Annotated in this window: 50 protein-coding genes and 1 riboswitch (1 of these 51 only partly in view); of the genes, 31 read left to right on the top strand and 19 right to left on the bottom strand. The window is 66.8% G+C overall.

Annotated elements, in window-relative coordinates:
• Positions 1-406, bottom strand: the start of a protein-coding gene (locus ACT54L_RS21700) for an FAD-binding oxidoreductase (RefSeq protein ID WP_476087722.1). It extends 1,124 nt beyond the left edge of the window; 406 of the gene's 1,530 nt are visible here — the first part of the coding sequence; its start codon is at positions 404-406; its stop codon lies off the left edge, out of view.
• Between the two features lie 146 nt (positions 407-552).
• On the opposite strand from ACT54L_RS21700, the gene ACT54L_RS21695 reads away from it, so the two are divergent.
• The 15 genes from ACT54L_RS21695 (at position 553) to lpxB (ending at position 16,055) form a co-directional block, all read left to right on the top strand.
• Positions 553-1,116 (top strand): arsenate reductase/protein-tyrosine-phosphatase family protein, encoded by a 564-nt coding sequence (locus ACT54L_RS21695; protein ID WP_476087721.1) that lies wholly within the window; start codon positions 553-555, stop codon positions 1,114-1,116.
• Between the two features lie 253 nt (positions 1,117-1,369).
• Positions 1,370-2,371 carry a 30S ribosomal protein S2 gene (locus ACT54L_RS21690; protein WP_476087720.1) on the top strand — a complete coding sequence of 334 codons (1,002 nt, stop codon included), beginning with the start codon at positions 1,370-1,372 and terminating at the stop codon, positions 2,369-2,371.
• A gap of 103 nt (positions 2,372-2,474) precedes the next feature.
• Positions 2,475-3,398: a translation elongation factor Ts gene (gene tsf / locus ACT54L_RS21685; RefSeq protein ID WP_476087719.1), complete on the top strand. Its 924-nt coding sequence runs from the start codon at positions 2,475-2,477 to the stop codon at positions 3,396-3,398.
• A gap of 16 nt (positions 3,399-3,414) precedes the next feature.
• A complete protein-coding gene (pyrH, locus tag ACT54L_RS21680) occupies positions 3,415-4,131 on the top strand; it encodes a UMP kinase (RefSeq protein ID WP_476087717.1) in 717 nt (238 codons plus the stop codon).
• Positions 4,132-4,330: 199 nt separating this feature from the next.
• Entirely contained in the window at positions 4,331-4,894 is a 564-nt protein-coding gene (gene frr / locus ACT54L_RS21675; protein ID WP_476087716.1) for a ribosome recycling factor, read from the top strand.
• Positions 4,895-4,935: 41 nt separating this feature from the next.
• Positions 4,936-5,706, top strand: a complete 771-nt coding sequence (locus ACT54L_RS21670; RefSeq protein WP_476087715.1) for an isoprenyl transferase — start codon at positions 4,936-4,938, stop codon at positions 5,704-5,706.
• Positions 5,703-6,512, top strand: coding sequence for a phosphatidate cytidylyltransferase (locus ACT54L_RS21665; protein ID WP_476087714.1), 810 nt, complete (start codon positions 5,703-5,705; stop codon positions 6,510-6,512). Before ACT54L_RS21670 ends, ACT54L_RS21665 begins: the two co-directional genes overlap by 4 nt.
• 8 nt (positions 6,513-6,520) lie before the next feature.
• Positions 6,521-7,690, top strand: a complete 1,170-nt coding sequence (gene dxr, locus ACT54L_RS21660) for a 1-deoxy-D-xylulose-5-phosphate reductoisomerase (RefSeq protein ID WP_476087713.1) — start codon at positions 6,521-6,523, stop codon at positions 7,688-7,690.
• 75 nt (positions 7,691-7,765) lie between these two features.
• The gene (gene rseP / locus ACT54L_RS21655; protein WP_476087918.1) at positions 7,766-8,911 is read left to right on the top strand and encodes an RIP metalloprotease RseP; all 1,146 of its coding nucleotides are present in this window, start codon (positions 7,766-7,768) and stop codon (positions 8,909-8,911) included.
• Positions 8,912-9,096: 185 nt separating this feature from the next.
• On the top strand, positions 9,097-11,523 hold the full coding sequence (gene bamA / locus ACT54L_RS21650; RefSeq protein ID WP_476087712.1) for an outer membrane protein assembly factor BamA: 2,427 nt from the start codon (positions 9,097-9,099) through the stop codon (positions 11,521-11,523).
• A 98-nt stretch (positions 11,524-11,621) separates the two neighbouring features.
• Positions 11,622-12,689, top strand: a complete 1,068-nt coding sequence (gene lpxD, locus ACT54L_RS21645; protein ID WP_476087711.1) for a UDP-3-O-(3-hydroxymyristoyl)glucosamine N-acyltransferase — start codon at positions 11,622-11,624, stop codon at positions 12,687-12,689.
• Positions 12,686-13,177, top strand: coding sequence for a 3-hydroxyacyl-ACP dehydratase FabZ (fabZ, locus tag ACT54L_RS21640; protein WP_476087710.1), 492 nt, complete (start codon positions 12,686-12,688; stop codon positions 13,175-13,177). The genes lpxD and fabZ overlap by 4 nt, the downstream gene beginning before the upstream one ends.
• 1 nt (position 13,178) lies before the next feature.
• Positions 13,179-13,985: an acyl-ACP--UDP-N-acetylglucosamine O-acyltransferase gene (lpxA, locus tag ACT54L_RS21635; protein WP_476087709.1), complete on the top strand. Its 807-nt coding sequence runs from the start codon at positions 13,179-13,181 to the stop codon at positions 13,983-13,985.
• A gap of 1 nt (position 13,986) precedes the next feature.
• On the top strand, positions 13,987-14,880 hold the full coding sequence (locus ACT54L_RS21630; protein ID WP_476087708.1) for an LpxI family protein: 894 nt from the start codon (positions 13,987-13,989) through the stop codon (positions 14,878-14,880).
• Positions 14,880-16,055: a lipid-A-disaccharide synthase gene (gene lpxB / locus ACT54L_RS21625; RefSeq protein WP_476087707.1), complete on the top strand. Its 1,176-nt coding sequence runs from the start codon at positions 14,880-14,882 to the stop codon at positions 16,053-16,055. Before ACT54L_RS21630 ends, lpxB begins: the two co-directional genes overlap by 1 nt.
• 128 nt (positions 16,056-16,183) lie before the next feature.
• Here the strand turns inward: lpxB and gltA are convergent, their stop codons facing one another.
• The 3 genes from gltA to ACT54L_RS21610 all read right to left on the bottom strand — a co-directional run bounded on the left by gltA (position 16,184) and on the right by ACT54L_RS21610 (position 21,095).
• On the bottom strand, positions 16,184-17,494 hold the full coding sequence (gene gltA, locus ACT54L_RS21620) for a citrate synthase (RefSeq protein ID WP_476087706.1): 1,311 nt from the start codon (positions 17,492-17,494) through the stop codon (positions 16,184-16,186).
• A 292-nt stretch (positions 17,495-17,786) separates the two neighbouring features.
• Positions 17,787-20,429 (bottom strand): glycosyltransferase, encoded by a 2,643-nt coding sequence (locus tag ACT54L_RS21615; protein WP_476087705.1) that lies wholly within the window; start codon positions 20,427-20,429, stop codon positions 17,787-17,789.
• Positions 20,430-20,642: 213 nt separating this feature from the next.
• Entirely contained in the window at positions 20,643-21,095 is a 453-nt protein-coding gene (locus ACT54L_RS21610) for a hypothetical protein (protein WP_476087704.1), read from the bottom strand.
• A gap of 183 nt (positions 21,096-21,278) precedes the next feature.
• Here ACT54L_RS21610 and ACT54L_RS21605 point away from each other — a divergent pair, with 183 nt between their 5' ends.
• Positions 21,279-22,904, top strand: a complete 1,626-nt coding sequence (locus ACT54L_RS21605; protein WP_476087703.1) for a glycoside hydrolase family 17 protein — start codon at positions 21,279-21,281, stop codon at positions 22,902-22,904.
• Here the strand turns inward: ACT54L_RS21605 and ACT54L_RS21600 are convergent.
• Positions 22,864-23,244 (bottom strand): hypothetical protein, encoded by a 381-nt coding sequence (locus tag ACT54L_RS21600; protein WP_476087702.1) that lies wholly within the window; start codon positions 23,242-23,244, stop codon positions 22,864-22,866. The two genes, ACT54L_RS21605 and ACT54L_RS21600, sit on opposite strands and share 41 nt — an antisense overlap.
• 178 nt (positions 23,245-23,422) lie before the next feature.
• Between ACT54L_RS21600 and glmU the strand changes: the two genes are divergently transcribed.
• On the top strand, positions 23,423-24,772 hold the full coding sequence (glmU, locus tag ACT54L_RS21595) for a bifunctional UDP-N-acetylglucosamine diphosphorylase/glucosamine-1-phosphate N-acetyltransferase GlmU (protein ID WP_476087917.1): 1,350 nt from the start codon (positions 23,423-23,425) through the stop codon (positions 24,770-24,772).
• 190 nt (positions 24,773-24,962) lie between these two features.
• Positions 24,963-26,786: a glutamine--fructose-6-phosphate transaminase (isomerizing) gene (gene glmS / locus ACT54L_RS21590; protein WP_476087701.1), complete on the top strand. Its 1,824-nt coding sequence runs from the start codon at positions 24,963-24,965 to the stop codon at positions 26,784-26,786.
• A gap of 127 nt (positions 26,787-26,913) precedes the next feature.
• On the opposite strand, the gene ACT54L_RS21585 is transcribed toward glmS, so the two are convergent.
• A complete protein-coding gene (locus ACT54L_RS21585) occupies positions 26,914-27,273 on the bottom strand; it encodes a YbaN family protein (RefSeq protein WP_476087700.1) in 360 nt (119 codons plus the stop codon).
• 23 nt (positions 27,274-27,296) lie between these two features.
• A complete protein-coding gene (gene recG / locus ACT54L_RS21580) occupies positions 27,297-29,390 on the bottom strand; it encodes an ATP-dependent DNA helicase RecG (protein ID WP_476087699.1) in 2,094 nt (697 codons plus the stop codon).
• 105 nt (positions 29,391-29,495) lie between these two features.
• Between recG and ACT54L_RS21575 the strand changes: the two genes are divergently transcribed.
• The 3 genes from ACT54L_RS21575 to ACT54L_RS21565 all read left to right on the top strand — a co-directional run bounded on the left by ACT54L_RS21575 (position 29,496) and on the right by ACT54L_RS21565 (position 32,918).
• Entirely contained in the window at positions 29,496-30,149 is a 654-nt protein-coding gene (locus tag ACT54L_RS21575; RefSeq protein ID WP_476087698.1) for a protein-L-isoaspartate(D-aspartate) O-methyltransferase, read from the top strand.
• 267 nt (positions 30,150-30,416) lie between these two features.
• A complete protein-coding gene (locus tag ACT54L_RS21570; RefSeq protein WP_476087697.1) occupies positions 30,417-31,550 on the top strand; it encodes an alpha/beta hydrolase in 1,134 nt (377 codons plus the stop codon).
• A gap of 267 nt (positions 31,551-31,817) precedes the next feature.
• A complete protein-coding gene (locus ACT54L_RS21565) occupies positions 31,818-32,918 on the top strand; it encodes a peptidoglycan DD-metalloendopeptidase family protein (RefSeq protein WP_476087696.1) in 1,101 nt (366 codons plus the stop codon).
• A gap of 398 nt (positions 32,919-33,316) precedes the next feature.
• On the opposite strand, the gene rpmG is transcribed toward ACT54L_RS21565, so the two are convergent.
• The 5 genes from rpmG to rnr form a co-directional block, all read right to left on the bottom strand.
• A complete protein-coding gene (rpmG, locus tag ACT54L_RS21560) occupies positions 33,317-33,484 on the bottom strand; it encodes a 50S ribosomal protein L33 (RefSeq protein ID WP_274774733.1) in 168 nt (55 codons plus the stop codon).
• A gap of 121 nt (positions 33,485-33,605) precedes the next feature.
• Positions 33,606-34,781, bottom strand: a complete 1,176-nt coding sequence (locus ACT54L_RS21555) for an MFS transporter (RefSeq protein ID WP_476087695.1) — start codon at positions 34,779-34,781, stop codon at positions 33,606-33,608.
• A 15-nt stretch (positions 34,782-34,796) separates the two neighbouring features.
• A complete protein-coding gene (locus ACT54L_RS21550; protein WP_476087694.1) occupies positions 34,797-35,531 on the bottom strand; it encodes an NUDIX hydrolase in 735 nt (244 codons plus the stop codon).
• Entirely contained in the window at positions 35,528-35,959 is a 432-nt protein-coding gene (locus ACT54L_RS21545; protein ID WP_476087693.1) for a DUF983 domain-containing protein, read from the bottom strand. The genes ACT54L_RS21550 and ACT54L_RS21545 overlap by 4 nt, the downstream gene beginning before the upstream one ends.
• Before the next feature lie 6 nt (positions 35,960-35,965).
• Positions 35,966-38,278 (bottom strand): ribonuclease R, encoded by a 2,313-nt coding sequence (gene rnr / locus ACT54L_RS21540; RefSeq protein WP_476087916.1) that lies wholly within the window; start codon positions 38,276-38,278, stop codon positions 35,966-35,968.
• A gap of 402 nt (positions 38,279-38,680) precedes the next feature.
• On the opposite strand from rnr, the gene ACT54L_RS21535 reads away from it, so the two are divergent.
• Positions 38,681-40,168, top strand: a complete 1,488-nt coding sequence (locus ACT54L_RS21535; protein WP_476087692.1) for an MDR family MFS transporter — start codon at positions 38,681-38,683, stop codon at positions 40,166-40,168.
• A 167-nt stretch (positions 40,169-40,335) separates the two neighbouring features.
• Here the strand turns inward: ACT54L_RS21535 and topA are convergent, their stop codons facing one another.
• Positions 40,336-43,059 carry a type I DNA topoisomerase gene (topA, locus tag ACT54L_RS21530; RefSeq protein WP_476087691.1) on the bottom strand — a complete coding sequence of 908 codons (2,724 nt, stop codon included), beginning with the start codon at positions 43,057-43,059 and terminating at the stop codon, positions 40,336-40,338.
• A gap of 191 nt (positions 43,060-43,250) precedes the next feature.
• Between topA and ACT54L_RS21525 the strand changes: the two genes are divergently transcribed.
• The gene (locus ACT54L_RS21525) at positions 43,251-43,439 is read left to right on the top strand and encodes a hypothetical protein (RefSeq protein WP_476087690.1); all 189 of its coding nucleotides are present in this window, start codon (positions 43,251-43,253) and stop codon (positions 43,437-43,439) included.
• A gap of 9 nt (positions 43,440-43,448) precedes the next feature.
• Here ACT54L_RS21525 and dprA read toward each other — a convergent pair whose 3' ends face one another.
• From dprA to ACT54L_RS21505, 4 genes are all read right to left on the bottom strand, one after another.
• The gene (dprA, locus tag ACT54L_RS21520) at positions 43,449-44,558 is read right to left on the bottom strand and encodes a DNA-processing protein DprA (RefSeq protein ID WP_476087689.1); all 1,110 of its coding nucleotides are present in this window, start codon (positions 44,556-44,558) and stop codon (positions 43,449-43,451) included.
• Positions 44,555-45,193, bottom strand: coding sequence for a glycerol-3-phosphate 1-O-acyltransferase PlsY (gene plsY / locus ACT54L_RS21515; protein WP_476087688.1), 639 nt, complete (start codon positions 45,191-45,193; stop codon positions 44,555-44,557). Before plsY ends, dprA begins: the two co-directional genes overlap by 4 nt.
• 164 nt (positions 45,194-45,357) lie before the next feature.
• Positions 45,358-46,677 (bottom strand): dihydroorotase, encoded by a 1,320-nt coding sequence (locus tag ACT54L_RS21510; RefSeq protein ID WP_476087687.1) that lies wholly within the window; start codon positions 46,675-46,677, stop codon positions 45,358-45,360.
• On the bottom strand, positions 46,670-47,617 hold the full coding sequence (locus tag ACT54L_RS21505) for an aspartate carbamoyltransferase catalytic subunit (RefSeq protein WP_476087686.1): 948 nt from the start codon (positions 47,615-47,617) through the stop codon (positions 46,670-46,672). Before ACT54L_RS21505 ends, ACT54L_RS21510 begins: the two co-directional genes overlap by 8 nt.
• Positions 47,618-47,788: 171 nt before the next feature.
• Here ACT54L_RS21505 and ACT54L_RS21500 point away from each other — a divergent pair, with 171 nt between their 5' ends.
• The 7 genes from ACT54L_RS21500 (at position 47,789) to phnE (ACT54L_RS21470) (ending at position 54,386) form a co-directional block, all read left to right on the top strand.
• Positions 47,789-48,085, top strand: coding sequence for a HigA family addiction module antitoxin (locus tag ACT54L_RS21500; protein ID WP_476087685.1), 297 nt, complete (start codon positions 47,789-47,791; stop codon positions 48,083-48,085).
• 128 nt (positions 48,086-48,213) lie between these two features.
• Complete coding sequence (locus ACT54L_RS21495; protein ID WP_476087684.1) at positions 48,214-49,476, top strand: amidase; 1,263 nt, start codon at positions 48,214-48,216, stop codon at positions 49,474-49,476.
• A gap of 474 nt (positions 49,477-49,950) precedes the next feature.
• Positions 49,951-50,304, top strand: coding sequence for a DUF1428 domain-containing protein (locus tag ACT54L_RS21490; RefSeq protein ID WP_476087683.1), 354 nt, complete (start codon positions 49,951-49,953; stop codon positions 50,302-50,304).
• Between the two features lie 205 nt (positions 50,305-50,509).
• Positions 50,510-51,316, top strand: coding sequence for a phosphonate ABC transporter ATP-binding protein (gene phnC / locus ACT54L_RS21485; protein ID WP_476087682.1), 807 nt, complete (start codon positions 50,510-50,512; stop codon positions 51,314-51,316).
• 141 nt (positions 51,317-51,457) lie between these two features.
• Entirely contained in the window at positions 51,458-52,369 is a 912-nt protein-coding gene (gene phnD, locus ACT54L_RS21480; protein ID WP_476087681.1) for a phosphonate ABC transporter substrate-binding protein, read from the top strand.
• Between the two features lie 272 nt (positions 52,370-52,641).
• Positions 52,642-53,526, top strand: a complete 885-nt coding sequence (gene phnE / locus ACT54L_RS21475; RefSeq protein WP_476087680.1) for a phosphonate ABC transporter, permease protein PhnE — start codon at positions 52,642-52,644, stop codon at positions 53,524-53,526.
• On the top strand, positions 53,523-54,386 hold the full coding sequence (gene phnE, locus ACT54L_RS21470) for a phosphonate ABC transporter, permease protein PhnE (RefSeq protein WP_476087679.1): 864 nt from the start codon (positions 53,523-53,525) through the stop codon (positions 54,384-54,386). The genes phnE (ACT54L_RS21475) and phnE (ACT54L_RS21470) overlap by 4 nt, the downstream gene beginning before the upstream one ends.
• Before the next feature lie 91 nt (positions 54,387-54,477).
• On the opposite strand, the gene ACT54L_RS21465 is transcribed toward phnE (ACT54L_RS21470), so the two are convergent.
• Complete coding sequence (locus ACT54L_RS21465; RefSeq protein ID WP_476087678.1) at positions 54,478-55,395, bottom strand: homoserine O-succinyltransferase; 918 nt, start codon at positions 55,393-55,395, stop codon at positions 54,478-54,480.
• 44 nt (positions 55,396-55,439) lie between these two features.
• Positions 55,440-55,548, bottom strand: a riboswitch (SAM-I-IV-variant riboswitch).
• 317 nt (positions 55,549-55,865) lie between these two features.
• Here ACT54L_RS21465 and ACT54L_RS21460 point away from each other — a divergent pair.
• Positions 55,866-56,288, top strand: a complete 423-nt coding sequence (locus ACT54L_RS21460) for a hypothetical protein (RefSeq protein WP_476087677.1) — start codon at positions 55,866-55,868, stop codon at positions 56,286-56,288.
• Positions 56,289-56,341: 53 nt separating this feature from the next.
• On the opposite strand, the gene ACT54L_RS21455 is transcribed toward ACT54L_RS21460, so the two are convergent.
• Complete coding sequence (locus ACT54L_RS21455; protein WP_476087676.1) at positions 56,342-57,283, bottom strand: AEC family transporter; 942 nt, start codon at positions 57,281-57,283, stop codon at positions 56,342-56,344.
• Positions 57,284-57,350 lie beyond the last annotated feature (67 nt).

Below are 57,350 nucleotides of genomic sequence, written 5' to 3'. Positions count from 1 at the left end.
GGCCCGGCGTGGTCGAATAGCCCGCATAATTATGCCCCCCGCCGCGGGCCACAAAGGGCAGGCCTTCGTTTCGGCACCAAGTGATGGCCGCCGCCACATCCTCGGCCCTTGTGCAGCGGGCGATGGCCGACGGCTGGACATCCGCATAGATCAGGTTGGCAGGCCGCGCCATGTCGGCAAATCCGGCATCCCCCGGCCGCAGCAGGCGGCCGGCGAGACGCTGCTCCAATTCCCGCCACGCGGTGTCGGTGACGTTCGGGCCTTGGAGCGCCCGCACCGGCCGGACACCCGCGGCCAGAAGGCCCAGTGCGACGCCGCCGCCCAGGAAACGGCGGCGCGAGGGGCTTGCCGGTGCCGGGGCTGGCCGGAAGCTGTCATCGGGCCGGGGCGCGCGCTGCGGCATCATGATCGGAGTGTCCTATGCGGGATGATGCCGATGATGGGGCGCCAGCGGCAGCTTGGCAATAAACAGAGGGCAGTTGCGGCCCCATGTCCCCGTCTCGTCAGCCGTCGCCGGATCGTCAATCGGATGCGGTACGATGGTCAGGTGTGATGAGGGAGCTGAAGATGCGTTGGATGAAATCCTGTATCGGTGCGATGTTTGTGGCTGCGCTCATGCAGACGGGAGCCTGGGCGGCCCCGCTCAAGGTGGCCTTTGTGGATACGGGAAATACCGGCCGGAGCATCACCGCCGAGACCATCGCCAAGATCTATGCTTGGTCTCACAACCTGGACGCCCTCTTCATCTCGCGCGGCATTGACGTCAACCCCTACGAGACCAAGGTCGAGATGAATGCTCAGATTCTCTGGTCACAGAAGGGTGTTGACCTGTCCACCCATGTGGCCGAGCAACTCAATGAGCGCGACGTCAAGCGCTCCGATCTGATCCTCACGCTCACCGAGCGGCATAAGAACCATATCCTTGAAAAATATAAGGAAGCCGCCGGAAAGACTTTCACGCTCGGCGAATATGTGGGCGGTATGGGCAGCGATGTGGACGATGCCTGGGGCAAGCCCATGGAGGTCTATGTCCAGATGTTCGCCCAATTGAACAAGCTGGTGCCTGCCGCCCTTGACAAGGCTATGGCCGGCCGTCCGGCACCGGCCGCCAAATGAGACGTCGCGTGTGGCGGTCCGGGCTCGGGCGTTGCGCTGAAAGGGAACCCGTTCGCGCCGCCAAGGCCCGGCGGGCGGGCGCAAGATGAATTTTCGCGGAGGACACGAATGCCTCCGGCCTTGCCTCTTTGAAGGGCTTCGCCTATAAGCCGCGCCATTCCGCACGCGGACATCGGCCGAACTCGGCCATCCGGTGCCCTCGGTCATGTCTGATCGAAGGTACGTCCGCGGAGGCTCAACCGGAGATACCAAAGTGGCGCTTCCCGATTATTCGATGCGCCAGCTGCTTGAAGCTGGCGTGCATTTCGGCCATCAGTCCCATCGCTGGAACCCCAAGATGTCGCAGTACATCTTCGGCGTCCGCAACAACATCCACATCATCGACCTGTCGCAGACCGTGCCCGCGCTGCATCGCGCGCTGCAGGCCGTGTCCGACACGGTGGCCAATGGCGGCCGCGTGCTGTTCGTCGGCACCAAGCGCCAGGCCGCGGACCAGGTGGCCGATGCCGCCCGTCGTTCCGCGCAGTATTATGTGAATTCTCGTTGGCTGGGCGGCATGCTCACCAACTGGAAGACCATCTCCCACTCCATCCAGCGCCTCAAGAAGCTGGAAGAGATGCTCTCCGGCCCCGAGCAGGGCTCCGGCTACACCAAGAAGGAGCGCCTGACGCTCTCCCGTGAAAAGGAGAAGCTGGAGCGTGCTCTCGGCGGTATCCGTGACATGGGCGGCCTGCCCGACCTGCTGTTCGTGATCGACACGAACAAGGAAGACATCGCGGTGAAGGAAGCGCAGCGCCTGGGTATCCCGGTGGCCGCTATCCTCGACACCAATTGCGATCCCGACGGCATCGCTTTCCCCGTCCCCGGCAATGACGACGCCGGCCGCGCCATCCAGCTCTATTGCGACCTGGTTGCCCGCGCCGCCATCGACGGCATTTCCCGTGGCGCCGGCGAGTTCGCCGACCTCGGCGAAGCCGAGGCCCCGCTCCTGGACGACGTGCCGGCCGAAGCCAGCATCTGGTCCTCGTTCGAGCCCCTGTCCGGTCCCCGCGGCGTTGCCGACGACCTGAAGAAGCTGACGGGCGTGAGCCCCGAGATCGAGCAGAAGCTCAACGATCTCGGCGTGTTCCACTTCAGCCAGCTGGCTGCCCTCGACGCCCACGATGCCCATGTGATCGGCGAGGAAGTGGGTCTGCCGGGTCGCGTGGACGGCTGGGTCGCCCAGGCCAAGGAGTTCTCCGCCGAGGTCGAGTGATCGTTCCGCGCGGAGTTGAACTGAAGAGGGGCCACCAGGCCCCGACGGCCGGCTCGGGATGCCCCCTTGCCGGCCGTGGTGTGAGAAGAAGAGGAAGCTGAGCATGGCCGCGATCACTGCAGGACTGGTGAAGGAACTGCGCGACAAGACCGGCGCCGGCATGATGGACTGCAAGGCCGCGCTCACCGAGACCAGCGGCGACATCGAAGCCGCCGTGGACTGGCTGCGCAAGAAGGGCCTTGCCAAGGCCGCCAAGAAGGCCGGCCGCGTGGCGGCCGAGGGCCTGGTGGCGGTGGAATCTTCCGGCCACTACGCTGCCGCCGTCGAGGTGAATGCGGAAACCGACTTCGTCGCCCGCAACGCCGACTTCCAGGCGTTCGTGCGCGAGGCTGCCAAGGTGGCCATCAACACCGATGGCACCGTTGAAGCGCTCGCCGCTGCCAAGTTCCCGGGCGAGACCGTCACCGTCGCCGACCGCCTGCAGAGCCTCATCGCCACCATCGGCGAGAACATGACCCTGCGCCGCTCGGTGAAGCTGCAGGTCGAGAAGGGCATCGTGGCCACCTATGTGCACGGCGCCGTGGTCGAGGGCCAGGGCCGCATCGGCGTGCTCGTGGCGCTGGAATCCGCTGGCGACGTGGAGAAGCTGTCCGCTCTCGGCCGCCTCATCGCCATGCATGTGGCGGCGCTGAACCCGCTGGCGCTCGACGCCTCCGGCATCGACCCGGCCACCGTCGCCCGCGAGAAGGCCATCCTGCTCGAGAAGCACCAGGGCAAGCCCGCCAACGTGCAGGACAAGATCGCCGAGAGCGGCATGAAGTCCTTCTTCAAGGAGAACACCCTCCTCGACCAGGCCTTCGTGCATGACGGCTCCAAGTCCGTCGCGCAGGTGCTGAAGGAGAATGAGGGTTCCGTCGGCGCCCCGATCGCCATCAAGGGCTTCGTCCGCTATGCGCTGGGCGAGGGCATCGAGAAGGAAGAGACCGACTTCGCGGCGGAAGTGGCCGCCGCGGCGGGCCAGTCCTGAACCGGGAGGGAGGGGCGTGACCGACCTTCCCTATCCCCGCGTCCTCATCAAGGTCTCTGGCGAGGCCTTGATGGGACCGGAGCCGTTCGGGCTCCATCCCCCCACCGTCACGCGCATCGCCCGTGACCTCGTGGCCGTGCGTGCGCTCGGCTGCGAAGTGGCGGTCGTCGTTGGCGGCGGCAATATCCTACGTGGCGCGCGGGTGGCAGGCGAGGATCTCGACCGCTCCACCGCCGATCACATGGGCATGCTGGCCACCGTCATGAACTGCCTTGCCCTGGAGCAGGCGGTGGAGGCGGCCGGCGAGCCGGCGCGCACCATGTCGGCGATCCCCATGCCGACCGTGTGCGAGCCTTATGCGCGCCAGCCTGCCATGCGGCATTTGCGGCGTGGCCGGGTCGTGCTGCTCGCGGGTGGAACGGGCAACCCCTATTTCACCACCGACACCGGGGCCGCTTTGCGTGCCGCGGAACTGGACTGCGACGCGGTGCTGAAGGCGACCAATGTGGACGGCGTTTATACCGCTGACCCCAAGATCGACCCCAACGCCCAGCGTTATGACCGCCTCACCCATGACGAGGCGCTTGCCCATGATCTCAAGGTCATGGATGCCGCAGCCTTCGCGCTTGCCCGCGAGGCGGCCTTGCCGATAATCGTCTTTTCCATCCGCGAGCCGGGCGCCATCGTCTTGGCGGCGCGGGGCGAGGGACGTGTGACGGTGGTCGCGCCCTAGAACCAGTGTTCCCGGCCGTGGTGTTCGCACCCGGCCGGAGCCGGTCCAAGGGGCACCGGGTTATCACGGATTGGACATTCCAGCCTTCCCAGCCACCCCTTCATGACGTTTCCGCAGGTCCCCGGGGCCAGTGCGGGCGGGAGGAAGGGGAGGGGGAGGCGGCGGCCGAAGTGCCGCAGCACAGAAACAGAGGTATGCCATGAGCAGCGGGCCCTTCGACATCGCCGACCTGAAGCGCCGGATGCAAGGTGCGATCGCCGTGCTGAAGCAGGAACTGGGCGGCCTGCGCACCGGCCGTGCCAGCGCGAGCCTGCTGGAGCCCATCCAGATCGACGCCTATGGCGCCCACATGCCGCTCAACCAGGTGGCCACCGTCTCGGTGCCGGAGCCCCGCATGCTCTCGGTTCAGGTGTGGGATCGCTCCATGGTGAGCGCGGTGGAAAAGGCCATCATCAATTCCAATCTCGGCCTCACCCCGGCAACCGAAGGCCAGGTTCTGCGCATCCGCATCCCGGAGCTGAACCAGGAGCGCCGCCAGGAGATGGTCAAGGTCGCGCACAAATATGCCGAGGCGGCCCGAGTTTCCGTGCGCCATGTGCGCCGCGACGGCATGGATCTGCTGAAGAAGCTTGAAAAGGACAGCGAGATCAGCGCCGATGATCTCGAGCGCCAGTCCACCCAGGTCCAGAAGGCCACCGACGAGGCCATTGCCGAGGTGGACCAGGTGTTGCAGCAGAAGGAAAAGGAAATCCTCTCCGTTTGAGGATGGCCCGGTTGCGGATGGCCAAGACAGGGGACGGGCCGATGTCCACGCGCGAGGGCGCCGACAGCTCTGAGACACAGGCGCCTGCCTGCGTCCCGGTGCATGTGGGCGTCATCATGGACGGCAATGGCCGCTGGGCCACCTCGCGCAACCTGCCGCGCTTCGAGGGGCACCGGCGGGGTGTGGAGGCGCTGCGCCGCTGCGTGCGCGCGGCCCGTGAGATGGGCATTCGCTTTCTCACCATCTACAGCTTCTCCAGCGAGAACTGGTCGCGGCCGGCGAGCGAGGTGTCGGACCTCCTCGGCCTTCTCAAGCGCTTCGTGCGCCACGACCTTGCGGAGTTGCATGCGGCCAATGTGCGGGTGCGCATCATCGGCGAGCGCCAGAGCCTGCCGAAGGACATCGTTCTCCTGCTGAACGAGGCCGAAGCCCTTACCAAAGACAATTCCGGCCTCACCCTGATCGTCGCCTTCAATTATGGCGGACGGCAGGAGATTGCCGCCGCCGCCCGGCGCATTGCCGAGGACGTTCTGGCGGGAAAACTGTCGCCACAGGACGTGACGGCGGATCTGGTGGGCGCCCATCTGCACACGGCGGGCATTCCAGATCCCGACCTCATCGTGCGCACCAGCGGCGAGCAGCGGCTGTCCAATTTCCTACTCTGGCAGGCGGCCTATTCCGAATTGGTTTTCCTGCCCATCTATTGGCCGGATTTCGACCGGGCCGCCCTCGAGCAGGCGATTGAGGAGTTCGCCCGCCGCGACCGGCGGTTCGGGGGCGTGACCGCGCGCACCGGCAGCGCGCGCTCGTGAGCGGCAATCCAGACCTCAAGCAACGCACGCTTTCCGCGCTGGTCCTGGCGCCGGTTGTGCTCGGTCTCACCTATCTCGGCGGTGTCCTGTTCGCCGCCCTCTGGCTGTGTGCCGCAATGAGCGTCGCCTATGAATGGGCGAAGGTGGCCGGGATCGGGCCCCGTCAGGCCTATGTGGCGGTCTCGGGGGTCAGCCTATTGGCGGCTGTCGCGGCCGTGCTTCTGGCCGAAAAGCAGTTCGCCCTGCCGATTCTTTTGGCCGGAGCCCTGGCCACCGCTACCTTTGCCCGCCCCGCCGGCTGGTCGGCGGCCGGCATGTGCTGTGCCGGGGTGGTGTGCCTGCCCATTATCCTGTTGCGGGGAGAGGACTGGCTCGGCCTTTGCGCCGTGCTTTATCTCTATGCGGTGGTGTGGGGGACGGACATCGGCGCCTATTTCACCGGTCGCGCCCTGGGCGGTCCGAAGCTGGCACCACGTCTGTCCCCCAATAAGACCTGGTCCGGCGCCATTGGCGGCGCAGTGATCGGCACCGCGGCCGGGTGTGGCCTGCTGGCGGCCACGGGCCTTTACATCATGCCGCCTCTGGTGGCGCTTGGCGCCTTCATCTCCATCGCCTCACAGGCGGGGGACCTGGCGGAATCGGCATTCAAGCGCGCCTTTGGCGTGAAGGATACGAGCCGTCTCATTCCCGGCCATGGCGGGGTGCTGGACCGGGTGGATGGCTTCATGGTGGCGGGACTCCTGGCCTGCCTCATCGGCTTTGCGCACAGTCCTTCTTCGCCTGCGGCCGGACTGCTGCTGTGGTAGGTGGTGGCATGCTGAGCATTTCCATTCTCGGTGCCACCGGCTCGGTGGGCCGGAGCACGCTCAAGGTCCTCGAAGAAGCCCCGGGGCGCTTTCAGGTGGATGCCGTCGTGGGCGGACGGGACGCGGATGGCCTGGCGCAGATCGCCCTGGCCGTCGGTGCCAAGTTCGCCGTGGTTGCGGATGTTACCGCTGGACGACGTCTGGCCGATCTTCTGGCCGGCTCGGGAATCGCGTGTGGCGCAGGGTCCGGCGCCGTGTTTGATGCGGCGCGGCGTCCGGTCGACCTGATGGTGGCCGCCATTTCCGGTGTGGCGGGGCTGGCGCCCACGGTCGCGGCGTTCGGGGAAGGCCGGCGCATTGCGGTCGCCAACAAGGAGTGCCTGGTGGCGGCGGGCGCCTTTTTCATGGCGGAAGCGGAACGCACGGGGACCACGCTGCTGCCCATGGACAGCGAGCATAATGCGGTGTTCCAGGCTCTGTCCGCCGGGCGTCGGATAGATGTGGAGCGGGTGACGCTGACGGCCTCGGGCGGGCCATTCCGCCGTTCCAGCCGGGAGGAGATTGCCCGCGCCACCGCCGCGGATGCCCTGAAGCATCCCAACTGGTCCATGGGCAGCAAGATCACCATCGATTCGGCGACCATGATGAACAAGGGCCTAGAGCTGATCGAAGCCCATCATCTGTTTTCCCTGGCGCCCCACCAGGTTGAGACGGTGGTACACCCGGAATCGGTGGTGCATGGGCTGGTGTCCTATCGCGACGGGTCGGTGGTCGCAGGCCTTGGCATGCCCGACATGCGGGTTCCCATCGCCCATTGCCTCGGCTTTCCCGAGCGCCTCGACACCTCCTGCCGCCGCCTCGATCTCCCGCGCTTGGGGGCTCTGACCTTCGAGGCGCCCGACCTCGACCGCTTCCCCGCCTTACGGCTGGCCATCGAGGCCATGTCAGCGGGGGGAGGGGCCACCACCATCCTGAACGGCGCCAATGAAATCGCGGTGGCCGCCTTCCTCGAGGGGCGGATCGGCGTCTTCGGCATCGCCGCCATCGTGGAGGAGACGCTCCAGCGCTTGCCTGGCGGTGTCGCGCCGGGCTCGGTCGACGAAGCGCTGGCCCTTGATGGCGAGGCGCGTGTGATTGCGGCCTCCCTCTTGCCTAAGTTTGCCGCAAAGGCGTCCTAAGGGCAGTATGTGCCCCAAGGGTCCGCGCGTTCCTCCCCGCTCGTGAGGTGACGCTGCGTTATCGAGGAACGGATGATGGAAGTTTTGACAGGCATGGGTTCGCTGGGGTCCTCGATTCTTGGCTATATCGTCCCGTTCCTCTTCGTCCTGACCCTTGTGGTGTTTTTCCACGAACTGGGCCACTTCTGGGTGGCGCGGCGTGCCGGAGTGCGGGTCCTGACCTTCTCGCTGGGCTTCGGCCCGGAGATCGCCGGCTTCACCGACCGTCACGGCACGCGCTGGCGTCTGGCGGCGGTACCGCTCGGTGGCTATGTGCGCTTTTTCGGCGACGAGGATGCCGCCAGCACCCCGGATGAGCAGAAGCTGAGCCAGATGACCCCGGCGGAGCGCCGCGAGAGCTTCTTCTATCAGCCCCTGCGCTGGCGGGCCGCCATCGTGGCAGCCGGTCCGATCGCCAATTTCATCCTGGCCATCGTCATTTTCTCTTTGGTCTTCATGACCTTCGGCCGTCAGATCACGCAGCCGCGCGTCGACCAGATCAACCCCAGCAGCGCGGCCGAACGTGCCGGCTTCAAGCCCGGCGACCTCATTTTGACCATCGACGGCAAGCCGATCGAGAGCTTCTCCGACATGCAGCGCGTGGTGGGGGCGAGCGCGGGCCAGCAGCTTACCTTCGTGGTGGATCGCGGCGGCGCGGATGTCACGCTGACGGCGATTCCCGAGCTGAGGGAGATGAAGGACGGCTTCGGCAACGTGCATCGCCTGGGTCTCCTCGGCATTTCGCGTTCGCTTGCGGCGTCTGACGTCACCACCCGCCGCTATGGCCCCGCCGAGGCGGTGGTGATGGGCGCTCAGGAAACCTGGTTCGTGGTGAGCCGGACCTTCGATTATCTGGGCGGCGTCATTTCCGGCCGCGAATCCACAGACCAACTGGGCGGACCCATCCGCATCGCCCAGGTGTCCGGCCAGGTGGCGACTCATGGAATCGGCGCGCTCTTGTCGCTTGCGGCGGTGCTGTCCGTCTCCATCGGCCTTCTTAACCTGTTTCCCATCCCGCTCTTGGACGGCGGCCACCTCCTGTTCTACGCTGTGGAAGCCGTGCGGGGACGTCCGCTCAGCCCGAAGACCCAGGACATCGGCTTCCGCATCGGTCTTGCGATTGTGCTGATGCTTATGGTCTTCGCCACCTGGAATGACGTCCTCCACTTGGCGGCCATGTAAGATTTAATTCAGCATGGCTAAAGGGTGACGTGGCGTCCGGGCCACGGTGGTGGGAAAACCGGAAGCCGCTGGTGTGTCAGGCGTTTGCAGCACGGTGAAAAGCCTGTACAAGCGCCACGGAAGGTCAGAATCCGGACGCTTGGCGCCCGGGCTCATGGACAACGAAATTTGAGGTTGCGTGCCATATGACTGCTCCGATGCGGGTTCTCGTGAAGCTGGCCGCCACCCTGGGCATCGCGCTCTCTGTCGCGACGACCTCAATGGCGACCGTTTCACTCCTTTCGGCGAGCCCTGCGGCTGCGCAGTCCTCCAGCTCGATCATCGTCGAGGGTAATAAGAGGGTGGATTCAGACACCATCCGCTCTTATTTCGGCACCGGGCCGCTGACGCCGGTGAAGATCAATGAAGGGCTTGCGGCCCTTTATGCTACCGGCCTCTTCTCCGATGTGAACGTCTCCCAGCAGGGCGGCCGCCTCGTGGTGCGGGTGTCCGAGAACGAGGTGATCAACCGGATCGCCTTCGAGGGAAACAAGAAGATCAAGGATGACGTCCTTCTGGGCGAGATCCAGTCCAAGCCGCGCGGCACCCTGTCCAAGGCGACCGTGCAGGCCGACACCCAGCGCATCATCGAAGTCTATCGCCGCTCTGGCCGCGACAACGTGCGCGTCAATCCGGTGACCATCGACCGCGGCAACGGCCGCGTGGATCTGGTCTTCGAGATCACCGAGGGCGAGAAGGTCGGCGTCAAGGACATCAAGTTCGTCGGCAACAAGGCCTTTTCGGACTACAAGCTGAAGGACGTCATTTCCACGTCCACCACCAATTGGCTCTCCTTCCTCAAGTCCACCGACGTTTATGACCCCGATCGGATCAATGCCGACCAGGAAATGCTGCGTCGCTTCTATCTGAAGAACGGCTATGCGGACTTCCGCATCCTGTCGGCTTCGGCGGAGCTGGAGCCCGACGGCAAAGCCTTCGTCATCACCTTCGTCCTGGATGAGGGCAGCCAATATAAGTTCGGCAAGGTTGACGTGGTCTCCAACATCCGCGACGTCCCGGCCGCCAATCTGCGCAACGCCCTGCGCGTTGCCGAGGGCCAGATCTACAATGCGGAGCTGGTCGAGAAGTCGGTGGAGAACATCACCATCGAAGTCTCCAAGAGCGGCTATGCCTTCGCCCAGGTGCGCCCCCGCGGTGACCGCGACTTCGAGGCCAAGAAGATCAATGTGGTCTTCGTGGTGGAAGAGGGGCCGCGCGTTTACATCGAGCGAATTGAAATCCGCGGCAACACCCGCACCCGTGACTGGGTTGTGCGTCGCGAGTTCGATATCGGTGAAGGCGACGCCTATAACCGTGTGATGGTGGATCGGGCGGAGCGCCGGCTGCGCAACCTCGGCTACTTCAAGACCGTCAAGATCACCACCGAGCCGGGCTCTGCCCCCGACCGCGTGATCCTGGTGGTGGATGTGGAAGACCAGCCCACCGGCGAGTTCGCGGTGTCCGGCGGCTACTCCACCTCGGACGGCTTCATCGGCGAAGTCTCGCTGGGTGAGAAGAACTTCCTCGGCCGCGGTCAGTATGTCCGCATCGCCGGTTCGCTCGGTCAGTACGCTCAGGGCGCCGAGTTCTCCTTCACCGAGCCTTACTTCATGGGCTATCGCCTGGCGGCGGGCTTCGACCTCTACTGGAAGGAGACCAGCGCCACCAGCTATACGTCGTATGGCTCTGAGACGATCGGTGGCGGCATCCGCTTCGGCCTGCCCATCACTGACGAAGTCACCCTGGCCCTGCGGTACAACCTGTATTCGCGCACCCTGACCTTGGGTTGCGACGACTATGCAGGCACCATTTATGGCACCACCATCTATGCGGTGTGCGCCGGGCAGGCTTCGTGGGCGGTCATCGAGGCGGTGGCGCAAGGCACGACCATCACCTCGGTGGTTGGTTACACCCTGTCGTTCAACACGCTGGACAGCAACATCAACCCCACCAGCGGCATGTACGCCGAGCTGAAGCAGGACTTTGCCGGCCTCGGCGGCGACGTGAACTTCATCCGCACCACGGGTGACGTGCGCTACTACTACCCGCTGATCAATGACTGGGTCCTGATCCTGCGTGCCCAGGCCGGCTACGTGTCTGCGTGGGGCAATAACGACCTCCTGATCATGGACAACTTCTTCAAGGGTCCTGATCTGGTTCGTGGTTTCGCGCCCTCCGGCATCGGCCCGCGCGACATTGCCTCTCTCCAGCTCGACTCGCTGGGTGGTACGGCATATTGGGGCACCTCGGCTGAAGTGCAGTTCCCCATTGCCTTCCTGCCCAAGGACGTCGGCCTGAAGGGCGCCATGTTCTTCGACATGGGTTCGCTGTTCGACTATACCGGGTCGACCACCTTTGCGGGCGCTCCGGTCTATACCTGCCCGTCGGGCTCCAAGAATGCCACTGGCTCCGTCTGCGTGGCCGACGACAATGGCATTCGGTCGTCTGTGGGTGCGAGCTTGATCTGGCAGTCGCCGTTCGGTCCGCTCCGCTTCGACTATGCCTATGTCCTCTCGCAGGCCCAGTACGACCAGACGCAGGCCTTCCGCTTCTCGGGCGGCACCAAGTTCTGATATCAGGTCCCGGAGGTCGGGCGCCGGCGTGCACTGCGCCCGGCGCCCGTTTCACGTTTAAGCATCGGCATCGGTGCAGACCAAAAGCGATATCCTTCATGAGCGATCCCACCTTTTTCCCCCTGCCAGCGCCGCTCGGGCTGGACGAGGTGACCGCTCTGAGCGGTGCGCGGCTCTTCGGTGAGCGTCCCGCTCACGCCCTGGCCATTACGGGTGTTTCCACTTTGGCCGATGCCGGGCCAGGGGATCTCGTCTTCTTCGACACGCCCCGCTATCTGCCCGCGTTCCAGGAAACCCGGGCCGGGCTGTGCATCACCACGGAGAAGTTCGCCCCGAGTGCGCCCTCCGGCGTGACCATCCTCGTCTCTCCCCGCCCGTCCCAGGCCTTCGTGACGGTGACGCGGACCTTGTTTCCCAGTGCACTGCGGCCGCAACCCATTTTCGGGCATAAGGGCGTTGCGCCCGGCGCCTTCATCCATCCCTCCGCGCGCCTGGAGGATGGCGTGACGGTGGATCCCGGCGCCGTGATCGGCCCAGGAGCGGAAATCGGCTCGGGCAGCGTCATCTGCGCCAATGCCGTGCTTGGGCCAGGGGTACGCATCGGCCGCGACACCGCCATTGGGGCCGGCGCCACCTTGATCCATGCCCTGGTGGGAAACCGCGTGATCATCCATCCGGGGGTGCGGATCGGCCAGGATGGATTCGGCTTCCAGCCCAGCGCCCGTGGCCATCTCAAGGTGCCGCAGATCGGCCGTGTGGTGGTGCAGGACGATGTGGAGATCGGTGCGGGAACCACCATCGATCGGGGCGCCCTGCGCGACACGGTGATCGGCGAAGGAAGCAAGATCGATAATTTGGTGCAGATTGCCCACAATGTGGTGATCGGGCGCCATTGCATCGTGGTATCGCAGACCGGCATCTCCGGCAGCGCCACGCTGGGTGACTTTGTGATGCTGGGTGGCCAGGTGGGCGTGATCGGCCACGTGACCATTGGCGACGGCGCGCAGATTGCCGCGTCCAGCAATGTGAAAGATGACGTGCCGGCGGGGGTGCGCTGGGGCGGGTCGCCGGCCAAGCCCGTGCGGGAATGGTTCCGGGAAGTGGCGACGCTGAAGAGGCTCGCGGAGGCGGGCGCCAGACGGGCTGGGGAGGATAGCGGGTCATGAGCGAGGCACAGGTTTCAAACACGACGGAGCGTCCGGTGAGCCTGGGAAGCGCCGGCATCCAGAAGATCATGGCCTGCCTGCCGCACCGCTACCCGTTCCTCCTGGTGGACCGGATCGACCAGATCGACGGGGACCAGTCCTGCGTCGGCTATAAGAACGTCACCGCCAACGAGCCGCAATTCCAGGGCCACTTTCCGGGCAATCCGGTCTATCCCGGCGTCCTCATCATCGAGGGCATGGCCCAGACCGCAGGGGTGATCTGCATCCTGTCCAATGGCGAGCCCGGGCCCGGCTTTGCGCCGCTCGTTTATTTCATGACCATTGACGAGACCAAGTTCCGCCGGCCGGTGGGCCCGGGGGATGTGCTTGAATACCACATGACCAAGGTGGCGCGCCGCCGTAACATGTGGTGGTATCGCGGCGAAGCCCGCGTGGCGGGTGAATTGGTGGCCGAGGCCAAGCTCGGCGCCATGATTTCTGGACTTTGACGTGCCCATCATCGACTCCACTGCCCGCGTCTCGGACGGCGCCACCCTTGCCGACGACGTGGTCATCGGCCCCTTCTGCATTGTTGGGCCCGACGTGACCCTCCAGGCGGGTGTGCGCCTGCGCTCCCATGTGAATGTGGAAGGCGTCACCACCATTGGCGCGCGCACGGAGGTCTATCCGTTCGCGTCGCTTGGAACGGCGCCCCAGTCTGTCCATTACAAGGGCGAGCGGACCGAGCTGGTCATCGGCATGGACTGTGTCATCCGCGAGCATGCCACCGCCAATATCGGGACGGCCGGGGGGCACGGGATCACGCGGATCGGCGACCGCTGCATGATGATGACCGGCTCCCATGTGGGCCATGACTGCAAGGTCGGCGACAATGTGATCTTCGCCAACAATGCGGTGCTGGGCGGTCACGTGGAGGTGGGGGACTTTGTCTTCCTGGGCGGCCAGTGCGCGGTTCACCAGTTCACCCGCATCGGTGCCCAGGCCATGATCAGCGGTCTGACTGGCGTGCGCGAGGATGTCATCCCCTTCGGCTATGCGCTCGGCCAAGCGGCACGGCTCGTGGGCCTGAACACCATCGGCATGAAGCGGCGGGGCTTCGTCAAATCCGACCTCCATGCCGCCCGCGCCGCCTATCGCGACCTGTTCTTCGGGGAAGGCGTCTTTGCCGAGCGCCTGGCGCGGCTGCGCGAGCAGGCGGAACGCTCGCCGTTTGCGGCCGTGATCGTGGATTTCGTGGATGCCGGCGGCAATCGCGCGCTCTGCCAGCCGTCCCGCGGCGTGGTGTCTGAGGACTAGCATGGATGCGTCCCCTGCATCCCGCCGGGGATCGTCACGCCTGGGCACCGCCGTGGGTCCCCTTGGCATCGTGGCGGGGGGCGGTGCCTTCCCGGCAGCGGTGGCGGATGCCGTAGTGGCCAGTGGCCGCCCGGTGCTGCTCTTCCTGATGCAGGGCTTTGCCGACCCGGCCCTGGAGCGGTTTCCCCATCATTGGTTCAAGCTCGGCTCGCTCGGCACGGTGACCGGCAGGGCGAAGGCCGCGGGCGTGCGGGAAGTGGTGATGGTGGGCAACCTCACCCGGCCCCGGGTGCGGGACCTGGGGCTGGACTGGACCATGGTCCGCCTGCTGCCTCGCATTGCCCGCCTATTTCGAGGCGGGGACAATCACCTTCTGTCCGGTGTCCTGCAATTGGTGGCAGAGCAGGGCTTCACCTTGATCGGTGCCCATGAGGCGGTGCCATCTTTGCTGCTGCCGCAGGGCGTTCTCGGCAGCATTCAGCCCTCTGACCAGGACCGGATCGATGTGGGCCTTGGTCTTGAGGTGATCCGGGCGCTCGGTCCCTATGATGTGGGGCAGGGCGTCATCGTCGTCGACCGCTTTGTGGCGGCTGTGGAAGCCGCCGAAGGAACGGACGCCATGCTGTCCCGCTATGGCTCGCTGCGCGCGAGCGGGCGCCTGCGTTTCCCTGCCGGGCGCGGGGTTCTGGTGAAGGCGCCGAAGCCCGGCCAGGACCGCCGGGTGGATCTGCCGTCCCTCGGCGCTGCCACCGTCCGTGGCGCCGCTGCTGCGGGGCTGGGCGGCATCGCCTTCGAGGCCGGCGGCGCCATCGTGCCGGATCCGCAGGAGCTCATTGGCGCCGCCGATGCGGCGGGGCTTTTTCTCATGGGCGTGCCCCTTGTGGGGGAGACGTGATGCCCGTTCCGGCGCGGCCGCTGCGGGTCTTCGTCATTGCGGGCGAGGAATCGGGCGATCAGCTTGGCGGGGCCCTTATGGAAGGTCTTGCGCGCCTGGCACCGGACGGGGTGACCTTTGACGGTGTCGGGGGGGCGCGCATGGCTGCTGCGGGCCTCGTCAGCCGCTATCCCATGGATGATCTCACGGCCATTGGCTTCGGCCAGGTGCTGGGCAAGCTGCCCTTGATCCTGCGTCGGCTGAATGAGACGGTTGAGGCCGTCTGCGCGGCTGCGCCCGACGTTCTGGTGCTGGTGGATGCCCCGGACTTCACCCACCGCGTGGCGGACCGGGTGCGCCGGCGGGCGCCGCATATTCCGATCGTCAAATATGTCTCGCCCACCGTCTGGGCGTGGCGTCCCGGGCGTGCGCGGGCGATGCGCCCGTCCATTGATCTTCTGCTGGCCCTGCTGCCGTTCGAGCCGCAGGTGCATGAGCGCCTGGGAGGGCCGCCCACCCTTTATGTGGGGCATCCCCTGCTGGAGCGCCTGGGCGATCTGCGTCCCGCGCCGGATGAGGCGCAACGCCGGTGGGAGGCACCGGCCCGCGTGCTGGTCCTGCCGGGCAGCCGCCGCAGCGAAGTGGAGCGGCTGGGGGACGTGTTCGGCAAGGCCTTGGGGGAGGTGGCCAAGGGTCGGGGGGTGGAATTCATCCTGCCAACCTTGCCGCGGCGATTGCCCCAGATCGAGGCGCTCACCGCCACCTGGCCCGTGCGCCCGCAGATCCTGACCGACGAAGCGGAGAAATACGCGGCCTTTCGCACCGCGCGGGCGGCGCTGGCGGCCTCGGGAACGGTCACCCTGGAATTGGCGCTCGCCGGTGTGCCGACCGTGGCAGCCTACCGGGTCGCCGCTTGGGAAGCCGTGATCGCTCCCTATATTCTGACCATCCCGAGCGTCCTTTTGCCCAATCTGGTGCTGGGCGAGAATGCCATGCCCGAGTTCCTGCAGCATGATTGCACGCCCGAGAAGCTGGCCGGAGCGCTTGGGGCGCTTCTGGACGACGGGGCGGCGCGGCGCCGGCAGGAAGAGGCGTTCGCGCGCCTTGACGGCATCTTTGGCACGCAGGAGGCGCATCCGAGCGAGCGGGCGGCGCGGGCGGTGCTGGATTTGGTGGCGAAACGCACCAGCGCCTGATTGCCCGATGTCAGTCCAAAGAAAAAAGGCCCGGATCGATCCGGGCCTTTTCGTTTTCCAGTCGTGAGGTTCGCACGGTTAAAGGCCGAAGCGACGGAACTAGTCCGCCGCCTCGGCCCCTCCCGAACTCACTTGCGCTTGGACATGGGGATATAGTCGCGCTGGGCGGCGCCGGTATAAAGCTGGCGGGGACGGCCGATGCGCTGGCTCGGATCCTCGATCATTTCCTTCCACTGGCCGATCCAGCCCACGGTGCGGGCGAGAGCGAACAGCACCGTGAACATGGAGGTGGGGAAGCCCATCGCCTTCAGGGTTATGCCGGAATAGAAATCGATGTTCGGATAGAGCTTCTTCTCGATGAAATACTCATCGTGAAGGGCGACGCGCTCCAGCTCCACGGCCACGTCCAGCAGCGGGTCGTCCTTGATGCCGAGCTCGCTGAGCACTTCATGGCAGGTGCGCTGCATGATCTTGGCGCGCGGGTCGTAATTCTTATAGACCCGGTGGCCGAAGCCCATGAGACGGAACGGATCGTTCTTGTCCTTGGCGCGATTCACGAATTCCGGGATGCGCTCGGGACGGCCGATCTCGGTGAGCATCTTCAGGGCCGCTTCGTTGGCGCCGCCGTGAGCGGGCCCCCAGAGGCAGGCGATGCCGGCGGCGATGCAGGCGAAGGGGTTGGCCCCCGACGAGCCGGCGAGACGCACGGTGGAGGTGGAGGCGTTCTGCTCGTGGTCGGCGTGCAGGATGAAGATCTTGTCCAGCGCCCGGGAAAGGGTCGGCGAGACCTTGTACTCTTCGCACGGCACGGCGAAGCACATGTTCAGGAAGTTCGCCGTATAGGCGAGGTCATTCTTGGGATAAACGAAGGGCTGGCCGATCGTGTACTTATAGGCCATCGCCGCCAGCGTCGGCATCTTCGCGATCATGCGGATGGACGCAATCAGGCGCTGCTGCGGGTCCGAGATGTCCGTCGAGTCGTGATAGAAGGCCGACAGGGCGCCGACAGAAGCCACCATCACCGCCATCGGGTGGGCGTCGCGGCGGAAGCCCTGGAAGAAGCGGTTCATCTGGTCGTGAACCATCGTGTGACGGGTCACGGAGTGATCGAAGTCCGCCTTCTGGGCGGCGGTGGGCAGTTCGCCGTAGAGCAGGGTGTAGCAGGTCTCAAGGAAGTCGCCATTCTCGGCCAGCTGCTCGATGGGATAGCCACGATACAGCAGCACGCCAGCGTCACCGTCGATATATGTGATCTTGCTTTCGCAGGACGCCGTCGAGGTGAAGCCGGGATCATAGGTGAAGAGCCCGGTCTGGCCGTAGAGCTTGGAGATGTCGACCACATCCGGGCCGATGGTGCCCCCGTTGACCGGGAAATCCCAGCTCTTCTCACCGATCGTCAGCTGAGCTGACGTTACACCGGACTGTGTTGTGGTGGCCATGAGGTCTCCCATCTATTGTCTGGGCGTATGGTACCACTTTCGCGACTGCGAAGGGTCTCGTGGGCAGTCGTAAACCGTCCCCATTTTTGCCGCAAGCGTGACCGTGCCCCACATGAGGGCACGAGACGCGGAATTTGCACGAAGACGGAAGGATCAGGCGGCAAAGCCCCGTGGACGCAACGTCAGGGGATGGATGCATTAGCCGAAAAGTGAAACCGGGTAACGGTTCAAAAACGAAAAAGCCCGGCCGGAGCCGGGCTTTCCGAAGCGTGGTCTGGTCAGATGCAGTGCATCAATCGGCCAGCGCGGAAGGCGGCTGGCTCGCCCGCAGCCGGCGGGGGAGGGCGACGAGCCGGGCGCGCAGCGACCGCCACGTGGCGAAGTCGTTGAGCCGGGACTGCTCCGCGAGGCCAATGATAGCTGCGGCCAGGAACGGCAAGCTCTGGATGACCAGGGCCAGGGCATAGAAGTCCACTTCCCGCACCACATGCCAGTTGGTCATGTGGAGGCCGATTCCGCTCACCAGCAGCGCCACACCCACCACGGCCTCGGGCAAGGCCGGGAAGGAGCGGGCGGCACCCGCCAGCCAGTTGCCACCCTTCGCCGTGCGGGCGAAGGCCAGATCCTTGTAGCGGAAGCCGTCCACCACGGCCTTTGCCACCGTGAACTGGACCGCCATGGCGGCAATGGCCGCGCCGACCATGCGCAGCGGCGTGGTGGCCACCCGCAGCCGATACAGCGCGACGAAGTGCAGCACATAGACCGCGAACGTCGCGATGATCGGGAAGGTCAGGACATAGGCGGGCACGGCAATGCCCAGCGCCAGGACGAAAGGCACGAACAGGAGCGACAGCACCGCGGCCAGAGCTCCGATCGACTCGGCGCCGAGCCAGGACACCCAGCCGAGCACAAAGTGCCGGCGCTGGGCGGTGGTCAGGCGCGAGCGGTTGGGCAGGAAGCGCGACCAATGCTTGCGGATGATCTGGAAGCCGCCATAGGCCCAACGGTGACGCTGCTTCTTGAACGCCTCGAAGGTGTCCGGCAGCAGGCCCCAGCCGTAGCGACGACGGGTGTAATGGGTCTTCCAGCCATTTTCCGCGATGGACAGGCCAAGGTCGGTGTCTTCGCAGATGGTGTCGGACGACCAGGAGCCGGCCTCCATCATGGCGGCGCGACGGATCAGGCACATGGTGCCGTGGACGACAATGGCGTCGTCCTCATTGCGCTGGACCATGCCGATGTCGAAGAAGCCGGCATATTCGGCGTTCATCGCCTCGTGCATGGGGCTGACGTGGCCGTCGCGGTGATCCTGCGGCGCCTGCACAAGGCCCACGGTCGGGTCCTCGAAGACGGGGACCAGATCCTTCAGCCAGTCAGGGTGCACCACATAGTCTGCGTCGATCACGCCGATGATCTCGGCGTCCGGCGCGGTGTGCTCCAGGGCGATGCGCAGGGCGCCGGCCTTGAAGCCCGACATCTTCTCGATGTTGAGGAACTTGAACCGGCTCCCGAGGGCCTCGCAATGGGCGCGGATGGGCTCCACCATCGCCGGGTCCGGCGTGTTGTTGAGCACGATCACGCATTCAAAATTGGGCCATTCCAGGCGGGAGACGGCATCCAGCGTCTGCTTGAGCATCTCCGGCGGCTCACGATAGGCCGGGATATGGATGGACACCTTCGGATGCCGTCCGGAAGCGCTGCGCGGACGCATGTCTACCAAGCGGGTAGGATTGCGGCCGAAGGCGATCGCCGACAATTCTTCAACGCGATAGAGCAGGACCACCACCAGCGGGCCAAGCAGGGCGAGGCTGATGATGAGGGTGACGAAATTGCCGCCCGTCACATAATGCGTCGCCCAATAGTCCACCACGATGGCGATCCAGGCGCCCACGCCGCTGGCGGCGGCGCCAAGCACCAGCCCCTGGGAGGCGGTCATGCGGCCGAGCCGCAACATGGGCAGGCAGAACACCACGCCGAGCAGGATCGCAAGGATGGCGGTGCGCTCGAAGGTCTTCTGGGTGAGAGGGCCGGACAGCGAGAACTTCAGGTGGCGATCGGCATCGAACACGCCCCAATACTGGCCCACCGAGCCCTCGAAGCTCTTCCAGGGTGCGTCGAAGGCCTCGATGATGTTGTAGTCGATGCCCAGCGCGTCGGCGCGGGTGGTGAAGGTGCGGATGACGTTGGCCTGGGCGATCTCGCCGGGCACGGCGGCATCGCGGTTATAGCCGGCGCTGGGCCAGCCGAACTCGGCGATGACGATGCGCTTGCCGGGATAGGCGGCGCGCAGCCGGTTGTAGATGTCGATGGAGCGGTCCACCACCTGCTCGGCGGGCACGCCTTCCCAATAGGGCAGGATGTGCGCGGCGATGAAGTCCACCGCAGACACCAGCTCAGGGTGGTCAAGCCAGACGTTCCAGATTTCGCCGGTGGTCACCGGCACATTGGTCTGGCGCTTCACCTTGCGGATGAGCTGGGCCATTTCCTCGGCGCTCTTCTCACCGCGGAAGATGGTCTCGTTGCCCACCACCAGGGCATCGACATTGGAATTCTGCTTGGCGAGCCCCACCGCGTTCTGGATCTCCAGCGCGTTACGGGTCTCGTCCTTGTCGATCCAGGCGCCCACCGACACCCGCAGGCCGCGCTCGGCAGCAATCGAGGGGATCAGCTCAAGGCCGCCAGTGGAGGAATAGGTACGGATCGCCTTGGTGTAATTGGCCACCGCATCCACGTCGGAGCGAATCTGCTGCGCGGTCACCGCCGGACCCTTGTCCGGGTGCCGCACATCTCGGCTGTAGGGCGCGAACGAAAGCGAGGCGAAGCGCTCCGTGATCGCCGGAGCGTCCGCCTGGGGACGCAAGGAATACCACACCGCGGCGTGGAACCCAGTCACAACCGCAATGATCGCTGCCGCAGCAGCCAGCCCGGGACGCATGGCAAGACCCATTCGAAGGGATTCGAACCGTGAACGCTGACTTCCGGCGACGGTTCCAGCCGAAAGCCACGGGACACTCTTTCGACCTGCCCCCAACGGTCGGCAGTGCCAGTTTTATCTGGCACCGCATCGAGACTCTAAACCTCTCATAACAAGAGGTAAATGCCGACTGTGGCAGACGTTCGGCGCCGCCGGGGCGGCGCCATGATCTAATTATTGCGCAGGTGCAGCAACATAGTCGGGATTAACCCAACATTGCTGCACGCGGCCGGGCAGGCGCTCTTGCGTTTTTGGATCGATGTTGCCTTGGCGCACCAGGCAGCGGAAGGCGAGCTTCAGGTGCTCGGTGGGGCATCCGAAACGCTCATAGAGCTCCATGTGCCGACGGGCGGTATCGATATCGTCGCGCCACAAAAGCGTGGCGATGCGACGCCCGGTCCAAACGCATTCCGGCTGGCCTGCGGCCCCCGGAAGAAGCTTGGCAGCCTCGGCGAACTCTTCCACCGAGCGACGCTGCGCCTCGCGGGCGGCCTGTTGCTCGGGGGTGAGCTGCTCCGGCTGGGGCGGCTTCTGGTCGGGATTGGACTGCGCGGCCAGCGGACTGGCGCAGGCGAGGAGGATAGCGCCCGCAAGAAGCGCGAAACGAAGACGGTCCATGACGGCCATGAGTTTGATAGGCGGGGAACGGAAATCTTTCCGCGACGCCAACTTAGAAGAATGTTGCGAATTTGTCAGCATGACGGCAGCGCCGACGAGACGGTGTCCGTGACGGCCGAGCGCGCCGGCTTCACAGGTCCCGCCGAAGCCGCTATGTCGCATCAAAGTGCGGCGTGAGGAGGCCGAGCGGCCATGGCGTATTTCCTTCGGTTGCCGGCATTGCTGTTCCTGGCCGTGGCTGTCCTTGTGGTGGCGATGTGGGCCTGGATGGGGCGGCCGGTCCCGATGCCGCCCTCGCCGCTGGCCGCGGGCGAAAAGCTGCCCTGCGTCTCCTACGCGCCCTTCCGCGACGGACAGTCGCCCCTCGACCGATCCACCATCATTCCCGAGCAGCAGATCGACGAGGACCTGGCGCAATTGTCCAAGGTGACCGCCTGCGTTCGGACCTATTCGGTCGAGCTCGGTCTCGACAAGGTGGCTCCGCTGGCCCGCAAGCACGGCCTGAAGGTTCTACAGGGCATCTGGCTCGGTTCAGACCAGGCAAAGAACAAGCAGGAAATCGACGCTGGCATTGCCTTGGCGCGCGCCTACCCCGATACCATTTCGGCCCTGGTCGTGGGCAATGAGGTGATGCTGCGTGGGGAACTGTCCGCTGCAGACATTTCCGCCATTCTGAAGGATGTGAAGGCGCGCGCCGGCGGTGTCCCGGTCACCTATGCCGACGTCTGGGAGTTCTGGGAGCGGGCCAAGGCGCTCGCAGGGGACGTGGATTTCGTCACCGTCCACATCCTGCCCTATTGGGAGGACTTGCCGGTGTCTGCGGCCGAGGCCGGCCGGCATATCGACCATATCCGCCAGCATGTGGCGGACCAGTTTCCGGGCAAGGAGATCCTGATTGGCGAGACCGGCTGGCCCAGTGCCGGGCGCATGCGCGAGGGGGCTCTGCCCTCGCTGTCCGATCAGGCGCTGGTGATGCATGAGGTAGTGCGTCTCGCCAAGGAGAAGGGCTATCGGGTCAATGTCATCGAAGCCTTCGACCAGCCTTGGAAGCGGCGCAACGAGGGCACGGTCGGCGGGCACTGGGGGCTCATCGACGCGGGGACCCGGCAGGAGAAATTCCACTGGGGCCAGCCGGTCAGCGATCATCCGCGCTGGATGGTGCAGGCCTTGTCCGGGGTGGTGCTTGCGGCGGCAGCCTTCGGGGCGGCGCTCTGGGCGGCGCGACGCGCCCGCCGGGCGCCGGCGGTGGGGGAGTGGATCGGTGTCGCTGTCATTGCACTCGCTGGCGGAGTGACCATCGGCGGGACCTTGTCCCACCTGCCGCTGGAAAGCCTCGGCTGGGTGGGCTGGACGCGCAATTGTGCCTTTCTCTTGCTCTCCGTCGGCGCCACGCTGGTGGCTCCGGCGCTGGTGACGCAGGGCACCCCGCTTCACCCGCTGGCGTTTGCCCTCAATGGCGGCTATCGGCGTAGTGCCTCCTTGGGCGCGGCGATGGGGGCGGGGCTCTTGGCCTTGACGCTGCTCGCAGTGGGCGAGACGGCGCTCGAACTGGTGTTCGACCCCCGCTACAAGGATTTTCCCTATTTTCCCCTGACCCCGCCGGTCGCGGCGGTGCTGGTCTTGTGCGTGATGCGCCGGCCGGTGAGCGCGGGGGCGGGCATGGCGGAGCAGATCGCGCTCTTCGGTCTGCTGGCCGCCGGCATCTATGTGCCCCTCAACGAGACCTTGCAGAACTGGCAGGCGGCTTGGTTCGGCCTTCTGTCCCTGGCGCTTGCCTTTACGGTGTGGCGCGTCCGGGGCGGGCGAGGGAAAGGATGAGCAGCATGGTGGCGATCGCCGCCGCCAGATTGTTGTAGAGCACGAGCCCGATGCCGGAAAAAACGAGCCCGGCGGCCAGCATGGGTACCGACGGCCGGATGAGCTGGATCACCGCGGCCGCCAAAGCCAGACCGCCGAACACCGACCAGCCGAACAGGGCGATTACCACCGAGCGCATGCGGCAGGTCATGGTTTGCAGCCCCGCTTCGCAGGCAAGGCCCACCACGGAGGGCTCGATCACCAGGTAGCGCACATAAAGCGCCCAGCCGGTTGCCCCCATGGCGAGGGCGATCAGCCAGTTCAGGGCCCGCGGGCCGGGGCGGAAGCTGCTCTTGTCCACGGGGGGTCTCCGCTCGGTTCGCTCCTTCAATGCCACCGGCATCCGCTCGGCGCAATCGCGGGGCGGACGGAGCCTTTTCGGACGCCGCGCGGCGGGCTAATAGCCAGCGCATGGCAGCCGTTTGACGCGCGGTCGCCACGGCCCGCCTGGGGCTCGTGGGATGAATCAGGGGGTCATGATGAGGGAACGCAGCCTGCTCGTGGTGATTCTGGCCGCTGGTGAAGGCACCCGCATGGCCTCGCGCCTGCCCAAGGTGCTGCACAAGATTGCCGGCCGCTCCATGCTGCATCACGTGCTGGCCGCCACCCAGGCGCTCGGCGCTGGCAAGGTGGCGGTGGTGGTCGGACCCGATCGCGCGGACGTGGCCGCCGAGGCGCAGCGCATTGCGCCGGGTGCCCGGGTGTTCGAGCAGACGGAACGCCTCGGTACGGCCCATGCGGTGCTCGCCGCCCGCGAGGCGTTGGCAGAGCCGGTGGACGATGTCCTCATTCTCTATGCCGACACCCCCTTGGTGCGTCCCGAGACGCTGGAAGCGCTGCGCGCGGCATTGGCGCAGGGGGCCGCGGTGGCGGCGCTGGGCTTCCGCCCTGCCGATCCCAGTGGATACGGGCGCCTCATCACCAAGGGCGAGACCCTGCTCGCCATTCGCGAGGACAAGGAAGCCAGCCCCTCGGAGCGGCTCATCGATTTCTGCAACGGCGGGCTGATGGCGCTCGCCGGCGCTCACGCCCTGCCTCTGCTCGAAGCGGTGGGCAATGACAATGTGAAAGGCGAATATTACCTCACCGACGTGGTGGAGATCGCCAACGCTCGCGGCCTGGCGGCGGTGGCCACCGAGACCGGGGTCGATGACGTGGTGGGCGTGAACAGTCGCGTCCAACTGGCCGAGGCGGAGGCCATCCTGCAAAAGCGCCTGCGCCTCGCGGCCATGGCAGGCGGTGCCACTCTGGTGGCCCCCGACACTGTCTTCTTCAGCGCCGACACGCGACTGGGGCGGGATGTGGTGGTGGAGCCCCACGTGGTGTTCGGCCCGGGCGTGACCGTGGCGGATGACGTGACCATCCACGCCTTCTCGCATCTGGAAGGCGCCCGGCTGGAACGGGGGGTGAATATCGGCCCCTATGCGCGCCTGCGCCCCGGCTCCCACCTGGAAGAGGGGGTGCGCATCGGCAATTTCGTGGAGACGAAGGCTGCCCATCTGGAGAAGGGCGTGAAGGTCAACCACCTGTCCTACGTGGGTGACGCCCATGTGGGCGCGGACAGCAATCTGGGCGCCGGTACCATCACCTGCAACTATGATGGCTTCGTCAAATCCCGCACCGAGATCGGCGCCGGTGCCTTCATCGGCGTCAACACGGCCCTTGTCGCGCCGGTCACGGTGGGGCCGGGCGCTTATGTGGGGACCGGGTCGGTCATCACCGACGACGTGCCCGCCGATTCGCTTGCCCTTGCCCGTGGGCGGCAGGTGGTGAAACCCGGCTGGGCGGCGGAATTCCGCGCCCGCAAGAGCGGCGAGAAGGCGAAGTAAGAGATGAGAAATTACGACAAATGAAGTGATTGATGCACTGCGTCACGCCCGTGCTAGAGCCAGAACATCGCTCGGTGGAGGTTCCGCCGGGTGACAAGGTCTTCAGGCGGATGGGGATGGATTGCCGGGCAATCTGGCCGGCATCGGCGCTGCGGACCCTTTTTGACCCATCGACGGAGCGCTACCCGACATGTGCGGCATCGTAGGCATTCTCGGCAAGGGACCGGTGGCGGATAAGCTGGTGGAATCCCTGCGGCGGCTGGAATATCGCGGCTATGATTCGGCCGGCGTCGCCACGCTGGAGAATGGCCAGCTGGCCATCTGCCGCGCCGAGGGCAAGCTGCGCAACCTGGAGCACAAGCTGTTCCGGCATCCGCTTTCGGGCCATTCCGGCATCGGCCACACCCGCTGGGCAACCCATGGCAAGCCTTCCGAACGCAACGCCCACCCCCATGCGTCCAAGCGGGTGGCGGTGGTTCACAACGGCATCATCGAGAATTTCCGCGAGCTGAAGCTCGAGCTGGAAGCGGCTGGCGTTCATTTCCTGTCCGAGACCGACACCGAAGTGGTGGCCCATCTGGTGGATCGCGAGCTTCTCGCCGGCCGGGATCCGGTGGCGGCGGTGGGTGCCGTGCTGCCACGGCTCCGGGGCGCCTTTGCGCTCGCCTTTCTGTTCAATGGCAAGGACGATCTCTTGATCGCCGCCCGTCGTGGCTCGCCTCTGGCCATCGGATATGGGCATGGCGAGATGTTCCTGGGTTCGGACGCCATTGCGCTCGGCCCGTTCACGGACCTCGTTACCTATCTGGAGGAAGGCGACTGGGCGGTGCTGACCCGCGAGGGCGCCGTGATCCGCAATGCGGAGGGCGAGGTGGTCCATCGCCCCTCCACCCGCGTGCCCGCCGGTGCGCTGTTGGTGGACAAGGGCAATCACCGCCACTTCATGGCCAAGGAAATCTATGAGCAGCCGGAGGTGGTGGCGCACACTTTCGCCCATTATCTGGATCTTGCCGAAGAAAAAGTGGCGCTGCCCGATCTGCCGTTCGATCTTGCGGGGGTCCAGCACATCTCCATTACGGCCTGCGGCACCGCGCTTTATGCGGGTGCGGTGGCGGAGTACTGGTTCGAGCGCTTCTCCCGCCTGCCGGTGAGCACCGACATCGCGTCTGAATTCCGCTATCGCGAGACGCCGCTGCCGCCCGGCGGCGTGACCATCGTCATTTCCCAATCGGGTGAGACCGCCGACACCTTGGCCTCCCTGCGCTATGCCAAGGAGTGTGGCCAGAAGACCGTGGCGGTGGTGAATGTGCCGACCTCCACCATCGCCCGCGAGGCCGATGTGGTGTTGCCGACGCTCGCCGGCCCGGAAATCGGAGTGGCCTCCACCAAGGCTTTCACCTGTCAGCTGGCGACCCTTGCGGCGCTGTCTGTGGCCCTCGGGCGCGCCAAGGGCCTCCTGTCGCGGGATGACGAGCAGCGGCTGGTGCGGGCCATGATGGAAGTGCCCCGCCTGATGACCGAGGCGCTGAAGCTCAGCCCCGAGATCGAAACCCTCTCCCGCACCCTCGCGAAGGCGCGGGACGTGCTCTATCTCGGCCGCGGCACCAATTATCCCCTCGCCCTGGAAGGCGCGCTGAAGCTGAAGGAAATTTCCTATATCCACGCCGAAGGCTATGCCGGGGGAGAGTTGAAGCACGGCCCCATCGCCCTCATCGATGAGACCATGCCCGTCGTGGTCATCGCCCCCCACGACCGGATCTTCGAGAAGACCATCTCGAACATGGAGGAAGTGGCCGCCCGCGGCGGGCGCATCATCCTCTTGACCGATCCCGAAGGCGCGCGCCTTGCCAACGTGAACGCGATGCAGAAGCTGATCCTGCCGGAAATGCCGGCCACCATCGCGCCTTTGGTCTATGCAGTGCCGGTGCAACTCATCGCCTATCACACGGCGGTCATCATGGGCACCGACGTGGACCAGCCGCGCAACCTGGCGAAATCCGTCACGGTGGAGTGAACCCGCCGCCAGCGTGGCTTCGATTGCTTCAGGACATCATGGAAACTCTGAAGCGATCCAACTCTTTGTTTCGGCGCATTCCCTTAATGCGAGCCGGTTCTCCCTTCGCTCGGAAATGCTCGAATGGTCACTGATTGGGCCGGGTGACCATGAACACGGCCAGGGCCGAGAAGAGGATGCCGAGGCCGATCAGCACGGCGTCGGGCGCTCCGAAATACCAGGAGCCGGTCCAGGTGCCGACGAAGCTCGTCAGCGCGAGCAGCTTCACGGGCAGCGGGATGGCGCCCGTCTCCTGCCACCGCCGCACGCTCGGTCCCAGATAGCGGTGGTTGAGGAGCCAGGCCTCGAAGCGCGGCGAGGAGCGGGCGAAGCACCAGGCGGCCAGAATCAGGAAGATCGTTCCCGGCAGCATGGGCACGACCATGCCGATGGCACCGACGATCAGGAACAGCACGCCGGCCCCGAACAGGGCCCTCTGCCACAACACTTGCATCGTCCTCGTTTGAACCTTCAGCCCGCCGAGAGCAAGCGCATCGTGGCGTTGCTGTCGTGCAGATGGAGCAGCAAGCGCATGGGGAGCGAGGCTCGGCTTTCCAGCTCCGGATCGGCTTGCACCGCCTCATGGGCCAGGGTCCGCGCGGTGGCCACCAGATCCGCATGCATCTCCAGCCGCGCGATGCCGAAGCCGGGAAAGCCGCTCTGGCGGGTGCCGAGCACATCGCCTTCCCCACGCAGCCGCAGGTCTTCTTCCGCGATGGCAAAGCCGTCTTCGCTCTCGCGCAGGATTGCGAGGCGCGCCTTCGCAGTTTCGCTTAGGGGCCCCCGATAGAGCAGCAGGCACGTGGAGGCTTTGCTGCCGCGTCCCACGCGGCCGCGCAATTGATGCAATTGGGCAAGGCCGAAGCGTTCTGCGTGCTCGATCACCATCAAGGTGGCATTGGGCACATTGACGCCCACCTCGACCACCGTGGTCGCCACAAGCACCCGGATCTCCCCGCTCTGGAAGCGGGCCATCACCTTGTCCTTTTCGGAGCCGCTCATCCGGCCGTGGACGAGACCCACCGTGTCGCCGAAAACCTGTTGCAAGGTCTCGGCCCTTTCGCTGGCGGCGGCGAGGTCGGAGACGTCGCTTTCTTCCACCAGGGGGCAGATCCAATAGACCTGGGCGCCGGCCCGCAGCGCGCGGCCCAGGCCGTGGACCACCTCGTCCAGACGCTCCAGGGAGACGGCGCGGGTGTCCACCGGCTGGCGACCGGGTGGCTTCTGGCGCAGTTCGCTGTGGTCCATGTCGCCGAACAGGGTCAGGACCAGCGTGCGAGGGATGGGGGTCGCGGTCATCAGCAGCATGTCGGTGGCCGGCCCCTTGCGCGCGAGCGCCAGACGCTGCTCGACGCCGAACCGGTGCTGCTCGTCCACGATGGCAAGGGCGAGATCGGCGAAGGCCACGTCCGGCTGGATCAAGGCGTGAGTGCCGACCACCAGTTGGGTGCGGCCCTCCGCCAAGTCCTTGAGAATCGCCTCGCGGACGCGACCCTTTTCCCGCCCGGTGAGAATGGCGGTGGACAGGCCTGCGGCGGCGGCCAGGGGGGCGATGGTCTCGTAATGCTGGCGGGCGAGGATCTCGGTGGGCGCCATGAGCGCGGTCTGGCGATCCACCTCCGCAACCTCGGCGGCCGCCAGGAGGCCGACGACCGTTTTGCCGGACCCCACATCGCCCTGCAGCAGCCGCAGCATGGCGCGATCCGAGCGGATGTCGGCGCGGATCTGCGCCAGTGCCTGTTCCTGGGCCTCGGTGAGGGCGAAGGGCAGGGCGGCGAGGAGCTGGCGGGTCAAACGCCCGTCGCCCACGCTGGATCGCCCGCCGGCCCGGCTCTGGCGGCTGCGGACCAGCGCGAGCGTAATCTGATGCGCCAGCAATTCCTGGAAGGCGAGGCGGCGCCATGGGGCACCGGAGGGCACCGCGTCCGACGGGCTCTGCGGATGATGGAGACGGGCGAGGGCGGTGGCAAAGTCGGGCCAGCCCTGCGCCTCAAGAAGGGGGCCGGGCAGCAGCTCCGGCAATTTGGGGACGCGCGCCAGCGCGCCGTCCAAGGCGCGGCGCACATAGCCGCCGGCCAAGCCCTCCACCAGCGGATAGACCGGCTCGATGGCCGGCAGCTTGGCCAGGCCGGCCTCGTCCAGGATCCGGTCGGGATGGGCCATCTGCCGCATGCCGTCGAACAGAGATATGCGCCCGCACACCCAGCGCGTCGCGCCCAGCGGCAGGAGACGCTCGATGCGCGCGGCCTCGATGTTGAAGTGCACGACCGTCAGGTCTCCACTCTCGTCGGAGACAAGGGTGCGATGCGGGGCGCGCCGGCCGGGGGGAGGGGGATAATGGGCGTCCACCTGCACCTTCAGCGTGACATCCGTCTCCGGCACGGCGCCGGCGATGGTGGGGCGGGCGCGGCGGTCGACGAAGCCCGAGGGCATGTGAAACAGCAGGTCCAGCACTCGCGGCGCGTCCCGGTCCAGGAGCCGCGCAAAGGGGCGCTCCAGCTTCGGGCCGATTCCCTTCAGGGCGGTGATCGGCGCGAACAGGGGATCAAGAAGGGTCGGACGCATGGCCGGGAAAGTGGCCGAGCCTCCGGTCGGGCGCAAGGGGCAGGCGCCGGCGGCGCCCGCGGGGAAATCCTGCTAGGCTTCCGCCTCCGGGGTGGGAGAGGTGCGATGACGGATTCCGAGGCCGAGAAGAGAGAGCGCGCGGCGTTCGTGCTCGGCCTGCGCCATCGCGGCGTGCAGAGCGTCATGGTGCTGCGCGCCATGGAACTGGTGCCGCGCGCCTTGTTCGTGGACCCGGCGCTGCGTCCGCTGGCCTATCTGGACGTGGCCCTGCCCATCGCCTGCGGCCAGACCATGTCCCAGCCCACGGTGGTGGCAACCATGACCGAGGCTCTGGGGGTGAATGCACAGCATCGGGTTCTGGAGGTGGGCACGGGCTCCGGCTATCACGCTGCGGTTCTCTCTCACCTGGCTTCCGAGGTCATCACGCTGGATCGCTATCGCGGACTGGTGGTCGAGGCGCTGGTGCGGTTCGGCGTCCTGTCCCTGCACAATGTCGCCGCCTTCCATGCGGACGGGCGAGCGGGGTTGGCGGTGCGTGCGCCTTATGATCGGATCCTGGTGACAGCGGCCGTGCGGGCGGTTCCCGAGGCCCTGGTGTCGCAATTGCGGCCGGAGGGCATATTGGTGGCGCCGGTGGGCGAGGCCGACGGCATCCAGACCTTGACGCGCTTCGTGAAGACGCCCGCCGGCCTGTCCGGCACCGCCCTCATGCCCGTCAGATTTGCGCCTCTCACGCCCGGGATCGCCGGGGTTCTCTAGGTGTCCCCCCGTGACCCGCGGAGGGCGATGCTCCTGCTTGTGCATTGAAACACCGGGCCGCCTTCGCTATCGAAGCGGCGGGGGTGCGCCCGGCTTGGCCGGGCGGTGCTGTCGGAGCCTAACGTTTTGAAGTGCTGCACCGGCCCTCGGGCTTACCGCGCCCTCACGCTGTTCCTGCTCCCCCTTCTTCTGGCGGGGTGCGGCGGGCGGCCGCCGGGAGTCCTGGTGCCGGTGGAGGCAACCGTCCCGGGCGCCAGCACGGTTGAAATGATCGTTGCGACCACGCGGGCCCGGTCCAAGGGGCTCGACATGTATTCCGGCGAGCGGGGCACGGATCCCTCCTATGCCGAGATCACCGTTTCCATCCCGCCGGACAGCGCCCGCAAGGCTGGCGACGTGCAATGGCCGAAATCGGTGCCGGGCAATCCCGCAACGGACTTCGTGACCCTGCGCGCCGACGTGGTGAATGCCAAGGAAGCGCGCCAATGGTTCGACCAGCGCATCGCCCGCACCCCCCGTCGGCAGGTGCTGGTCTTCATCCACGGCTACAACAACCGCTTCGAGGATGCGGTCTTCCGCTTCGCCCAGATCGTCCACGATTCCCGCGCCGACGTGGTGCCGGTGCTGTTCACGTGGCCCTCGCGCGGCAACCTGCTCGCCTATGGCTATGACCGCGAAAGCGCCAGCTATTCGCGCGATGCCCTGGAGAAGCTCCTGACCCTGCTCGCCACCGATCCCGACGTGGGCGAGATTTCCATTCTCGCGCACTCCATGGGCAATTGGGTGACGCTGGAAGCCCTGCGGCAGATGGCGATCCGCAACAAGCGCATCTATCCCAAGATCAAGAACGTAATGCTGGCGGCGCCCGACGTGGACGTGGACGTGTTTCGCACCCAGCTTGCCGATCTTGGCCGCCCGCGGCCCAACCTGACCGTGTTCGTCTCCCAGGATGACCGCGCCCTTCAGGTGTCCAAGCAGGTGTGGGGCGGCGTGTCGCGCCTCGGCCAGGTGGACCCGGAAAGCGAGCCCTATCGCTCGGAGTTCATCACCAACAAGATCACCGTTCTCGACCTGACCAAGCTGAATACCGGCGACCAGCTCAATCACGGCAAATTCGCCGAGAGCCCGGACGTGGTGAAGATGATCGGTGCGCGCCTCGCCCAGGGGCAGGTCATGACCGACGGGCGCGAGGGAATCGGCGACCGCATCATCCAGGTGACCGCAGGTGCCGCCTCCAGCATCGGCACGGCGGCCGGCGTGGTGATTTCCGCGCCGGTGGCCGTGTTCGACCCGGCCACCCGCGACAATCTGGGCGCGCAGGTGGAACATCTGGGGACCAGCGTGAGCAGCACCGCCCGCTCGACCGGCGAACTGGTGACAACCCCGCCGGCCCTGCAATAGGGCATGTCGCATGTTGCCCGGCTGCAACAGGTGTGGGCAAAAGCCACAATTCCGCTGCGTTTAAGTCAGCGTTTACCGTTGGCATCCTTAACTCGCCTCACGTTCGTAGCGTGCGAGTACGGCCCCATGCTTCCTTCCTGCGAGTCCCTCGGATCCAGCGTCCTGGCAAAGCTCGCCTTTGCTGCTCTGCTGACAACTGCGCTTGCGGGTTGCAGCTCCGACTCCGCCCGCTTCGCGTCCCTCAACTCTCCCGTTGGGGGGCAGCAAGTGGCCTCTCAGGAGGTCACCGGGTCCCTGGGCGCTGCGCCCACCGGTCGCGTGGATTCCGGTCCCATCGGTGGCGAGCCCCTGGCCGCCGCAGCCGGTGCACCGCCCACCGCCTATGCCGCCCCGGGTGCGCCAGCGGCCCAGCCGCTCTCCGGCACCGCCGCCTATAACAATGCGCCGGCCTATGGCGCCACCTCCGTGCCGCGCCAGCCGGCCGGCGCCACCCACGTGGTGGTTGGTGGCGAGACTTTGACCTCCATTGCCCGCAGCTACAATACGACGCCCGCTCATCTGGCGAGCGTGAACGGCATCTCGACGGATGCCACCCTGCGGGTCGGTCAGACGCTGGTGGTGCCGCCCGGGGCCTCCGGCAATCTGGCTCAGATCCGCCCGGCGCCGACGCCGGCGAAGCCGTCCGTGGTGGCGGCGCCCGCTCCGGTCGCGGCCGCGCAGCCGGCCCCGGCTGCCGCTGCAGCGACCACGCCCACCCTGCAGACCGCACCCACCTTGGCGTCTACCCTGCAGCCCGCCAAGCCTGCCGCCAAGACCACGGCCGTGGCCGCCGCGCCGGCGACGCCCGCGGCTGCCGCGCCCACCTCCATCGCCGCCGCCACGGCTCCGGCTGCTACCCCCGCCACCACGGGCAAGGCGCAGGCGAGCGCCAATGTGAAGACTGCAGCTGCGGAAGAAGCCGAAGATGCGCCGCGCGCGCCCGGCTCCGGTCCCCAATTCCGCGCTCCCGTGCGGGGCCGGGTCATCTCGGGCTTTGGCCCCAAGCCCGGCGGTGCCCGCAATGACGGCGTGAACTTCGCCGTGCCGGAAGGCACCGCCGTGCGGGCCGCCGAAGACGGCACGGTTGCCTATGCCGGCAACGAGCTGAAGGGCTATGGCAATCTGGTGCTCATCAAGCATGCGGACGGCTATGTCACCGCCTACGCCCACAACAGCGAGTTGATGGTGAAGAAGGGCGACACCATTCGCCGCGGCCAGATCATCGCCAAGGCCGGCCAGACCGGGGGCGTGACCACGCCGCAACTGCACTTCGAGATTCGCAAGGGCTCCCAGCCTGTGGATCCCAGCCAGTATGTGGCGGGCCTCTGAAGGTCCCTCCAAGGGGAGCGGTCCGCTCCGGCCGGACCTGACAGTCACCAAATTGAAGATGCGGCCGGGCTCAGTCCCGGCCGTTTTCGTTTGGGCCGGTGCGGAGCAGTGTAGGGGGTGAACCCGGATGGCATACGGGGCAGCTGAAGGCCACGACCCAAAGGCGCGGTAGGATCAGTGGGACGGACCAAAGGGAAAGGCCCGCGTCCCACGCGTCGGTCTGAGGCCGTGATGGACAGGTTCGCGCCGGGGCGCCCAAGATCCAGCAAGCGTCCGCAGGGAATGCGCCGACCTGGACAGCCTGGGCGCCTGTCCGAGGAGGGGGCGCAAATAAAAAGGGCGCCCAGCGGGCGCCCTTGAAACCTCACCGCATGCGGCCCTCGAAGGGCCGCCGGGGATCACTTGATCTTGGTTTCCCGGAACTCCACGTGCTTCTTGGCGACCGGATCGTACTTCTTCAGCACCAGCTTGTCGGTCTTGGTGCGAGAGTTCTTCTTGGTCACATAGAAGGCGCCCGTGTCCGCGGTGGACAGAAGCTTGATCTTGATGGTTGCAGCCTTGGCCATAATCTAATCCCTGGTGCCGCTGTGGCGCGCGAGCCGGTTCTGGGTCGCGGCAATAAAAATCGGACGCGCTGCCGTTGCGGCGGCTCGTGGAGGCGGAAAGTCGTTCAAAACGTCACGGATGTCAAGCCTTGGCGGTGCCCATGAACACCAGCCGGCCCGCCACCACGGCCACATAGACCCCGAGCATTCCTGCGATCACCATCGCGAAGCCGTAGGGGTCGTACAGGTCCATGCCGAAGCCCACCAATGGCGGGCCGATGATGAGACCAATGGAATAGAGCATCACGAACGCCGCATTGGCGGCAGCGAGGTCGGCGCCATTGAAACGCGAGCCCAGGTGGGCAAGGCCCACGGTGTAGAGGCTGCCCACAATGCCGGTGACTAGGAAGATGGCGATCTTGAACGGCACGCCATCCACCGGCATGTGCGGCAAGGTCAAGGCCCCGATGGTGCCCACGCTGGCGCAGAACAGCAGCAATAGGCGCCGATCGATTCGGTCGCTGACGATGCCAAGCGGGATCTGGAACGCCACGTTGCCGAGGACGGCGATGGTGAGGAGCAGGGACGCCTGCCCGTCGGACATGCCGAGCCGCACGCCATAGAGCGGCAGGAAGCTCATAACCGCCGTCTCGATGGCCCCGAAGATCAGCGCCGCCAGCGTCGCAATGGGCGAGCGTCGCACAAAGCCGAGCACCCCGTGATGATCGCCATCACCGATGACCGGGGTCATGCCGCGGGCAAGAAGAATCGGCACCACGCCCAGCGACAGCACACAGGCGCCTGCCAGATAGGGAGCCCATCCCTTGGTGCCGAGGAAGCCGAGAATGGCCGGGCCGATGGCCGCTCCCACCGACAGCGCGGTGGCATAGATGCCCATCACCAGCCCGCGTCGGCTGGGTGGTGCCACGGCATTGATCCAGAACTCGCTGACGGCGAACAGCACGCACAAGGCGGCGCCCAGTGCGAAGCGCAGCGGGAACCAAAGGAGGAAGGATGAGGCGAGCTTGAAGGCCGGCAGGCTTAGCGCGGTGACCACGATGGCCAGCGTCAACAGCCAGCGGCAGCCGAGCTTGCGCACGAGAAGGGGGATGAACGGGGCCGTCGCGATGGTGGCGACGCCCGCCACGGCGGTGTTGATGCCGATCCAGGTCCCTGAGACCCCACGCGATTCCAGCTCGAGCGCAAGGAGGGGAATGGACAGGCTGATGCCGACGCCCACCACCGACACGGCGGAGATGGCGGCGGCAATGGAGGCGGTGCGGTTCGCCTGGATGGGCGACCGCGCGGGTGCGTGCATGAAACAGGGCCTCGTCTAATCCAGCAAAGCGCGCACGAACTTGCCGTGATGCATGCTGTAGAACGGCACGGGCAGATGTCGGCCGAAGCCTGCATCCAGCCGGGCGCGCAATTCATCGAGAATGACGCGCGTGATGGTCGGCAGTTCCGCGGCCTCAGTCTCCTTGAAGGTGAGCCAGCGGGTTTCGATAAGCTCCGATTGCGGCCCAACCATGCCGTCCACCTGGCCACCCACCGCGCTCACGTCCGCAGCGAAGAAGCGGGTGTCGAAGCGCTTCGGACGCCGGGGCGGCGTGATGGCACGCAGAACGAAGGTCAGCTCTTCCAGATTGGGGAAGATCTCGTGCTCGGCAAACGCTGCCCACGAATCGGACGGCACCTCGGGGGCGCCCGCTTCCTTGGTGCCGACCAGAAGGCCGGTCTCTTCGTACATTTCGCGGATTGCGGCCACTGCCAGGGCGCGGGGCCGGCTGGCGCTGGCGCGCGACACCGATTGTCCGAGCCGCCGGTCGCTGTCCGCATCGAGCATCCCGAACACCGGCATGGCGCGGTCCGTGGCTTCCAGGCGACCGCCGGGGAAGACGAACACATTGGGCATGAAGCGGTGGTCGGGATGGCGCAGGCCCATCAGGACCCGCGGTTCGCGGCCGGACCGATCCAGAAGGATCAGCGCCGCTGCATCCGACGGGCGTACATTCGGCCAGTCCTGTTTGCGTTCGGCGGCGGTGAGGCGTTGGGCGAGATCGGTCATTGTGTGTTCGGCCGTGCGGCCGGCGTGACCGGCTCGTGTTCGGGGCTGAGGGGATCGAAACCATGCATGCGCAGCGCCCATTGGAGGGCGACGAGCGCGCCCTTTATGGGCGGCAGAAGCGCAAGGCTCAAGAGCAGTGTGAGGGGAAGGAAGATCACGAGGTGCAGCCAGATGGCCGGACGGAACAGTTCCTCCACCAGGACCAGCAGCGGAACCACGATGTGGCCGACAGCGAAGATGACCATGTAGGGCGGCGCATCATCGGCGCGGTGGTGGTAATAGGCCTCGCCGCAGACGGTGCAATGGTCGGCGACCTTGAGATAGCCGCTGAACAGGCGACCGGAGCCGCAGCACGGGCAGCGGCACATGGCGCCCCGCGCCATGGCATTGCCCCATGCACGGGGAGCCGGCTCTTGCTCGCCTTCCATGACCGGTCAGTTTCCCTTTCCGCTCGTCCGCCGCTTCGGGCCTCGTGCCGAATGCGCGCGTGCTGGACCCTTGCGACCGCCTGCATCTCCATCCCCGGTGCTCGGGTGATCGGAGGGGGCGCCCGTTCTCCGCTTCCCGAAAGGAAGGGAGCGCCGCCGCGCGCCCTTTACATAGGTGCCTTCCGTCAGAAGCTCAAATCTCAAAGCGCCCGCCACCGGGGCTGCTTCCACCAGCTTGACTTCCACACGGTCGCCGATGCGGTGCATTTCGCCGGTGCGGTCGCCCACCAGGGCCTGCCGGGCTTCGTCGAAGCGGTAGTAATCCATGCCCAGGGTTGAAGCCGGGATGAAGCCGTCGGCGCCGGTTTCATCCAGGGCGACGAAGAGGCCGGCCTTGGTGGCGCCGGTGACGCGGGCGCGGAAGGTGGCGCCGATCTGGTCCGCCAGGTGGTGCGCGATGAGCCGGTCCACGGTCTCCCGCTCGGCCGCCATGGCTCGCCGTTCCGTCGCCGAGATGGTGGTGGCGATTTCTGCGAGCTGGTCGGGGGTGGTGCCCTCGGGCAGGCCGTCGCGGCCGGCATCATGGGCGCGCACCAGGGCGCGGTGGACGATCAAGTCCGCATAGCGGCGGATCGGCGAGGTAAAATGCGCGTAGCGGCGCAGGTTCAGGCCGAAATGCCCATAGTTTTCCGAAGCATATTCAGCCTGCGATTGGCTGCGCAGGATCACCTGGTTCACCAGCGGGGCCACGTCTGTGCCGGCAACCTGGGCGAGGATGCGGTTGAAGGTGGAGGGGCGCACCTGGTCCGCCTTCGGCAGCTTGATGTCGATGGTGGCCAGGAAGTCCCGCAGATTGGCGATCTTTTCGAGGGTCGGGCCGTCATGGACCCGGTAGATGAGGGGCGTGTGCTTGGCTTCCAATGTTTCTGCGGCGGCCACATTGGCGAGGATCATGAATTCCTCGATCAATCGGTGGGCGTCCAGGCGTTCGGGCACGACCACCTTGTCCACGGTGCCGTCCGGCTTCAGCAGGATCTTGCGCTCCGGCAGGTCCAGTTCCAGCGGCTGGCGGGCATCGCGTGCCTTCTTCACACAGGCGTAGGCCGCATAAAGCGGCGTCAGGACGTGGTCCAGCAGCGGGGCGGTGGTGTCGTCCGGCGTGCCATCCTTGGCCGCCTGCGCCTGGGCATAGGCCAGCTTGGCGGCCGAACGCATGAGGATGCGGTGGAAGGTATGGCCCTTCTTGCGTCCGTCGGGCGCGATCACCATGCGCACGGCAAGGGCGGGGCGGTCTTCCAGCGGGCGGAGCGAGCACAGATCGTTGGAGATGCGCTCGGGCAGCATGGGGACGACCCGGTCGGGAAAATAGACCGAGTTGCCGCGCAGCAGGGCCTCGCGGTCCAGCGCCGTGTCCGGCCGCACATAGGCGGCCACGTCGGCAATGGCCACGGTGACGATGAAGCCGCCTTCATTGTCGGGGTCCGCGTCCGCCTCCGCATGGACCGCGTCGTCATGGTCCTTCGCATCGGGCGGGTCGATGGTGATGAGGGGCAGGCTGCGCCAGTCCTCGCGGCCGGCAAGGGAGGCGGCCTTCGCCGCTTCCGCTTCCGCCATGACGGAGGCGGGGAAGACGTGAGGGATGCCATGGGCATGGATGGCCACAAGCGAGACCGCCTTCTCGGAGGCCAGTGAGCCCAGGCACTCCTTCACCCGTGCGGTGGGCAGGCCGAAGACACGCTGGCGCATCACCTCGACGGTAACGAGATCACCGTCCTTGGCGTCATTTTCGGCGCCGGGGGGCACCTGGAGTTCGCGGCCGAGATTCTTCTTGTCGACGGGAATGATCCGGCCACCCCCGTGGGGGGCGGCCCGGAAGATCCCCAGGGTTTGCTTGCGCGCCTTCTCCAGCACCTTGATGACCCGGCCCGCATAGAGACCTTCGTCGGGCCGGTGATCGGAAATGCGCAGCAGGACGCGATCCTGAAGGCCGGGAGCTGGACCTCGAGCGCGGCGGGGCACCTCGACGAGGATGCGCGGCGGCTCGCCCTGTTCCTCGTCCCATTCCACGGGCACGGCCACGAACTCGCCATCCGCGTCGCGCGCGGTGATGTCCGCCAGCACGACGCCGGGGAGGGCGCCGGGTACGTGCATACGCCGCCGGCGCCGATCGAGTGCGCCTTCGCTCTCCAGGTCTTGGAGGAGATCCTTCAAGGCCAGTTTTTGGTCCGCATCCAGGCCGAAAGCGCGGGCGATCTCGCGCTTGCCCACCTCGCCCGCCTGGGAGGCGATGAACGACAGCACCTCGGCCTTGGTGGGCATGGTGCCCTTTTCGCGGCCGGCGAACAGGGTGTCCGCGGCCTCCTGAGCGGCATTGGCCGCCCGCGCGGCGCGGCGCGCAGCCCGGTTCTTGCCGTGCACGGCTGTGCCCGCCTTCGAGCTGGTCTTGCGCGCCATGGGCGCGCGGCCGGGGGGGACAGAGCGTTTGGCCAAGCTTAACCTTCCATTAATTCCCGCACGCTAGCCGACCCGCGGCCTCGCGGCCAGCCCACCTTTCACCCTCATGCGCTGAGCGCCGGACTGGCGTGGCTCATATGCCGCATGCCGGGTTGATGGGACCGGACTCAAGGGCCAAAGTGCGGGCGCTTCGCTGCTGGAGGCATCGCCCGGCAGTGCTCTCCCCATTTTGGGCGTTCGCCGCCTCTTCTTTCCGCGAGTTACCCCATGCATGCCCCCGTTCCCCCAGAGGACGCACCGCCTGTGCTTGGCCATGCGGAGATTCGCAGCATCCTCCTTGGCATCATGCTGGCCATGCTCCTGGCCGCGCTCGACCAGACCATCGTCGCCACGGCCCTGCCCACCATCGGGGCGGACCTGAACGACTTCGTGAACCTGTCCTGGGTGGTCACGGCCTATCTCCTCGCTTCCACCGCGGTGACGCCGCTTTACGGCAAGCTCAGCGACATCCACGGGCGCGGGGTCATGATGACCGGCGCCATCATTGTGTTCACGCTGGGCTCCATCGCCTGCGCCCTCGCCCCCAGCATGCTGGTTCTGATCCTGGCGCGGGGCCTGCAGGGCCTCGGGGGAGGGGGGCTCATCTCCCTGGCGCAGACCATCATCGCCGACATCATCCCGCCGCGCGAACGGGGCCGCTACCAGGCGTTGATCGCCAGCGTTTTTGCCGCCAGCTCCATCGCCGGGCCGGTGCTCGGGGGCGTCATGGCGCAGCATCTCGACTGGTCCATGATCTTCTGGATCAACCTGCCGCTGGGCATTGGCGCCTTCCTGATGATCCGCAAAATCATGGGGCGCCTGCCGCGTCACGAGCGCCCGCACAAGCTGGACTTGCCTGGGGCGCTGCTTTTGATCGTCTCTGCGGTCTCGCTCATGCTTGCCCTGTCCTGGGGCGGTGTCTCCTATCCTTGGCTCAGCTTTCAGGTGCTCGGGCTTTTCGTCGTGGCGGTCATTGGCAGCGTCGCCTTCGTGTGGCGCATGCGCGCCACCAGCGAGCCCTTCCTGCCGCTGGACATGATGTCCAACCAGGTGGTTGCCACCGGCATTGCCGCCGCCTTCTTCATGTATGGGCTGATGATTGCCCTGACCATCGTGACCCCGCTGTATTTCGAGGCGGCCTGGCGCCTGTCCTCCAGCGCGGCCGGCCTTGCACTGATCCCTCAGATGGCGGGCACGGTGGTGGGCGCCATCTCATCGGGACGGGCGATGGCGCGCCTGAAGAGCTACAAGCTGCCGGCGCTGGTGGGATCGGTGTCCAGCACGGCCTGTCTGTGCGCCATGGCGGTTTTTCCCGCCGGCGGCTCCCATGCCCTGCAGATCGGGCTTCTCGCAGTGGCCTCCGTGGGCATGGGAACGGTGTTTCCCCTGTCGACGGTGGCGATCCAGAATGCGGTTCAACCCCATCAGCTGGGCACGGTCACGGGCGCGGCCAATTTCTTCCGCGCCCTGGGCGGCGCCCTGTTCGTGGCGGTGCTGGGCGCGGTGCTCCTGGGCACCATTGGTGGTGGGGAATCCGGAGATGTCAGCGCCCTTGCCGCGCATGCGGAACCCGCGCTTCTGACCCACGCCTTCCATCTGGTCTACGGAACGGCGGCCTTTGTCTCTCTGCTGGGCACCGTCTGCATCTTCGCCATGCGCCAGCTTCCGCTGCGGGCCAGCGTGCAGAACAACCCAGAATTGAGTCTGGTCGAGTAAGCAGCGCGGCGATCGCAGGCGCCGCGCTTTAGGACCTTGGGGCCTGAGAAGGCCTCCTCGCGCCGGTCGTCGTGCGGGCAAGGCGGCGGCAGACCACATGTCCCCGCGGCGCCTGCCGGACGATGAGCCGGATTAGGTCCGCGCCCGGCCGGGCGCGAGCCTGCGGCCTATCCAGCCTTGGCGGGCTTTGCCGCTCCGCTGGTCTTCGGGCTTCCCGCCTTGGGCGCAGCCTTGGCGGCAGACGGGCTCGCCGTCTTTTTGGCCGCCGTCTTCTTGGCTGGCGCCTTCTTCGCGGCCGTCTTCTTGGCGGGGGCGTCGCCGTCCGCCGGCTCGGCAGCCTTGGCCTTGCGCGCGCCACCCCGGGCGGGCTTTGTCGGCGAGGCGGCCGCCTTGGCGTTGACGATCTCGACCGCCTGCTCCAGGGACAGCGTCTCCGGGTCAACGGACTTGGGCAAGGTGGCGTTCACCTTGCCGTGGTTCACGTAAGGCCCGAAACGGCCGGCGCGCACGGTGATCGGCCCGCCGAGGGTGGGATGATCGCCCAACGTCCGCCCAGCGGCTGCGGCGCCTCCGCGCCCGCCCCGTCCCTTGGACTGCTTGTCGGCGATGAGTGCCACGGCCCGATTGAGGCCGATGGCGAGGATGTCGTCGTCCGCCTCCAGATTGGCGTAGGTCCGCCCGTGCTGGACATAGGGCCCATAGCGGCCGATGCCGGCCAGGATCGGCTCCTGGTCGTCCGGGTGGCGGCCGATCTCGCGCGGCAGAGCGAGCAGCTTGAGAGCCGTGTCGAGGTCGATGGTGGCCGGCGTCACGCCCTTGGGCAGGCTGGAGCGCTTGGGCTTTTCGCCCTCCGCCCCTTCGCCGAGCTGGAGATAGGCACCAAAGCGCCCGTCCCGGACGGTGACCTCCAGCCCGGTCTCGGGATCGGCGCCGAGCTTGCGCACGCCATCGCCTTCCGGCGCCGCCTCTCCGCCCGACAGGGGGCGGGTATAGCGGCATTCGGGATAGTTCGAGCAGCCGATGAAGGCGCCGAACTTGCCCATCTTCAGGGACAGACGCCCGGTGCCGCATGTGGGGCAGGCGCGCGGGTTGCTGCCATCGGTGGCCGGCGGGAAGATGTGCGCGGTCAGCATCTCATCCAGGGCATCGAGCACCTGGGAGACGCGCAGGTCCTTGGTGGCGTCCACCGCCAGGGCAAAGTCCGCCCAGAACTCGCGCAGGACCTGTTTCCAGTCGATCTCGTCAGCCGAGATCTTGTCGAGCTTTTCTTCCAGGTCCGCCGTGAAGTCATACTCCACATAGCGGGTGAAGAAGCTCTGCAGAAAGGCTGTCACCAGCCGTCCCTTGTCTTCCGGGACGAGCCGCTTCTTCTCCAGCTTCACATATTCCCGGTCGCGCAACACAGCGAGCACCGCCGCATAGGTCGAGGGGCGGCCGATGCCCAGCTCTTCCATGCGCTTGACGAGCGAGGCTTCCGAATAGCGCGGCGGTGGCTCGGTGAAGTGCTGGGTGGTCTGGATGCCGCGCTTGTCCAGCTTCTCGCCGGCGGACATTGCAGGCAGGCGGCGGCTCTCCTCGTCGTCGTCCTCGTCGTCCTTGCCCTCCCGATAGAGGGTGAGGAAGCCGTCGAACTTCACCACCGTGCCGGTAGCGGTCAGCTCCAGGGCGCGGGAGCCGGCCTGGGCGAGGATGTCAGCGGTGGTGCGCTCCAGCTCGGCGGATTCCATCTGGCTGGCCACGGTGCGGGTCCAGATGAGGTCGTAAAGGCGCGCCTGCTCGTCATCCAGGTGCCGGGCCACGGATTTGGGCGTGCGGGAGGGATCGGTCGGCCGGATGGCCTCGTGGGCCTCCTGGGCGTTCTTGGCCTTGGTGGTGTATTTGCGTGGAACACCAGGCAGATAGCGTCCGCCGAACTGGTCGGAGATGGCACTGCGCGTGGCGGCGACCGCCTCGGGCGCCATGTCCACGCCGTCGGTTCGCATATAGGTGATGAGGCCCACCGTCTCGCCGCCCACGTCCACGCCTTCATAAAGGCGCTGGGCGATCTGCATGGTGCGAGCCGGGGCAAGGCCCAGCTTGCGGCTGGCCTCCTGCTGCAGGGTGGAAGTGGTGAAGGGCGGCTGGGGATGCCGCTTCAAGGGCTTTGCCTCCACCGAGCGGACGGTGAAGGCCGCGCGCTCCAGATCTGCGCGGAAGGCGGCCGCTTCCTCGGCTGTTCCAACCGAAAGACGGGTGATCTTCTTCCCGTCGGCGCCGGAGAGCCGGGCCTCGAAGGCATCGCCCCGCGGCGTCGTGAGCTGGGCAAGGATCGACCAGTATTCGCGGGCGACGAAGGTCTCGATCTCCCGCTCCCGGTCACAGACGAGGCGCAGCGCCACCGATTGCACGCGACCGGCGGATCGGGCGCCGGGCAGCTTGCGCCAGAGCACGGGAGAGAGCGTGAAGCCCACCAGATAGTCGAGGGCGCGGCGGGCCAGATAGGCATCCACCAGCGCCACGTCGACGGCGCGGGGGGCCTTCATGGCATCCAGCACGGCCTGCTTGGTGATGGCGTTGAACACCACCCGCTCGACCTTCTGGCCCTTCAGTGCCTTCTTTTCCTTCAGGATCTCAAGCACATGCCAGGAAATGGCCTCGCCTTCGCGATCCGGGTCGGTGGCGAGGATGAGGCCGTCGGCTTCCTTCACCGCCTTGGCGATCTCGTTGAGCCGCTTCTGCGCCTTGGGGTCGACCTCCCAGAGCATGCGGAAGTCCGCATCGGGGTCCACCGATCCGTCCTTGGAAGGAAGATCGCGCACATGGCCGTACGAGGCGATCACCTCGTAGTCCGGGCCGAGATATTTGTTGATCGTCTTCGCTTTAGCCGGCGATTCGACGATGACGACCTGCATGACCGACGCTGTCTCTTGAAAGGCTACCGCAGCCCCTGGCGGCGGCGGCAACATGGGGGGCGATGGGGAATGTGTCAAATCTTCCGCGATGGAACGGGCAATCAGCGGAAGAATGGTGCTCTACAACCCTTGGTAGCTGGAAAAAAGATTGTCTATCTACAGTATGGGATGGCAGGGATGGGAGCAACGGCATGTCGGGCGGACCCGCCGGGAACGAACCGGGCGACGCGGTGGATTTCGCGGCTTACGTCGCCTCGCTGGCGGCGGAACTGTCGCGGGTGGCGCGCGGCCATCGGCTGACAACCCTCGGATATCTCTTGGAAATGGTGCTTCTAGAGGCGCGCGGTGTGCTGCGCAAGGCCGAGCCCGGGCGGGACTGAGGGGGAGGCTCACAGCAGGGACACCATCCCTCCGGCGTGGCGCTCCAGACGTCCAGCCAGTTCCAGCTCCAGCAGCACCACCTGGACCTGGGCGGCGCTGGCGGGAGCGAGGCGCACGAGATCGTCAATCGGGGTGGGCACCGGGCCCAACAGTTCCACGATGCGGGCGCGAACCGTGTCAGGAGGCGGCTCAAGACCCAGGGGCTCGGCGGGGGCCTCCACCTCGGGAGGCGTGCCATGCTCCAGCTGAGGCGCCAGAACTTCAAGAATATCAGCAGCTTCCGTCACAAGCGTGGCACCGGTCTTCAACAGCTTGTTGGAGCCTCCGGCGCGCGGGTCCAGCGGCGAGCCGGGCACGGCGAACACTTCCCGGCCCTGCTCGGCGGCGAGGCGCGCGGTGATGAGGGAGCCGGAGCGCTCCGCCGCTTCCACCACCACCACGCCGAGCGCCATGCCGGAGACCAGACGGTTGCGCCGGGGGAAGTCGCGGGCGCGGGGTTCCCAGCCCAGCGGCATTTCGGAGACGAGGGCGCCCTGGGCGAGGATGTCCTCCATAAGGCCAATGTTTTCAGCCGGATAGGGCTTGGCCAGGCCGCCGGCGAACACCCCCACCGTGCCGGTTGCGAGGCTGGCCCCGTGGGCGGCGGCATCGATGCCGCGGGCCAGGCCCGAGACGATGGAAAAGCCGTTTGTCCCTAAGTCCTTGGCGAGGCGCGCGGCCATGGTGCGGCCGGCGGCTGAGGCGTTGCGGGCGCCCACGATGGCCACCATGGGGGCCATCAGCGCCCGGTCCTGCCCGCGCACCGCCAGCACCGGGGGAGAATCGTCCAACCCCTTCAAATGCTTGGGATAAGAGGCATCGGCCAGGGTCAAAAGCCGCCCGCCCATGCGGGTGAGCGCCGCGATCTCGTCCTCGGTTTCGGCGATGGTGGGAATGCGCGGCGGGATCAGGCGGCCACCCCGCAAAGCCAGTGCTGGCAAGGCTTCGAGGGCTGCGGAGGCGCCGCCGAACTGGTTGATGAGGGCCCGGAAGGTGCGGGGGCCCACATGCTCGGTGCGGATCAGCCGCAGCCAGTCGCGGCGCTGGGCTGGGGAAAGCCGCGCGCCGCTCTTGGTCATCCCTTTGAGCCTTCAGCGCTTTTTGACTTTGCGCCGATCCGCCCCTCGGTCCCAGCCAAAAGCCGTGCGATGTTGGCGTGGTGCTTCAGCCAGAGCAAAATCGCAAGGCCCGCCAGGAAGATAGCGGTGGTCGGGGCGCCCAGGAGATAGGCGCTGATGGGAGTCGCTACCGAGGCGGTGAGCGCCGCGAGGGAGGAGTAGCGGCTGAGATAGGCGACGGCGAGCCAGACCAGGGCAAAGGCGAGGGCGGACGGCCAGTAGAGCGCCAGGGTCACACCCAGGAAAGTCGCGACCCCCTTACCACCCTTGAAGCCCAGCCAGACCGGCCACAAATGCCCCAGGAAGGCAAAAAAGCCAGCAACCAGAGCGGCTTCCGGCCCGAACAGAGCGCGGGCCAGGAGCACCGCCACGGTGCCCTTCAGGGCATCGCCCAGGAGGGTGGCGGCGGCCAGGTCCTTGCGCCCAGTGCGCAGCACATTGGTGGCGCCGATATTGCCGGAGCCGATGGTGCGGATGTCCGTGGTGCCGGCGAGGCGGGTCACCAGGATGCCGAAGGGGATGGACCCCAAAAGGTATCCCAATGCAGCGCTGGCCAAGGTGAGGGGGAGCGAAAGGCTCCAGATCAAGGTCGACATGGGGTCCGAGGAAGCCGGAGGAACATCAATTCTAGGCTTAGACTAAGGTGCGCTCCCGGCGCATCGCAATCCAGGGTGCCGCGCGTTCTCTAAAGCGGACGATTTGGCCGCTTCCGCGATCACGTCGTGCCAGCCGGGGCGGGTCGGCCCCGGCCGGATCGGGCTCACACCAGTTCGTAGACCGTCCGCCCGGCCACCACCGTGCGCAGCACCCGGCCGGACAGGCGGGCCTCGTCGAAGGGGGTGTTGCGCGAGCGCGACTTCAACTGCCGGGGGTCGAGCACATAGGGCAGGTCGGGATCGAACACGATCACGTCCGCCGGGGCGCCCGGCCGCAAGGTGCCGGCGTTCAGCCCGAGCAGGTCGGCCGGCTTGGTGGAAAGGGCATAGAGCAGGTTCACCAGATCCACCTGCTCGGAATGCACCAGGCGCAGGGCGGCCGAGAGCAGCGTCTCCAGCCCGATGGCGCCCGGCTCGGCTTCCGCGAAGGGCAGGCGCTTGACCTCCACGTCCTGCGGCGTGTGGTCGGAGACCACCACGTCGATGAGGCCGGAGGCGAGCGCGCGGATCAGGGCCTGGCGGTCGTCCTCGGCGCGCAGCGGCGGGCGCAGCTTGAAGAAGGTGCGGTACTGGCCGATGTCCAGCTCGTTGAAGGACAGGTGGTTGATGCTCACCGAGGCGGTCACCGGCAGGCCGGCTTCCTTGGCGCGGGCGAGCACTTCCAGCGATTCGATGCAGGTCAGCGAGGCGGCGTGGTAGCGGCCCTGGGTCATGGCCACCAGCCGCAGGTCGCGCTCCAGCACGATGGTTTCGGCGGCGCGCGGATTGCCGGGCAGGCCGAGGCGGGAGGCAAAGGCCCCCTCGTTCATGGCGCCGCCGGACATGGTGGCATCCTCGGTGTGGTGCACCATGAGGGCGTCGAAGTCGCGGCCATAGGCCAGTGCCCGCCGCAGCACCTGGGCACTCTTCACCGAGCGGTCGCCATCGGTGAAGGCGACGGCGCCGGCGGCCTGGAGCAGGCCGATCTCGGTCATCTCCTCGCCCTTGAGGCCTTTGGTGAGGGCCGCCATGGGGTGGACGCGCACCACCGCCGTGTCACGGGCGCGGCGCAGGATGAAGTCCACGATGGCCGGGTCGTCCACCACCGGGTCGGTGTCGGGCTGGCAGACGATGGTGGTCACGCCGCCGGCAGCGGCGGCATGGCTGGCGGAGGCCAGCGTCTCGCGATGCTCGGCGCCCGGCTCGCCCACGAAGGCGCGCATGTCCACGAGGCCGGGGGCGACCACCGCACCGGCGCAATCCACCACCTCGGCGCCATCGGGCACGCCGGTGGCGGCAAGGCCGAAGCCGGCATCCCGGATGACACCGTCGGCGAGCAGCACGTCGCCGCGATAATCCGCGTCGCGGGAGGGGTCGATGATGCGGGCATTGGCGAGCACCAGGGGATGGGGCTCGGACCAGAGGGGGCGACCAGTCTCACGCATTGGGAAGCTTCCGCGCCAGCATGTCCAGCACCGCCATGCGCACGGCGACGCCCATCTCCACCTGCTCGCGGATCAGCGACTGGGCACCGTCCGCGACCGCCGAATCGATCTCCACGCCCCGGTTCATGGGGCCGGGATGCATCACCAGCGCATCGGGCTTGGCCCGCCGCAGCTTCTGCTCGTCGAGGCCGAAATAATGGAAATATTCCTTCACCGAGGGGATGAAGGACCCCGCCATGCGCTCGCGCTGGAGGCGCAGCATCATGACGATGTCCGCCCCCTCCAGTCCGCTCTCCATGGTCTTGTGCACCTCGACGCCGAACTGCTCGATGCCGCTCGGCAGCAAGGTGGAGGGGGCGACCACGCGCACCTGGGCCCCCAGCGTGTGGAGCAGATGGATGTTGGAGCGGGCCACCCGCGAATGCATCACGTCGCCACAGATGGCCACCGTCAGCCCCTGGATGGTGCCCTTGTTGCGGCGGATGGTGAGCGCATCGAGCAGCGCCTGGGTCGGGTGCTCATGGGCCCCGTCGCCGGCATTGATGACGCAGCAATCCACCTTGCGGGCGAGCAGGGCGACCGCGCCGGAGGCGTGGTGGCGCACCACCAGAAGGTCGGGGTGCATGGCGTTCAGCGTCACCGCCGTGTCGATGAGGCTCTCGCCCTTCTTCACCGAGGAATTGCCCACCGACATGTTCATCACGTCCGCGCCGAGCCGCTTGCCGGCGATCTCGAACGAGGACTGAGTGCGGGTGGAAGCCTCGAAGAAGAGGTTGATCTGCGTCCGCCCGCGCAGGGTGGTCCGCTTCTTTTCCACTTGCCGGTTGAGGGTGACGAACTCCTCGGCAAGATCGAGCAGGCCGACGATCTCGTCGGCCGACAGTCCCTCGATACCGATGAGGTGCCGAGAGGAGAGAGTATAGGGCGAGGCTGATGACATGGCAGGCCGGAGCCATACCGGACCCCACGCCCCCCCGCAAGCACGGAAGGGGCCGGGCGCGCGCAGGCCTTGCGTTTGGTGGGGAGGGCGTCAGCGGGGCGGGGGAGGGAAGGGGGAGTAGCGTGTATCAGTCTGTGATACAAATGCCCGAGAAGACCAAGGAGGGTCGCCGTGGCCGCTCCCTTTGCGAACCCCATTCACCCGGGTGAGTTCCTGCGCGAGGAATATCTGGTGCCGCTCGCCTTGAGTCCCGGCAAGCTGGCGCGGGCGCTTGGCGTTCCGCGCACCCGCATCGAGCGGATCGTGCGGGAGGAGATCGGCATCTCCCCCGACACCGCCTTTCGCCTCGCCCGCTTCTTCTCCACCACGCCGGTCTTCTGGCTTAATCTGCAACTGGCGTACGACCTTGAGAGCGAGGCGCCCCGGCTGGCGGGCGAGATCGAGAAGATCGTCCCTTATGCGGCTTGAGCGCGGGTGGGCGGGGTGATCCCCGCCTGAGGCAGAGCGCGCGGAAGCGGGCATGATAAGGTGCGCCCGCTTTTCGGCTCGGCGCCCGGCCGGGTCCCTCGTTTTCGCGTTCCCGGAGTCCTCCCCCCATGCTGCTCGCCCGCGACCTTGCCCTCGACATCCGCGCCGGCCGGCTTTCCCCCGCCGACGTGCTCGCCCGGGGCGTTGCCGCCATCGCCGCCCATGAGCCGCAGGTGCGCGCCTTCGAGAGCCTGGACCTGGAGGCGGCGGCCAAGGCGGCGCAAGAGCCGGGCTTGGCGCAGCGCCCGCTGGCGGGCCTCGCGGTGGCGGTGAAGGACATTCTGGACACCCGCGACCTGCCCACCACCTATGGGTCAAACATCTATGCCGGCCATCGGCCGACGCAGGACGCTCCCGTGGTGCGGCAGGTGAAGCGGGCGGGTGGCCTCGTGCCGGGCAAGGCGGTGACCACGGAATTTGCCTTCCTGAAGCCCTCGGTGACGCGCAATCCACGCAATCTCGCGCATTCCCCCGGCGGCTCGTCCTCTGGCTCGGCGGCGGCGGTGGCGGCGGGCATGGTGCCGCTGGCGCTGGGCACCCAGACTGGCGGCTCGGTGATCCGGCCGGCGGCCTTCTGCGGGGTGACCGGCTACAAGCCCACCTTCCGCACCTTGCCCACCTTGGGCATGAAGACCTTCTCCTGGCATCTGGACACCATCGGCGTGTTCGGCGCCCGCGTGGCGGATGTCGCCTTCGCGGTGGGGGCCATGACCGGGCGGGACCTGGACATCGGCGAGGGCGTGGCCAATGCCCCGCGCATTGCGCTGGTGCGCACCGCCCGTGCGGACCATGCCGATGCCGACGCCCACGTGGCGCTTGAGGCCGCCGCAAAGGCCGCCGTGGCGGCGGGGGCGAAGGTGACCGTGGTGGACCTGCCCGCCGAGATCGAGGCGGCCGATGCCATGTGCCCGGTGATTCAGGACTTCGAGGCCGCCATCGCCTTGGCGGATGACTTTGACTTCCACCGCGCGGAGATGTCGGACCTGCTGGCCGCGCATCTGGAGCGGGCGGCGGCCATCACCAGCGATGCCTATGATTCCGCCCGCCGAACCGCCAAGCGCGCCCGCCATGCGCTGGGCGACCTGTTCACGGAGCAGGATGCGCTGCTCACCTTCTCGGCCCCCGGCGCCGCGCCGGAAGGCTTTGCCACCACGGGTTCGGCCATGTTCAACCGGCTGTGGACCCTCATGGGCACGCCCTGCATCAATGTGACCGGGCTCGAGAATGCCGCCGGACTGCCGGTGGGCGTGCAGGTGGTGGGCCGTTTCGGCCGCGACCGCAACGCCTTGCTGGTGGCCGCATTCCTGGAACGGGCCATCCGCCAGCGGTGAGGCCGCCGGCACCCGCGCGGGAGCCGGGCGCCCCTTTGCATTTTTTTGCCGCGGTCTCCGTGCGGCGCGTCATGGGATGCGCCGCTGATATGCTTCGACTTTCGTCGGGCCTCCGCCGCGTTGCACGGCGCCTTTGCGGCGTTGCAGTACGTTTATTGCCTTTTAACCCATGAATTCTTCGCTAAAGTTGCGTTGAAGATCGACCTGCAAAGGGCGTTGAGAGGTGAACCACGGCAGGAAGTTCGACATGCTCTCCCTATGTGCCGCTTTGGCCTTTATCGGCGCGGTGCTTCTGGGCGTGATCTGAGCTCGGCCCCACACTCAAGCCGCCTTCCATAAACACAAAAACCCCGAAGGAAGGTCGATCGGGCGGCGCTGGGAAACCCCAGCGCCGCTTTTTTTTGCCCGGCCTGTCGGCGCGGCCCGCCCCCCGTCGTCCTTCGCGGGCGGGAGATGCATCAGGGAGGGTCTGCCATGGCCTATGTGGACGGGTTCGTGATCGCCGTGCCGAAGGAGAAGATCGAGGACTACCGCGCGCTGGCGGAACTGGCCGGGGCCATCTGGAAGGAGCACGGGGCGCTGGCGGTGGTGGAATGCGTGGGCGACGACGTGCCTTATGGCACGCTCACCTCCTTCCCCCGCGCCGTGCAGGCCACCGACGACGAGGTGGTGGTCTTCTCCTGGATCCTGCATGCCTCGCGGGAGGCGCGGGACGCCACCAATGCCAAGGTGTTCGCCGATCCCCGCCTGCCCAAGGGCCCGGACGCCATGCCCTTCGACGGCAAGCGCATGATCTATGGCGGCTTCAGGACGCTGGTGGAGCTGTGACGCCGTCATGAAAGGCCGGCCGGGCCGGCATTTGTCCAGTCCGGCCGACAAATTTTTGACCGTGGGGCGTGTCGGGTAAGATTTTGAAAAGACGTCGGTTTCTCTGAATGCTCGCCGCCCGCGGCGGCCGCCATCACCGAACCGTCACACGTCTGTTGCGGGACATCCTTAATGGAAAGCTCCGGGACGAAGCGGAGCTCTGCGCATGCTCGTTATGGAAGGCCTCACTTGCCGCTTCGGCGACAAGGTGGCGGTGGCGGATGTCAATCTTCAGATCGGTGGCGGCGCCTTCGTGGGCGTGATCGGCCGGTCCGGGGCGGGCAAGTCCACCTTGTTGCGCATGGTCAACCGCCTGCAGGATTCCACTGGCGGCCGCATCCTTTATGACGGCCGCGACGTGACCGGCCTGAAGGGCCAGGCGCTGCGCCAGTGGCGCGCCCAGGCCGCCATGGTGTTCCAGCAATTCAATCTGGTGGGCCGGCTCGACGTGCTCACCAACGTGCTCATGGGGCGCCTGTCCACCATGCCCACCTGGCGCGCGCTCTCCAAGAGCTGGAGCGCCGACGACAAGGCCATGGCGCTCTCCGCTCTCGACCAGTTCGACATGGCGCCCTTTGCCGGCCAGCGGGCGGACAGCCTGTCGGGCGGCCAGCAGCAACGGGTCGCCATCGCCCGCGCCCTGGTCCAGGAGCCCGGCCTGATCCTGGCCGACGAGCCCATCGCCTCGCTGGACCCGCGCAACACCAAGGTGGTGATGGACGCGCTCCTGCGCATCAACAAGCATTTCGGCATCACCGTCCTGTGCAACCTGCACTCGCTTGAGCTGGCCCGCACCTATTGCGACCGGCTGGTGGGCATGGCGGGCGGGCGCGTGGTGTTCGACGGCGCCCCCGCCGCCCTTACCGAGGATGTGGCGCGCGACCTTTATGGTCTCGAGGCGGGGGAGGTGATGGACGTGGACCCGCATCCCGCGCCCTTCGGCACGACGGCGGAGGCCGCCGTCACGGTCTGAGCTGCGGTTCCGACACTTGGCTTTTCGATCCGGGCGGTCCGCTGCCCGGGCGGGACGGCGCGCGCGCCGTCCGACCCGTTGCGCGTTCTCGTGTTCAACATGTCCCGTGTTCAACATGTCCCCATGGACGAGGAAAGACCCATGCTGACCCGTCGTACCCTCATTGCTGCCGGCGCCGCGCTGGCTCTGTCCGCGGGCGCCGCGCTCGCCCAGGATTGGAAGGCCCAGTATCCCGAACTGGTGTTCGCCATCATCCCCGCCGAGAACGCCTCCGGCGTGACCGAGCGTTATGCGCCCCTCATGAGCTACCTGACCAAGGAGCTGGGCACCAAGGTCACGCTGCGCGTGGCCAATGACTATGCGGCGGTGATCGAAGGCCAGCGCGCCGGCAACATCCACATCGCCTCCTACGGCCCGTCCTCCTTCGCCCGCGCGCTGATGACCGGCGCCAAGATCGAAGCCTTCGCCATCGAGGTGAATGCGGACGGCACCAAGGGCTACCATTCGGTGCTCTATGTGAAGGCCGACAGCCCCTACAAGTCCATCGAGGACCTGAAGGGCAAGAATCTCTGCCTGGTGGACCCCAATTCCACCTCCGGCAACAACGTGCCGCGCTTCGCCATGAACAAGATGGGCATCCAGCCCGACCAGTTCTTCGGCAAGGTGGTCTATGCCGGCTCGCATGAGAACGCCGTCATCGGCGTGCAGCAGGGCACCTGCGACGCCGCCTTCAACTGGTGGAACGACGACCAGGAATCCAACCTCATGCGCATGGATCGCAAGGGGATGGCCAAGTATTCGGACTATCGCATCATCTTCAAGTCCGAGCAGATCGTGAACTCGCCCCTGGCTTATCTCGACAGCCTGCCGGCGGACCTCAAGGCCAAGATCCGCGATGCCTTCTTCTCCATCGAGAAGAACGACAAGGCCGCCTTCGACAAGATCTATGAAGGCAAGCAGCAGGTGTGGCAGCCGGTGGACAATTCCTCCTACCAGGCGATCATCGAGCTGAACAAGTTCGTGGACGAACTGCGCAAGAAGAAGGCGTCCTGAGGTCTGGAGGGCGCGGCCGGAGACGGCCGGGCCTTTTCTTTCTGGTCTCCGCTCGCCGACGCCTCTCCGGGGGGAACGTCATGCCCGGGCTTGGCCCGGGCATGCACGCCTCGCCGCCTCGAAGACCGTCGGAAGCCTGATCCAGGCCGCTCCCCGTGGATGGCCGGGACAAGCCCGGCCATGACGGTGACGATGCTGAGAGCCGGTTCATGAAGCCGGCTCCCCTGTTCAGTTCCTTTCGCCCTTTGTCCCTGCCACCGGATCCGCGCGCCTTGGCCCACACCGTCGTCCGCCTCCCCGCAGAGCAGATCGCGCCCATGGCGCGCCTCTATGATGAGGCGGTGGCCGCGCGCCGTCGCCATTCCTTCATCGGGATGGGCGTGGTGGCCGTGTGCATCGCCCTGTCGTGCTGGTGGGGCGAGGTGAAGCCCTCGGTCTTCGCCGCCAATGCCTATCGCCTCGGCGATTATTTCTGGAACATCCTGCCCACGCTGCGGCTCGACCAGCTGGGCGCGGATCTGGCCGAATGGTACTGGAACCTGGATGGCTGGCTGAAGCTGCTCGCCGACACCATCATGATCGCCTATCTGGGCACCGTGTTTGGCGTCATGGGCGCGCTGTGCCTGTGCTTCCTGGCCTCCGCCAATCTCACCCGCAACACCACTGTGCGTTTTGCCGCCCGCCGGCTCCTGGAATTCTGCCGCACCGTGCCGGAGATCGTCTTCGCGCTCCTGTTCGTGGTGGCGTTTGGCCTTGGCCCCATGCCCGGCGTGCTGGCGCTGGCCATCCACACCATGGGGTCGCTGGGCAAATTGTTCGCCGAGGTGGTGGAGAATATCGACATGAAGCCGGTGGAGGGCGCCACCGCTTCCGGCGCCTCCTGGGTGCAGGCGGTGCGGCTTGCCGTGCTGCCGCAGGTGCTCTCCAATTTTGCCTCCTATGGCCTGCTGCGCTTCGAGATCAATGTGCGCGAGGCGGCCATCATGGGCTTCGTGGGGGCGGGCGGCATCGGCCAGGACCTGGTGGAGGCCATCCGCAAATTCTATTATTCCGACGTCTCCGCCATCCTGCTGCTCATCATCGCCACGGTCACGATCATCGACCTGGTGACCGAGCGCATCCGCCATCGGCTCATCAGCATGGAGGCCGGCCGATGAACCGGGCCCGTCTCGCCTTCGATCCGGCCGAGCAAGCGCGCCTGAAGGCGCTCTATCCGCAGCATTTCCGCCTCACCGATGGCGGGCGCATCACCGGCTGGGTGCTGATCGCGGCCATGGCGGTGCTTGCGGTCTATGCCATGTGGCATCTGGGCTTCTCGCTGGCGCGCATCGGCACGGGCCTCGCCCAGCTCGGCCATTTCCTCACCCTCATGGTGCCGCCCGATCCCGGCAAGCAATTGCCGCTGTACCTGCACGCCCTGGGCGAGACGCTGGCCATCGCCTTTCTCGGCACCTTCGCCGGCGCGGTGCTCGCCTTGCCCTTGGGGCTGCTGGCCGCCAAGAATGTGGTCGCCAATCCCCTCCTGCACACCCTGGTGCGCCGGGTGCTGGACGTGTTCCGCGGGGTGGACAAGCTGATTTGGGCGCTGATCTATGTGACGGTGGTTGGCCTTGGCCCCTTCGCCGGCATCCTGGCCATCGCCACCTCGTCCATCGGCGATCTCGGCAAGCTCTTCTCCGAGGCGGTGGAGGCGAGCGACCGCAAGCCGGTGGAAGGCATCACCGCCTCCGGCGGCGGGCCGCTGGAAGGGGTGCGCTTCGGCCTCTTCCCGCAGGTGCTGCCGGTGCTGGCCAGCCAGATCCTCTATTATTTCGAATCCAATTCCCGCCAGTCCACCATTGTGGGCATCGTCGGCGCTGGCGGCCTTGGCCTCCATCTGGCCGAGCAGATCCGCATTCTGGAATGGCAGAAGGTGAGCTTCCTGATCCTGATGATGCTCATCATGGTGGCGGCGATCGACTTCATCTCCTCCCGGCTGCGCTTCGCCATCATCGGGCGCCGCTCCGTGCAGGTGTGAGCCCTCCGGCGGCCAGGGGCGGGAGCAAAAAAAGGCCGGGCGCCCCAGGGGCCCGGCCTTTTTCGTGCTTCTCTTTGAAAGGCGCGCCCGCTCAGCGCCCGATCTCGTCCAGCTGATACGGCGTCGTCTGGTAGATCTCGTTGATCCAGTTGGAAAAGAACAGATGGGCGTGGCCGCGCCAGCGGTTGCGCGGAGCGCGGGAGGCGTCGTCGCCGGGGAAATAATGGGCCGGCACGGGGGTCGAGGGGTTCTTGGCGCTGTCGCGGGCATATTCGGCCGCCAGCGTCCCGCTCTCATATTCCAGATGGTTGAACATGAAGAGCAGGCGGCGCTCCGCATCCTCCAGGAGGCCGAGGCCGGCTTCGTCCGAATCCAGCAGCACGCGCACCTTGTCCTCGCCCGGCAGGTCTTCCCGCCGCACCTCGGTCCAGCGGGAGACCGGAATGTCCACGTCGTCTGAGAAGCCGCGCAGATAGGGAGAGGCGGGGGTCTCCACGCGGTGGCTGTAGACGCCCGAGAGCTTGGCGTTCAGCTCGTGCTTGGGCACGCCATGGAAATGCTGGATGGCCGCCTGGGCGCCCCAGCAGATGGTCATGGTGGAATGCACGTGGCGCTGCGTCCAGTCGAACAGGCGGCGCAACTCGTCCCAATAGCCCACCTGCTCGAAGGGCAAGGTTTCCACCGGCGCGCCGGTGACCAGGAAGCCGTCAAACGTCTCCTGCCGCACCTCGTCCCAGGTGCGATAGAAGGCGGCCATGTGGTCGGCGGAGGTGTGCCGCGGCGTGTGGCTGCCCATGTGCACCAACGACAATTCCACCTGGAGCGGCACGGCGCCCAAGAGGCGCGCGAACTGCGTCTCGGTGCGGGGCTTGTCGGGCATCAGATTGAGCAGGCCGAGCTTGAGGGGCCGGATATCCTGGCGCGCGGCATCGGTCTCGCGCATGACCACCACGCCCTCGGCTTCGAGGGTGGCGCGTGCGGGCAACGTGTCCGGTATCTTGATCGGCATGTCCAAACCCTGTCTCACCTTGGCGCGGGACGGAGCTCGGATCGGATCGCCCGTTTCGTTGCCGCCTCGGCCACATCCTCCCACCGCGGGAGTTCCACCTTGCTCGGGAAAGCAGGTTGGCGTCGGGCCCTTGCCCAACTCTTGATGCAAGGGCTTGCATAGCGCTTGTGCCCGCGGCCCGCAAGACCTCAGGAACAGGCGCGGGCTGCAGGGACCTGCCGCCGGAGCGGCCGCGCGGACCTTGAGACGCGTTGCTGGTCGGAGATTTTGGGAAAAGGTGGTTAACATCGGCCCGCGCCGGACGGTGCGCCAGGAAAACGCCACAAAGCAGCGCAGCAGGCCGAAAAACGCCTCTAAATCAACGCGAAAGCCAAGGTGGCGGTCATAATTCGGAGCCCATTGCAGAGCAGGATCACGATCGATTGAGGGCCGTTTATTTCACTGGACGTGCCCCGAACGGAGTAGTGGACATGGTCACCTTCAGCAAGAAGGTTGCGGTCGCCGGTCTTGCGGCCCTCTTGACCCTGACGGCGGGCGCGCCCGCCATGGCTGGTGGATGGGGACCCGGATACGGGCCCGGCTATGGCCCCGGCTGGGGCCCTCCCGGGCCGCCCCCGCCGCGCTGCTGGAATTGCGGGCCCTATTACCGCAACCACAACAATAATGGCGCGGCAGTGGGGGCGGGCATCGCGCTCGGCCTGCTCGGCGCCGCCGCCATTGCCGGTGCCGCCAGCAGCCCGCCGCCGCCGGTCTATTATGCCCCGGCTCCGCCGCCGCCCACGGTCTATTATGCCCCCGCGCCCCAGCCGGTCTATGTGGCGCCCCCGCCGCCCACCGGCCAGTGCTGGTTCCCCACCAACACGCACGGGGCGGGCTATTGGGCGCCGTGCTGAACGCTTAAGGAAAAGGGCGGCTCTGGCCGCCCTTTGTCGTTTGCGCGGCCCGGTCAGCCCCCGGCCACCTTCATGGCGATGAGGGTGATGGCCGGCATGGTGAAGGCGGCGAACACGATCTGCACTGTCAGCATCTCCGCCAGCAGGGGCGCATTGCCGCCCATCTGGCGGGCCAGCACATAGCCGGCCGGCGCCGATGGCACGGCGGCGAGCAGCACGATGACCGTCAGTTCCAGGCCGGACAGGCCCAGCGCCACCCCCGCCGCCAGCGTCACCAGCGGCTTCACCACCAGGGTCAGCGCCACCGTCAGGCAGGTGACGAGGCGGGGGCGGGCGAGATCGCGCAGCACCAGCCCGCCGCCCACCACCAAGAGGCCGATGGCCAGCGAGGCCCGGCCGAGCACGTCGCCAAATTCCAGCAGCACGGCGGGCACCGGCACCTTCAGCACATTGATGGCCATGCCCGCCGCGCACGACCAGATGAGCGGATTGCGCCCCAATTGCCGGGCCATGAGGGTGAGCGAGGTGCTCCCGGCTGCGCCATAGCGGGAGAGCACGGCCACGCAGATCACATTGACGATGGGCACCAGGCACACAAGGGCCACCGCTGCCACCGTGATGCCGCTCGCCCCATAAAGCCCGCCCACGGCGGCGAGCGCCACATAGGTGTTCCAGCGCAGCACCCCCTGGAACAGGGAGGTGAAGGACGGCCCGTCCACCCCCATCACGCGGTTGAGGGCCGGCCGGGCCAGCAGCAACGCGGCCGCCAGCACCACCAGCATGAAGGTGAAGGCGCCGAGCACCCCCACCAGATTGACCTTGGACAGGTCCGCCCGCACCCCCGAGACCACCAGCAAAGCGGGAAACAGCACGTAATAGGTCAATTGCTCCATGCCGAACCAATGGGCGGGATCGGGCAGGAAGCGCCGGCGCAGCGCGGCGCCGAGGGCGACCACGAGGGCGACGGGGACGAGGGCGGTGAGGATGGCGGACATGGCGGGACTGCGATCGGAACAGGCGGGCGATGGGGCGAAACTGGCGCGCGCTCGGCCGAGGAGGCGG

The sequence above is a fragment of the Aquabacter sp. DMC10 genome (genome assembly GCF_056314145.1).
This window is presented reverse-complemented; position numbering and strand designations above follow the sequence as displayed.

Coding starts and splice junctions, on each gene's coding strand:
- glmS (WP_476087701.1), top strand. CDS start 24,963: ATGTGCGGCATCGTAGGCATTCTCGGCAAGGGACCGGTGGCGGATAAG.
- ACT54L_RS21605 (WP_476087703.1), top strand. CDS start 21,279: ATGGCGTATTTCCTTCGGTTGCCGGCATTGCTGTTCCTGGCCGTGGCT.
- ACT54L_RS21570 (WP_476087697.1), top strand. CDS start 30,417: ATGATCGTTGCGACCACGCGGGCCCGGTCCAAGGGGCTCGACATGTAT.
- ACT54L_RS21575 (WP_476087698.1), top strand. CDS start 29,496: ATGACGGATTCCGAGGCCGAGAAGAGAGAGCGCGCGGCGTTCGTGCTC.
- lpxD (WP_476087711.1), top strand. CDS start 11,622: ATGAGCGATCCCACCTTTTTCCCCCTGCCAGCGCCGCTCGGGCTGGAC.
- ACT54L_RS21525 (WP_476087690.1), top strand. CDS start 43,251: ATGTCGGGCGGACCCGCCGGGAACGAACCGGGCGACGCGGTGGATTTC.
- ACT54L_RS21505 (WP_476087686.1), bottom strand. CDS start 47,617: ATGTCATCAGCCTCGCCCTATACTCTCTCCTCTCGGCACCTCATCGGT.
- phnC (WP_476087682.1), top strand. CDS start 50,510: ATGCTCGTTATGGAAGGCCTCACTTGCCGCTTCGGCGACAAGGTGGCG.
- dxr (WP_476087713.1), top strand. CDS start 6,521: ATGCTGAGCATTTCCATTCTCGGTGCCACCGGCTCGGTGGGCCGGAGC.
- ACT54L_RS21495 (WP_476087684.1), top strand. CDS start 48,214: ATGCTGCTCGCCCGCGACCTTGCCCTCGACATCCGCGCCGGCCGGCTT.
- lpxB (WP_476087707.1), top strand. CDS start 14,880: ATGCCCGTTCCGGCGCGGCCGCTGCGGGTCTTCGTCATTGCGGGCGAG.
- ACT54L_RS21695 (WP_476087721.1), top strand. CDS start 553: ATGAGGGAGCTGAAGATGCGTTGGATGAAATCCTGTATCGGTGCGATG.
- ACT54L_RS21455 (WP_476087676.1), bottom strand. CDS start 57,283: ATGTCCGCCATCCTCACCGCCCTCGTCCCCGTCGCCCTCGTGGTCGCC.
- phnE (WP_476087679.1), top strand. CDS start 53,523: ATGAACCGGGCCCGTCTCGCCTTCGATCCGGCCGAGCAAGCGCGCCTG.
- frr (WP_476087716.1), top strand. CDS start 4,331: ATGAGCAGCGGGCCCTTCGACATCGCCGACCTGAAGCGCCGGATGCAA.
- bamA (WP_476087712.1), top strand. CDS start 9,097: ATGACTGCTCCGATGCGGGTTCTCGTGAAGCTGGCCGCCACCCTGGGC.
- ACT54L_RS21550 (WP_476087694.1), bottom strand. CDS start 35,531: ATGACCGATCTCGCCCAACGCCTCACCGCCGCCGAACGCAAACAGGAC.
- ACT54L_RS21510 (WP_476087687.1), bottom strand. CDS start 46,677: ATGCGTGAGACTGGTCGCCCCCTCTGGTCCGAGCCCCATCCCCTGGTG.
- glmU (WP_476087917.1), top strand. CDS start 23,423: ATGAGGGAACGCAGCCTGCTCGTGGTGATTCTGGCCGCTGGTGAAGGC.
- ACT54L_RS21630 (WP_476087708.1), top strand. CDS start 13,987: ATGGATGCGTCCCCTGCATCCCGCCGGGGATCGTCACGCCTGGGCACC.
- ACT54L_RS21610 (WP_476087704.1), bottom strand. CDS start 21,095: ATGGCCGTCATGGACCGTCTTCGTTTCGCGCTTCTTGCGGGCGCTATC.
- ACT54L_RS21535 (WP_476087692.1), top strand. CDS start 38,681: ATGCATGCCCCCGTTCCCCCAGAGGACGCACCGCCTGTGCTTGGCCAT.
- rseP (WP_476087918.1), top strand. CDS start 7,766: ATGGAAGTTTTGACAGGCATGGGTTCGCTGGGGTCCTCGATTCTTGGC.
- rpmG (WP_274774733.1), bottom strand. CDS start 33,484: ATGGCCAAGGCTGCAACCATCAAGATCAAGCTTCTGTCCACCGCGGAC.
- dprA (WP_476087689.1), bottom strand. CDS start 44,558: ATGACCAAGAGCGGCGCGCGGCTTTCCCCAGCCCAGCGCCGCGACTGG.
- fabZ (WP_476087710.1), top strand. CDS start 12,686: ATGAGCGAGGCACAGGTTTCAAACACGACGGAGCGTCCGGTGAGCCTG.
- ACT54L_RS21615 (WP_476087705.1), bottom strand. CDS start 20,429: ATGCGTCCCGGGCTGGCTGCTGCGGCAGCGATCATTGCGGTTGTGACT.
- ACT54L_RS21555 (WP_476087695.1), bottom strand. CDS start 34,781: ATGCACGCACCCGCGCGGTCGCCCATCCAGGCGAACCGCACCGCCTCC.
- ACT54L_RS21490 (WP_476087683.1), top strand. CDS start 49,951: ATGGCCTATGTGGACGGGTTCGTGATCGCCGTGCCGAAGGAGAAGATC.
- gltA (WP_476087706.1), bottom strand. CDS start 17,494: ATGGCCACCACAACACAGTCCGGTGTAACGTCAGCTCAGCTGACGATC.
- recG (WP_476087699.1), bottom strand. CDS start 29,390: ATGCGTCCGACCCTTCTTGATCCCCTGTTCGCGCCGATCACCGCCCTG.
- ACT54L_RS21545 (WP_476087693.1), bottom strand. CDS start 35,959: ATGGAAGGCGAGCAAGAGCCGGCTCCCCGTGCATGGGGCAATGCCATG.
- ACT54L_RS21465 (WP_476087678.1), bottom strand. CDS start 55,395: ATGCCGATCAAGATACCGGACACGTTGCCCGCACGCGCCACCCTCGAA.
- phnD (WP_476087681.1), top strand. CDS start 51,458: ATGCTGACCCGTCGTACCCTCATTGCTGCCGGCGCCGCGCTGGCTCTG.
- topA (WP_476087691.1), bottom strand. CDS start 43,059: ATGCAGGTCGTCATCGTCGAATCGCCGGCTAAAGCGAAGACGATCAAC.
- plsY (WP_476087688.1), bottom strand. CDS start 45,193: ATGTCGACCTTGATCTGGAGCCTTTCGCTCCCCCTCACCTTGGCCAGC.
- ACT54L_RS21460 (WP_476087677.1), top strand. CDS start 55,866: ATGGTCACCTTCAGCAAGAAGGTTGCGGTCGCCGGTCTTGCGGCCCTC.
- rnr (WP_476087916.1), bottom strand. CDS start 38,278: ATGCCCACCAAGGCCGAGGTGCTGTCGTTCATCGCCTCCCAGGCGGGC.
- ACT54L_RS21670 (WP_476087715.1), top strand. CDS start 4,936: ATGTCCACGCGCGAGGGCGCCGACAGCTCTGAGACACAGGCGCCTGCC.
- tsf (WP_476087719.1), top strand. CDS start 2,475: ATGGCCGCGATCACTGCAGGACTGGTGAAGGAACTGCGCGACAAGACC.